The sequence below is a fragment of the Neobacillus sp. genome (assembly GCF_031988165.1).
In the GTDB taxonomy this organism is placed as follows: Bacteria; Bacillota; Bacilli; order Bacillales; family Cytobacillaceae; genus Neobacillus; species Neobacillus rhizosphaerae.
This window is the reverse complement of record NZ_DALZYO010000042.1, coordinates 1-44,262: the sequence shown is the minus strand read 5'-3', so window position 1 is coordinate 44,262 and position 44,262 is coordinate 1. Positions and strand designations below refer to the sequence as shown.

Sequence of the window (44,262 nt, the reverse complement as noted above, 5' to 3'; positions counted from 1 at the left end):
CTCCTTCGTTTGATTGATAAATATATTGATTTTTCGTTTCTTCTTGAAAAAGTTCGCCCTTATTATAGTGATGATAACCGCCGCTTAAAGAATGCAAGTGAACAGGCTCTACTTACGGCAGCCTGCCAAAATATAAAAAAGATAGCGACACACTTAGCCAGGTTAGAAAAAGTGTGTTGCAATTCATTAGGTTGATTTGCCACCCTGTTGATTGGAGCGGAGGGCACTCGACTCCTGCGGGATAGAGAGGTCACGGGAGACCCCGCAGGCTCCAAAGGAGCCGAGGAGAAGGAAAAGCGGAAGCGCCTTGTCCAGCCCCGACAAGCGCTGGAGGGCCTGACGTTGAAGTCGTTCTTTGACTTCAGCGGCAGGACCGAAGCGACCTCGAGGGGCTAGGCGCTGCAGCTAGACGAGCTCCCGAACCCCCTCGCGGAAAGCGAGTGCCCAGAGCGGAAATCAACAGGCCAGTTAGCAGGCCAATTCATCATTAAAAAATTGCCGAGAAATATACCCTTTCTCGACAATCTACCCCCAAAAGATTGGGGTTATTTTTGTTAGATATAATCAATCAAAACATCTTCTAATGGTAATCTAGTCGTATTGAAAGCAGGTTCAGCTGCCTTCCCCAAGGAGATCAACACAATAGGGAAAAGGCGATCTGGAACATCAAATTTCTGGATAAATTGTTCCTTATTAAAACCGCCCATTGGAACTGTGTCATAACCCCTATCCTTTGCAATCAACATCAATTGCATGGAAATTAGCCCTGCATCAAAAGAAGCAATATTTTTCCTGACTTCTTCCGGGGCATATGGATACGTCCTATTGGTACTCTCAATTAAACGCTGCATATTTGCTTCGTCCATAAATCCTGCTTCATGAGCACCGCGATATACTTTCTCTACATTTTTATACATTTCTTTATCGCCAAGGACTGCAATCACAGCAGATGCAGTTTCAACCTGCTCTTGATTGTTTGCAATCGCTCTCAGTTCTTTTTTTACATCTTGGTCTTGGATTACAATAAAGCGCCAAGGCTGGAGATTGCTAGATGATGGAGCTTTTGTTGCTTCTTTAAGAATTTCTTTAATTTCATCTTGTGAAATTTTAAAAGTTGAATCATATTTTCTGACGGAGTGACGTTCATTAATCACTTCAGATAAACTTTTAGATAATACCGTTTGCATGATTGTTGCCTCCTAGGATTTATCAACTTACTAAAAGTAAGTACATGGCCATCTTACTATTAGTAAGTCCATTTGGTCAAGTATTTTGGGTATGTTATTATTAGAATAGAAAAGAATAGTTTAAAAGAGGTATTTGCATATGACCGACAATTGTTTATCTAAAAATAAAAGAGAAATACAACAAATATGCACCAATTTTCACAGTGCCATCGAATTTATCGGTAAGAGATGGATGGGAGCTGTTATTTATTCTCTGCTTGATGGTCCGAAACGATACCATGAAATCGTTTCCTCTATTCCGGGAATTTCAGATCGGCTATTAACAGAACGTTTGCGTGACTTAGAAAGTGAGGGGTTGATTGTCAAAAATATTTTGAATACTTGTCCTAAAATAGTCGTATATGAATTAACTCCTGTTGGTAAAGAACTAAAAGAAGTTATCCATGTCTTGATGGAATGGGTTAAGAACAGGAAAAATTCATAAGCTAGACAACAATTTGAAAAAGGCCTGCACTTTTTATTTGTGCAAGCCTTTTTGTTATTATGGGCTCGGCCTATGAAACAGACCCATAACCTCAATTGTTTCTGTAATATTCACGAATGCAGTTGGATCCACTTCAGAAATAAGGTTTTTGACTTCATTCAATTCATACCTAGAAATTACCGTAATTAAAACATTTCGTTTATCATTTGAATAGCCACCAACACCATCCATAATCGTCAGGCCCCGATACAAGTTGGTCAGTAAATGTTCTCTCATTTCTTGCCCATATTCTGTAATAATCATGAGAGTTAACTTTGCATGATCGGTATAAATGGCATCCACCACTTTACCGGTGACATAGATAGATACCAATGTATTCAGTGCAGTATCCCAATTAAACAAAAATCCACTGATGACGATGACAACGGCATTCATCCCTGAGAGCAATACACCAATTGGAAAATCCTTTTTTCTTGCAACAATCATTCCAATTATATCGAATCCTCCAGTGGATCCTGAACAACGAAACACAATTCCTACACCAAGCCCTGTTAAAGCCCCGCCAAATATGGAGGAAAGAATTGTATCCTTAGCGATTGGAAATACTGGAACTATATATAGCCCCAATGAAATGATTAGCACCGAAAAGATGGAATTCATGACGAACTTTTTCCCTAGCATCTTATACCCCAAAATTAATAAAGGAAAGTTCAACAGGAAGTTGGCCAAGCCTGTATTAACGGGGGTAATCATTCCTAAAATCATAGAAATTCCGCTCATACCGCTGCTTAACACCTCGTGAGGAATTAAGAAAAGGTTAAATGACATCACAATAATAAGAGAACCTGTAATCATTCCCACTAGCTGCATAATGTTCCCTCCAATACCAGCACTATTTTATTTAATAAATCATAACGATTCTCACATTCAATGTAAAATGATAGTTTTTTCACAATAGTATTTAAAAAGCTGGCAATTTTTCTATTGACAAATTCAAATTAATATTTATACTTTAGTAATATATTAAAATTCATATGATAAATCCTCATCAAACCGATGAGGTAGAGGTCGCAGTTTTTATTAGTACATCGGACGAGATGCAAGAGACATCCCTGACTCCGTTGGAAAGGAAAAGCTGCCGAAGTGTGATTTTCATCTCATGATAATCATGCTGGGGCTGTCTCCGAATAGGAACAGAACTGTCACGTATGACCCTACCAGTCTTACGTGTTGAGCTATCTTTCGGAAGGTATGATGCGGGGTATTTACAATGCCATCGATTCTACTTCGATGGCATTTTTTATTCCAAATAACTCCTTCCAAATTAATAAAAAGGAGTCATGACAATGCAAACAGCTAGAGCACTTAAAGATGATGTTAATACTAAAGTCCATACACCTACAGAAGATACAAATCAATTAAGACGTAGCTTGAAATCACGTCACTTAACGATGATTTCTCTGGGCGGAACTATTGGTACTGGTCTATTTCTTGCAAGTGGTGGAGCTATTCATTCTGCAGGTCCCGGGGGCGCTATTCTTTCATATCTAATTATTGGTGTAATGGTTTACTTTTTAATGCAAAGCTTAGCAGAAATGGGTGCGTACATGCCGGTTGCTGGAAGCTTTAGCACGTATGCAACCAAATTTATTGATCCTGCCCTCGGCTTTGCACTTGGTTGGAATTATTGGTATAACTGGGCCATTACGATTGCTGCTGAACTCTCAGCGGTGACAATGATTATGAAATTTTGGTTTCCTCATACACCCTCCATTCTATGGAGTGCAGTCTTTTTAGTTATTATGTTCCTATTAAATTATTTGTCAGTCAAAGGGTTTGGGGAAGCGGAATATTGGTTCTCCTTAATTAAAGTAGTTACTGTAATTATCTTTATCGTAACCGGAACATTGATGATTTTTGGAATTATGGGTGACCACTTTATTGGCTTTAAAAACTTCACAATCGGTGATGCCCCTTTCCATGGCGGCTTTATGTCGATGCTGGGCATCTTTATGGCTGCGGGCTTCTCCTTCCAAGGAACTGAACTTTTAGGGGTTGCCGCCGGGGAAACAGAAGATCCTGCAAAAGCCATTCCTCGTGCAGTGAAACAAGTATTCTGGAGAATTTTATTATTCTATGTATTAGCTATTCTTGTTATTGGACTGCTCATCCCTTATACGAATGGAAATTTAGCCAATGGAGATGTTACAGTCTCACCATTTACTCTTGTTTTTCAAAAAGCAGGGATTGCCTTTGCTGCTTCGGTTATGAATGCCGTTATTTTAACTGCGGTATTATCAGCGGGTAATTCCGGAATGTATGCTTCAACACGGATGCTTTGGGATTTGGCACGCGAAGGAAAAGCACCAAAATTTCTTGGTAAATTAAATAAAAATCGTGTACCAGTAAATGCACTAATTGCAACCACTTTGGTAGGGTCACTAGCCTTTCTTGCTTCATTTTTTGGAGACGGTACGGTATACGTTTGGTTATTAAATGCTTCAGGTATGTCTGGCTTTATCGCTTGGCTCGGAATCGCGATTTGTCACTATCGCTTCCGTAAAGCCTTTGTTGCTCAAGGTAAGGATATGAGCCTGTTACCGTTTAAAGCAAAGTTATTCCCATTCGGGCCAATCTTCGCTTTTGTTGTTTGTGGATTTGTTGTTTTAGGTCAAAACTATTCGGCCTTTATTGGTAACCATATTGACTGGAATGGTGTTCTTGTATCCTATATCGGACTGCCATTATTCCTTATTTTATGGCTTGGATATAAATTCACTAAGAAAACAAAGATAATCCGATTACAAGATTGTGATTTGAATAATTAACACAAGAAAAGCGCAAGGCGCCAGCCTATCGGCGTATGGACTGGAGCGCTTCGACTGAGATAAAGGAAACACGGTGAGCGGAGCGAACCGATGTTGACTTATCGTAGGGAGAAGAGCGAAGTACACTAGCCGATGGTGCCTGGAGCTGGACATTTCTCGAAGTCCAATGTTATAAATTCTTATATTAGAACAAAAGCACGCAACCATTTGCGTGCTTTTGCTTTAAGTAAAAAAAAGCATTATATCTGAATCGGAAATAATACTTCATAACTTAACAGTGACTTCTGTACCGTCCTTTAATTTTGTCTCAACCAATAGCAAACCTTTATTTTCTAATAGTGCCCGAAGCAATGGTTTTAGGTCTTTTCTATCAATTTGGGGTAATACAAATTTTTTCCCTTCTTTTTCAATGGCCGTATTAATAAATTTAATTAACCTTTTCGAAGAAATAACACTGCCAAAAATATTTAAAACTGGATAGGGAATAGGAACGGTAAACTTTTTATCTTTTAGTTTCACATGGACTTTGAGCATAAGTTTATTCAATCACCACAAATACTTTATCTCCATTTGCCGAGGTAATATCGACAATATGTCCATCTACTTCATTTTCAATAGCCTCAATTAACAAGTCGACATTAATGTCCTTAACATACTTTTCCGCTTCAGGAATTCTTTCAGCGATACTCGTTCCCACTTTTAATACAGCCTTAATTAATTTTATCGGTAAATTCACATTTACATTGTCGCCTTGTTCCGAGGTAACACGGATTTTCAACATTTTATTTAAGTAGGAGGTTTCCTTCTTAAGTGGAATCGGTTGATCTTTCCCCTGCAATACATTGATTAATTCTGTCGCTTTTTCCTTATCCAGCTTGCCTTCTTCAACCATTGTTAACACTCTTGAAATTTCTTCTTTCATTTAAGATTCCCCCTCTTTTAATAATTGAATGGCTTCTTCAGCGGTAATTTCACCTTTTTCCAGCATCAAAACGATTTTTTTCTTATCGATTTCTATCTTCTTGCTCGTTGTGTAACCAAGCGAAGAAATAATGTCGTCCAATTTCCCCCGAACAGTTGGGTAAGAAATTCCTAATTCCTTTTCAACCTCCTTAATATTTCCACGGCATTTGAGGAAAATTTCAATAAAGTGAAGCTGTTCCTGGGCAAGTGATGCAAGTTTTGTTAATTGAAATTTATTTTCCACTACCGTATGACATTGAGCACACTCTAGCTTGGTAATGGTTAATTGTTTGCTGCAAACTGGGCAATTCGTAATAAGTGGATAAGACATATTTCTCTCCTTTCCTTCTTTAACCATATCATACATTACATTGATTAAAAATTAAAGTATTTAATTAAATTTATTTATAAAAAATAAAAATAAAATAAATTTTATTCATTTGTAAATTAATTTTATTAAAACAATTAATATAGAACCTGAATAGACAAAAAAACAGACTCAACAATGGAGTCTGTTTTTTAAGTTTATGCTTCCTCGGCTGTCCAAACATATAAATCTTCAATCCGGCAATTTAACTCTTTAGAAATTGTCATCGCATTATTTAAATTCATAATTCTCTTGGACAAGTATTCATCAAGTTGACTCCTAGGAATATTTGTATTCCTTTCCAAACTCTCCAAGTCCATTCCACTTTTTGATAGTAATTCTTTGAGGTTACTCTTTTTTGCTTTATAATTTGTCAAAACGACACCTCACTTTTATAAAGAATATCATAGTTGCATAATAAAGGAAAGGTGCGGGCTTTTTTATATCCTAAATAACTCTGATTACATGAAGTTACAAAAGATTTCATTCATTTGTGTTATACTTAAGTTGGATTATAAAAGGGGTGTTAAAATTGAAAAACTCAAATAACCGCTACAATCATGGGCAGACTGTCAACATTAAACAAACGGGTGAGGTTGTTACGATATTAAAATGGCAATATGTAAAAAATATGAAGAGGTATTCATATATCGTTAAAGAACACCCAGGCACCTTTTATTTCGAGGAAGAATTACAAAATTTATAAAAATTAAGAACCAACAAAAGAAGGAGACCGATTCCACTGAATTGGTCTCCTTTTATCAACCTCTAAAATTCGGCATTCCCAGTCGTTCTTGGGAATGGAATGACGTCTCTGATGTTGGACATTCCTGTTAGGTACATAATTAAACGTTCGAAACCTATGCCATAGCCTGAATGCTTCGTACCACCGTATTTTCTTAATTCCAGGTACCACCAATAATCTTCCTCAGACATACCCAAGTCTTTGATTTTTCCAGCCAATATTTCTTCACGTTCCTCACGCTGGCTGCCGCCTATTAGTTCACCAATTCCTGGGACTAGAAGGTCGGTTGCGGCAACAGTTTTGTTATCCTCATTTAAGCGCATATAGAAAGCTTTGATTTCCTTAGGATAATCGGTAACAAAAACAGGCCTTTCAAAAACCTTTTCACATAAATAACGTTCATGCTCTGTCTGTAGATCAAGACCCCATTCAACAGGATAGGCAAAGGCTTCCCCGGACTTCATTAATAATTCGATTGCTTCCGAATAAGTCACACGGCCGAAGTTAGCTGTCTGGGCTTTATTAAGGCGATCTAGCAATCCTTTTTCAATAAAACTGTTAAAGAAATTCATTTCCTCAGGAGCTTGTTCAAGTACATACCCTATTACATATTTCACCATTTCTTCAGCAAGATCCATGATGTCTGGAAGCTCAGCAAATGCCAGTTCAGGTTCAATCATCCAAAATTCTGCCGCATGTCTTGCCGTGTTCGAGTTTTCCGCTCTAAAGGTCGGTCCGAATGTATAAACATTACGAAATGCAAGCGCAAATGCCTCAGCAGAAAGTTGTCCACTGACAGTTAAGTTTGTTTCTTTGTTAAAGAAATCCTTAGTTAAATCAGTTTTTCCGTCTTCATTTTTAGGAAGATTGTCCATATCTAATGTTGTCACACGGAACATTTCCCCTGCACCTTCTGTGTCACTGCCGGTGATAATAGGTGAGTGAACATAAACAAATCCTTTTTCTTGGAAAAATTTATGAATAGCATACGAAGCAAGCGATCTTACACGAAAAACTGCTGAGAATGTATTGGTTCTTGGTCTTAAATGTGCGATTGTCCTTAAATACTCGAAGGAATGTTTTTTCTTTTGTAGCGGGTAATCCACATTTGATATTCCTTCAATAACAATGTTCGTTGCTTTGATTTCAAATGGCTGCTTGGCCTGAGGGGTATGAATAAAATCTCCCTCAACTTTAATCGTTGAGCTGATTGGCAGCTTGGTAATATCTTTGAAATTCACCAACTGCTCATCAAAGACAATTTGAACACCTTTAAAGAAGCTACCATCATTTAATTCAATGAAACCAAAGGTTTTGGAATCTCGGATGGTACGAATCCATCCTGATAAATGTACCTTTTGTTCAACAAAATTTCCCGTATTTCTATACAACTCTTTAATTAAAGCCTTTTTCATTTCGGTTCCTCCTAAATCATATGTATAAGGTATCTTTCATAATAGCTAAATAAAAAACCTCCCATCCCGATTGGGACGAAAGGGTAGAATTTCCTATTGTAACCGTTTGTCTTCAATCCCTTTCATATTATATAAAAATCGCAACAAATAAGCAATATTCAACAAATCATTCCGTTTTCTCTGGAAATTTTATTTACTTTTTTCAGTAAGTTATCCCTAATATCGCAACCATTTAGAAGATTCATTTATTTATCAGTCCACAACTCATTCTTAATTGTCATATTTTTTTGAAAATTCCTAGAAAAATAGCAGGAAATACCTAGTTTATGGCGAATTAGTAATAAAAAGTGTGATTCTTGATTAATAGGGAGTGTTTGATGTGGACAAAGTTACCTGTCTTGCTTACCTTCTTTACAAGTCTTCTAAGAATCAAGGCATCAGAGAAAAAGCCATTCAATTATTAAATGGTGATGTGTCAATTCGTGAATTAAAAAGAAATGTTTCGATACAAGCCCATCTTGTCTTTGCAGAATCATTTCTGAAAAAGAACAAACTAGACAAAAATAAAGTTCAATTGTTTGCAGAAGAATTTATGGCAATAGAAATTTAAAAAACTTCCGTTTTGGAAGTTTTTTTTCCTAATTATTAATGATCCTTCTACCATCAGGGATAAAAAAGAAATGTCGAATAATAATCGTCATACTAACTATATTTCTTGGATATTATAAAGCGTTGTGGAAATTTGGTTCTACAATTATTTCATTAATAAAGAAAGGTGTTTGAGTTAATATGGTACAAGTAGAAGTAACGATCACTTTTGAAGGAAGAAGCTATTTGACAAATGTCATCACCAACCGGGACACATCCGAGGAGGAAATATTACGCCTTGCTTTTGAACAGGTACAAAAGCAATGGAAAAAATAAAATATGAACCAACAAAAGCTGCAAGATTCCTTATGAATCCTGCAGCTTTTTTATACAGCTATTTTAATGTATACCTATCCGTTGAAACGGCTTCTAATAACGGACTTAGACCATCAGTTGCAAACATATGCAATTCATGCATAGCACGTGTACAGACCGTATAGAATAATTTCTGCTCACGTTTACTTCTGTACTGTGAACAATCATAGACGATTACGGCATCAAATTCTATCCCTTTAGCGAGATAGGATGGAATCACAAGGATACCTTTTTCATATGAAACCGTCCCTTTTTCAATGATATGAACCGATATTTCATTTTTAAGTTTTTCAAAAACAAGTCTACTTTCCTCTGCCGTCCTACAAATAACCGCAATCGTACGATGCCCTTCTTTCTGATACTCACTAATTTTTTCAAGAATGCGATGGTTAACCTTCCACCGGCCGACTCGTTCAATAACAGGCTTCCTTCCTTTCCGGTTAAATGGTTCAATTTTTTCCCCGTCAGCAATCAGCTCGCTTGTGAACTCAACGATTTCCTTTGTAGAACGATAGGTTTTGGTTAAGACAAATGTTTCAACTTCCTCACCTTTTATGTCTAAATCCGTTAAAACCGTCGTTGATCCTGTCGCACCTGAAAAGATAGCTTGATTGAAGTCCCCAAGGAGAGTCATTTTACTATATGGAAAAAGCATTTGAATAAAAGCAAACTGAAAAGGCGAATAATCCTGAGCTTCATCAATAAAGATATGACGAATCGCTGTATTCGATTTCCGCCCTTCGATTAAGTCCTGAAGGTATACAAAGGAAGTGGTATCTTCATAGAGAATTTCCATATTGTTTAATCTATCCAATGTTTGACTGCAAATAGAGTCCCAGTTTGTAGGCAGGCTTTTAGCATCTCCCAATTCTTGTTCAAATAATTGGCGATAGATTCTCGGTATATCGATGAACTTCAAACCTTTTACCCTAGCAAATAATGGCTTGAATTTTTCTTTCACTACCATCTTGGTGAGAAGCCGTTGTTCTTGCTCAAAATCATCAAATGTATTTTCAGTAAAGCGATTCTTTTCTTGCATCTTCTTGAATACTTCTAAATAATCTTCTTTGTCAAGGAATTGAACTTCTTCCTCTACCCAACCTGTTGTCCGTTCCCGCTTCTCAGCCGTTTTTAGTTCTTTTAATAACCACTGCTTGACAATCTGCATACGGTTAGGAATAGAATAACTTGTTTCCAAGGAATAAAAATAATCATGAATCTGCTTTTTTGAAATCAACATATCCCCTCTAAAGGTTAAATCCCTAAACACTAGACCGTGTCTCGATAGGTCCGAGGCATATTGATCGATGTTTTTTTTAAAATCAAGACTTCCCTTATAGCGAATGCCAGCAACTCTAGTTGAATACTCTTCCGCTTCTTCCCCATTAAGTAGGTACTCCAATTGATTGAATGAATCTTCGACATCAAATTCACGGTCCAAACGACGGATTAAGTATTCCATGAAAGTAGCTTGCTGCATATTTTCTTCGCCTAACTCAGGCAGAACTGTTGCCACATAGCTATTAAATAATGGGTTAGGAGAAAAAAGCATAATGTTTTCCGATTTTAACGTATCTCGATGGCGATAGAGCAAATAGGCAACTCGCTGCAATGCTGCTGAAGTTTTACCACTGCCCGCGACCCCCTGAACAATAAGTACTTTGCTGCGCTCATTGCGGATAATTTGGTTTTGCTCACGTTGAATCGTGGCGACGATACTTTTCATTTGGATACTGGCGTTTGTTCCAAGGACTTCCTGTAGCATTTCATCTCCAATCGTAACGCCAGTATCAAACATCCCTTTAATTTCCGATTCCTTAATAATAAATTGTCGCTTTAATTCCATTTCCCCTTCGATATTCCCATCAAGGGTTTGATATGCGGCAGGGCCTGGGGAATAGTCATAATAAAGACTGGAAATGGGTGCACGCCAGTCATAAATTAAGAAATTTTCATCCAGTTCATCCATTAACGAAGCAATCCCTAAATACACTTGTTCTGCTGATTTTTCCCTTTTTTCCCAAAAGTCAATTCGGCCAAAGTAGGGGGAGTTTTTTAACCTAGCAAGCGTTTTAAGATGGTAGTTTAATTGTTTATGAGTCCGCTCGCGTTCAGAAAGAAATTCAGCCTGCTGTTTAATACTCGCTGCCGTCTCAATGATATCATCCGGTTCTTCCATATTGACGGTCACATCATCCCAAAATGTTTTGCGTATCTCGTGAACGTCTGAGCTCACTTTACCGGCATTTCGTGTTATTTTTTTTACTTTTTCTTCAATTACATTTACAACTGATTGGACTCTTTGCTGCTCCAATCGCCAATCCTTGCCTTGTAAATCGCTCATGAAACCACTCCCCAGATAAAATTTTATTCAAAAAGTTGACAATCCCATAATTATGTGTTAATGTTATTATTGAGTTATTATGCAAATTGCATTTTATTACATTTTTATACCGAATCCCATTTTACCATTCACCTTTTCTATTTTCAAGATGGTTTTATAGACAAAAAACGCCAATTTGGCGTTTTTTTTATTTTAATCTCTTTTTTGTAGAATTTTATCCTCTATCCCCTCATATGTTAATAATCAAAATTCCTGATAAATATCGATCATGAGAATTTTGAAAAAAATCACGTATTTATCCAAAGTTATAAAAAAAACAATTGACAATATCGTGACATCCATCATATAATTTATCTTGAATTAAGTTATTTCGATTTCAAGATAAATAATTTCAAAACAAATTGGAGGAAAATAAAATGACAAAAACAAAATGGGCTCTTGATGCATCACACAGCAGTGTAGATTTTTCTGTTCGTCACATGATGATTGCAAACGTGAAAGGTACTTTCAATAGCTTCAACGCTACGATTGAAGCAGATCCAACTGATTTAACCACTGCAAATATTGAATTCTCAGTTGATACTGCAAGTGTTGACACTCGAAATAAAGATCGTGATGGACACTTGGTTTCTGCAGATTTCTTCGATGTAGAAAATCACCCAACAATGACATTCAAAGCTACTAACATTGAAAAAACAGACGAAGGTGAATATAATGTTACAGGTGATTTAACACTTCGTGGAACTACAAAACCAGAAACATTTGCAGTAACCTTTGAAGGTCAAGGTAAAGATCCATGGGGAAATGAAAAAGTTGGCTTTACTGCAAATGGTACAATTAATCGCTCTGATTATGGCCTAGTATGGAATGCAGCTCTTGAAACTGGTGGCGTTCTTGTAGCTGAAAAAGTAAAAATCAACTTACAAATTCAAGCTGCAAAAGCTTAATTATTATTTTTAAAAAAAGGAAGCTGTCCCTATACTTTACTTGGAGCAGCCTCCTTTTTTATGACATTTATCGCATTTCTCCGCTTACCGGACGATCATACCAATTCCAAAGTTCTACATCTCCAAGTGAAGCAAACTTAATTTGCTCCATATCCTTTAACTGTAGAAATTCCTTTGTTGGCCCAGTTAAAACCACTCCGTAGATTTTTACTCCGTTCTTTTTTATATATTGGTAGCTGTTGTTAAGCGAAAGCTTCCCGAAAGTAATTTGCATATTTTGAACGGTGTCTTCGTTTTCGGCGAGAAGTTGTATCAACTTTTTTACTCGCTGCTCTTTTGTATAATTTTTACTTTCAGATTCCTTATCCAAATTAAAATAACGATAAAAACCTAACACTTGTCCTGGTCCAAGGTAGGGATCTTCTTGATCGGATTCCCCGGTATCCAAGGCATACCATATAGGCATTTTACGTTCATCAAGAAATACTTTTGACAGCATCCCATCCATTTCCTCAATGGTATAAGGTTTATCAAATGAGAGGGCAACCTCTGAAACGGTACCTTCAGGTAGTTTCTCTATTGCCTTCCAAAACTCTTCATTCCAATGATTAAGATCATCATTAGCTTTTAAAGAAGGATGAACAAAATACAGTTTTAAATCATATCGTCCCCCATTCCATCGTTTTTCAACATTACTCACCTTACTAAAAGAATGCGACAGCTTTATTTGTCCGACAAATTTTCCTTCATTACCAATACTTTTAGCCAAATCCATTTGATTTTCCATTCGAAAAAATGATTTCCTGTTCATACTTCCACCCTGTGAATGAACATTTGGAAGTAAACTCTCTACCGCTGCCGTTTCAATTGTACTAATCTGTTCTAACTTTTTCCCGCTATAATAAAATTGGGAGGAGAGCGTGCCGATGATCAAAACGAAAATAATGACTGCAATAATAAACAATGTTAGTGAAAATCGCTGTTTCCACTTAGCTTTCCTTAATGAATCACTAAAATCAATATACTGTAATTGGTTTTTCTTTTTATCGATAGCTTTAGGTTCAACTTCATCTAACTGCTGATTGAAGAATTCTGAGCATTTTTCGCATTCTTGAAGGTGCATTTCTAAATGATTTTGTTCTTCTTCGGTTGCATTCCCATTTATGTATTTTTCCCAAAGAGCTTTCATTTCAGGACAGGTCATAGCAATCACTCCCTCGCTTTCTTCATTTCATTTCGACCACGAAACAAGTCCATTTTTACTTTCCCAACCGTGTAACCCGTCATTTCTGCTATTTCCAGATAGCTAAATCCGTGGAAATCCCTAAGTATTAATATATTCTGCATGGGTACAGGCAAAGTTGTTAAGCCTTTTTTCCACTCATAAATTTCATTAATGGCTATGAATTTTTGTTCTGCACTTGGAGTTGCAGGCAATTGCCACTCCTTTATCTCCTGGGCTAGGGAGCGTTTATCCTTTCGATACCAGTCAATAAAAGCGTTATAGGCAATTCTGAATAGCCACGGCCGTACTTCTTCACCACGATAACTATCAAGGTGAATCAATGCCCGGTAAAAGCTTTCCTGCACCAAATCCTCTGCAGCTTCTTTTTGTTTGGTTAGGGAGAGCAAGTAATAAAACAAATCATTCAAATACAGCCGATATATTTCTTCAAAGCTATAGTTCTTTTTCATGTCTCCCCCTTTCATCACACCAACGAAATAGACCACAGAAAGTTTCACGATTTATAAAATTATTTTTTCAAAATAATGCTTTTGAAGAAATGTCCTACGAGATTAAACAAAAAAGCCAATCCACACCTAAGGGACTGGCTCGGGGTCTGATAGAAACAAATCATAAGAAAGGCATTTTATCTAGTTCGGATTTCAACAATTTTGCAAGCTCTAGCATACCAAATTTCCCTGCTTTGGCTTCGGCATCCGAATTATAGTTTGTATTTGTATTAATATCATAAGTATAAATTTCACCTATGGCATTTCGGATAAATTCGATACCGGCAACTTGGATACTATTGGCAGCAAGTAACTGTGCATATTTTTCAATGATTGGGTCTGAAAAACCATTAATGATTTCAAACTTTGGCCTTTCTTCTCTATCGTCTCCCACTGGACAGAATAAATCGCCGATTTGACAGGCATCTGCTGGGCATAATTGAAAACCTTCAGAAGTATCTACTTGCACGGCATAGACGAATTTCCCGCCAACAAATTCACAGCGAGTAATAAAGCTTTCAGGTGCTTGTATGTACTCTTGGATTAAGGTAATACCGTCAATTGGTTCTTCGAATTCAGGCCCCTCTACATAATTTCTTAACCCATCTAAAGATTGAAATAGTTGAACACCCAGTCCTTTTCCGGCACGATTGTGTTTTGTAATAAAAGGTTTTCCAACAAATTCACGCGCAGCCTCTAGAATTTGTCCCTTTCCAACGGCAGCAATGGTATCAGGTGTTTGGATCCCAAATTTATTTAGTTCAAGGTATTGAACAACCTTACTAACCTCTAGCTGTAGGGCACGCGTCCCATTAAATACCTTTCTCCCATGAGCTTCAAGCCAAGCAAGTACCTGTGCAGCAAATTCCGGTGCAAAGCGATGCCCCCGTGTGTGCGAGGATGCACTCATTCGATTATAAAAAACGCCTTCAGGCGGCTCTTTTGATAGATCCAGACTGCCGCTATCGAGATGCCATTCTTCATATGGAACTCCTAGTTCACCTAGGCGCTTCGTTAAATGTACTGTCCATTCACTATTTTCGTGGATGATGTAAACCTTTTTCAACAGAAAAAATCTCCCCTCATGTAGACAATCTAATTAGGCGAATTGCTTTCCTTATTTTTTTACTAACCGTATGACTTTTTTCAAACCACTCTATTTCTCAATCTGAGGTGAAAATTTACGTATATGTAAGAAAATACCCACTGTTCATATTCTAATATTCTATCAACGATTTGTGAAGCCATTCAAAATTGATTATTGAAGTAATAATATGTTGCGACAGGATTCCTTTAGCAATTCACAACAAGTATCTTCACAGCTAACGGCTCGCCAGTCGACGGGTTTTCTTTATCGAATTGGATTCATACACTGTCACTAATTTAGTTCCATCCGGAAAAGTGGCTTAACTTGAATGTCATCAATAATATCTGTAATACCTTCCATTACAAATTAGGAGATTTTATTTTTTTCAAAATAGCTCTATCTTTTTTCAGCATTTTTTATTATCATCTAATTAGCTAACCATCTAATTAGATGATAATGTTATTGGGAGGACTTAGAAATGTTTCAGACCATAAAAAAGGAAAATTCCTACAGAAAATTATTCTTTGCGGGTATTATCAATGGGGTTGGAGATCGCTTTAGTCAAGTAGCTTTGCTTGCATTAATACTAAATTTAACTGGTTCTGGGTTATCAGTTGGAATAACGATGGCCTTAAGGATGCTTCCCTTCCTCTTTTTTGCTCCCTTCAGCAACAAATTTGCAGAAAAATGGGGCAGAAAAAATTTGTTACTATTTACTGATTTTTCAAGAGCAGTGATTGCTGTTTCTTTTTTATATATCCAAACAGCTGACGATTTATGGATTGTCTATATTGGGTCGTTCCTGCTTGCTAGTGGTGAAGCCTTATACGGTCCAATAAGAAAATCTAGTATCCCTGCAATTGTTCGTTCTGAACATATTAAAGAGATAAATTCGTGGGAACAGGTCTTAATTGGTTTTGTGTTAATTGTTGGGGCACTTAGTGGTGGGGTTGTTTCCTTTCTTTTCGGGCCGAAGGCAGCTTTTTCGTTAAACATCCTATCCTTTTTAATTGCTGGTCTCATCATTCGATCCATACCAACTCTCGAGTCCAATGAAACAATGACAAAAGAATGGATAAAAAATAAGGGGTCAGTAAAGATTCTTCCTCTTGTGATGGCATCTTCTTTCCTATTGATGTTGATTACTTTTGATGTACTAGTACCATTAGTAAATGGCATTGATAATATTTTGCTAAGCGTCTATGCTGTTAAGACTTTTCATGCTGGCGACCTTGGGGTTGGGATTCTGTACAGCGTATTAGGTACAGGGTTCATTATTAGTCCGATGATAACAAAATGGATAACAGGAAGATTTCTATCTGTTGCTTTTATGTGCCTTCTCATTGAAGGCGTCATTCTCTCCGGAATCAGTCAAGCAAACTCTTTTGTGCTCGTTGTTGTCTTATTTGGAATCTTAACAATTTTTGGCGGGGTGGGGAACACATTGCTAGATACCGCTGTTATGCAAACCCTCCCTTCAAAATTCCACGGTCTTTATTTTGGATGGTCAGCAACTATTGCTAATACCTTTATGGGAATATCAATGTTCATGACAGGAGTTTTGTTGGAATTTATTTCTCCGAGAATGATGGGACTAATAGGAGGCGTTTTTTACATTAGCCTAGGGGCCATCTATTTTATTTGGACATTTCGAATGAACCTATCTATTGAAAAAAGTAAGCTTGCTGCTGCTAGTGAAAATTAAAGGCTGTTTTCGCAAATACTGTTGCCTTTCTTACTAAATTTCCCTAATGCTATAAAAAAGAGCCAAATAAAAAAAGCTGATTCGTTCCTAGAATCAGCATTTTTTCGATTTCGCAAAGCTTAGGGGCGAATACTAACGCTTGTTCCATTCGGTACTAGTTCGGCAAGCTGCAATACATCACGATTATACATTCTCACGCAACCATGGGAAACCGCTTTTCCAATTGAACTTGGATTATTCGTACCGTGAATCCCGTAGCCCTGCTTTGAAAGGGAAAGCCATAACACTCCAAATGGTCCTCCAGGATTAAACTGGCGATTAACAATTACGAAATCCCCTGTTGGGGTATTAGTAAGCATCTTTCCAACTGCGATGGGATAAATTTTCATTAATCTTCCACTATGAAAAAGAGAAAGTTTTCTTTTTCCAACTGATATTTGAATGATGTAAGGTATTGTACTTGGCTCCTGCAAACCAGGTATTTGGATTTTTTGACCAACATGCAAATGGCCAACCCCAGGATTCGCAGTGTAAAGGCGTTGAAGGCTAACTCGATAATTAGCTGATATAATACCTAGTGTTTCGCCAGACTTAACTGTATGAATCATGCTATCCCACCTTTCTTCTGATAGCATATGCCTTTACAAGCTGGCCGTTGCCAAAATTAACATTTACGGTAATTAAAACGCCTATCCCTATGGATAGGCGTCCATTCTTCTATTACCTGCTTTTAACAAGCATATTAACGGCCTCTTCAACAAGTTTAGAAGAATCAGCATTGCCTGCATCGATCGATTCGCGAATGCAGTGTTCGAGATTAGAGCTGACAATCACAGCAATCGCCCTGTCAATCGCAGATCTTGCTGCAGAAAGTTGGGTAATGACTTCCTTGCAATCCTTACCTTCCTCTATCATTCTCATAATCCCTTTGATTTGTCCTTCAGCTCGTTTTAATCGATTAATCGACTTATCATTATAGATCATCTAACTCACCTCTGTTGTTTCGATTTTAAGCGATAATTAATCAGAAGTCTAATATATATCCAATTAAATAAACAAATTCAATCCAGAATCATCGGCATCACCAAGATAGGTTGCTACTCCTCCAATATCAATTCCTTCAATTAATTCTTCTTGCTTGATCCCCATGATGTCCATCGACATGGAACAAGCAACAAGCTTAACACCTGCTTCCATGGCATTTTTCATTAAAGTTTCTAGGCTATCAACATTTTTTCTTTCCATTGCATGATTGATCATTTTTGCACCCATCCCACCCATGTTCATTTTGGAAAGTGGGAGATGGCTAACACCTTTTGGCATCATCATACCAAACATTTTTTCCATTATATCTTTTTGGACTGGTGGGGCATCATTACGTCTTAGCACGTTTAAGCCCCAAAAGGTGAAGAACATGGTTACCTTTTTACCCATTGCTGCCGCACCGCATGCTATGATGAACGATGCAATTGTTTTATCAAGGTCGCCGCTAAAAACAACCATCGTTGCCCCATCTTTGGAAGCTTGCACACCAGTCTGATTAGTGTTATCTGATTCTTTACTTCCTTTTTGAATATAAGCTTTAAATTTTTTCTCTTCAAATGTACTACTTAATAAGGTATTGCCTGTTTTAATTGACCATGACTGAATATCCTTGGCAAAACCAGGATCTGTTGCATGTACCTCAAGAACATCACCTGAGTTCATTCTTTCCATTGTTTGGTACACATTCATAATGGGCCCCGGACATTGTAAACCACAGGCATCAACTAAAATGGTTTCTGTTGGTTCAACCTGTACAGACTCTACTTTTATCTCTTCAATCATCCCAGAATCATTAATTATTGCTCCACTATTTTTTTTCAAAGATGGTTCATAGACACTTGAATATGTTTTATATCCACCATCAAGGTTTTTCACTTTAAAACCATTTTGTGATAGTATTCGAGCACCTAAATATCCTCGCAAGCCCACTTGACAAGTTAAATAAATAGTTTGATCCTTAGGTAGTTCATCTAAACGATCTCTTATTTCACCTAATGGGATATTAATCGAACCTTCAATGTAACCCATTTCTCGTTCGATTGGTTCTCGAACGTCAATCAACAGACCACCTTTTTGTACGATTTCGTTAATCTCATACCATTGGACGGTTTCTACTAACCCCTCCGCAATATTACTTGCAGCATATCCAGCCATATTGACAGGATCTTTTGCAGAAGAATAAGGTGGTGCGTAGGCTAGCTCTAAATCTGGAAGGTCAAAAATGGTCAGCCCACCTTTGATAGCAGTAGTAATGACATCAATTCTTTTATCTGCTCCATCATAGGATACAGCCTGCCCACCAAAAATCTTTCCAGTTTCTCTCTCAAAAATGAGCTTTAATGAAATCGGAAAGGCACCAGGATAATATCCAGCATGTGAACCAGGGTGAACATGGACAACTTCATAGGGAATCCCAAAACGTTTTAGTGTTTTTTCATTATTACCGGTTGAAGCCACTGTCATATCAAAAACTTTAGCAATTGAACTCCCTAATGTTCCTTTGTATCGTGCAGCAATTCCATTTATATGATCAGCAACCAGTCTTCCTTGGCGGTTGGCCGGCCATGCAAGTGGGATTTGTGTCGGTTGACCGTTGATATAGTCTTTAACTTCAATTGCATCTCCGATTGCGTAGATACTTGGATCCTCTGTTTGTAAATGGTCATTCACTTGGATACCGCCACGTTGTCCAACTGTTAACCCCGCGCTAACCGCTAATTGATTTTCTGGCTTTACACCTATCGCTAAAATAATCATATCCGTTTCAATAAATTGACCGCTCGTTAACTTCACGATTTTCCCGTGTTGTTGGAATGCTTCTACTCCATCTTCAAGAATGAGATTGACTCCCTTTTCACGAAGATGACCGTGTAAAATCGAAGCCATTTCAAAATCGATTGGAGCCATTATTTGATTAGACATTTCGATCAATGTTACCTCAATTCCTAAATCCCAAAGGTTCTCAGCCATTTCAATCCCGATAAATCCTCCACCGACCACTGTTGCTTTTTTCGGTTTTTTTATATCAACAAAAGACTTAATTTTATCTGTATCTGGAATATTTCTTAATGTAAACAGCGATTTAGCTGTTTCTATTCCTGGAATTGGTGGCTTAATTGGGCTCGCACCAGGTGATAAAACAAGAACATCATAGGATTCTTCATACACTTCCTCCGTTTTTAAATTTTTCACCTCCACCGTTTTTCTTTCACGATTGATTTTTATAACTTCACTTAAATTACGAATATCTAAATGAAATTTTCTTGACATCCCCTCAACCGTTTGAACTAATAGCTTATCCCGCTCAGCAATAGTTCCACCAATATAGTAGGGTAGCCCACAATTAGCAAAAGAAATGTATTCCCCTCTTTCAAACATAATAATCTCAGCTTTTTCATCTAATCTTCTTAATCTTGCAGCTGTTGTTGCTCCGCCTGCAACCCCACCAACAATAATGATTTTTTTACCCATTTATCATTACCCTCTTTCAGATTATTTCTTGTATGACATAGTGGTATCATATCACACAATTACACATACGGGTAAGGGTATGCATAAATGTTTGAAAATTGGTCAAATCTGACCAATTCTACTTCACCATTCAAAACGGAAAAGTGGTGCCATATCTTCTCTTATATGGTCAATATAAAAATAATCATTACTTGCTGTGTCGTAAATATAATCTTTTTTCCAGTTGTCAATGTTCAAAATAATATCCTTCATCGCTTTAACGAAATAGAGGATTTCCTCATTTGTCATGATTGGATGTAATGAGAACCGTACCCATCCTGGTTTATCCGACATATCTCCAGCATCAATTTTCTCGGTAATCTGCTTAGAGGCCTCCTTATTAATATGAAATAGATAATGTCCATAGGTTCCGGCACAAGAACAACCGCCCCTCACTTGAATACCAAATCGATCATTGAGCAACCGAACAATTAAATTGTAATGAATATTATCGACATAAAACGATACAATTCCTAAACGGTTCCCTTCAATGTGACCATCTAAAATATGAAGCTCTGTGATTGCTTTTAATTCCGTTAATACTATTTTCAATTGTTCTTTTTCTCTCTTTATAATATTTTCAACACCCATTTGGTTTTTCAAATTCAAGCAGAGGGCTGTTCGAATAGCTTGTAATATCCCTGGTGTCCCACCATCTTCCCGTAGCTCAATGTCGGTATAATATTGATGTTCCCCCCATGGATTCGTCCATGTCACTGTCCCTCCACCTGGGTGGTCAGGCACCCTATTTGCATATAATCTTGAATCAAAGACTAATACTCCACTCGTTCCTGGTCCCCCTAAAAACTTGTGTGGTGAGAAAAAGACAGCATCAAGCTTTTCCAGAGGGTCTTTTGGATGCATATTAATTTTCACATATGGTGCCGCTGCTGCGAAATCAACAAAGCAAACACCTCCATGTTGATGCATAATTTTTGCTAAATGATGATATCTAGTTAGTATGCCGGTTACATTAGAACAGGCTGTAAACGATCCGATTTTTAACGCCCTGCCTTTATATTGTTGCAAAAGCTGTTCCAAGTGATTTTCATCAATACCGCCATTATTATCGGGTCTAATAATTATGACATCAGCCAGTGACTCAAGCCATGATGTTTGATTGGAATGATGTTCCATATGCGTTAAGAAAATAACTGGCCTCTCACTTTCGGAAAGTTTTAGCCGCCCTTTCCATTTTTCATGTACCCTAATTCCTAACATCCTTTGAAATTTATTGATAACAGACGTCATTCCAAAGCCATCTAGGATGACAGCATCATGATTATCGGCGTTTACATGTTCCTTTATTATTTTCTTTGATTGCTTATATATCCCTGTCATCATTAAACTAGTAATATTTGATTCGGTATGTGTATTGGCCATATACGGACCAAACACCTCAGAAATTTTTTGTTCAATGGGTCGATAAAGTCGCCCGCTGGCAGTCCAGTCTGCATAAATAATTTTCTTTTTACCATAGGGGGATTCGAATTCCTGATTCATCCCAATCACTTGTGTTCGGAACGGTTGAAAAAATAGTTCGAGGTTATCAGGGATTCGATAGGTACTACTTCCAATCTTTGCCGTGATCATTTGGTTCACCCCTTACAATACACTCCTGCTGCAATCAATATATGCATCGCACTTTTGTAGTGGTTACCGCTTTACAACAAATAGAAAAACAAAAAGGAGGCATTCTTATATAAAGAATAGCCTCACTTCCTTTACTTTAAAATATGAATGTAAATGTCATTACATAAAGGCCTATTAAACTTCTCCCTAATAAGTGGTAATCTTTGCAGACTCTTTTCTGCTTACTTCATCAATTTTCTGAATAAACATTTGAAAAACTCGTTTTTTTTCCTCTAGATCTTTTATGTATTCTTTCAACTGGTTGTAACTTTCTTCAAAAGGTTTATGATACATCTCTCGAATTTTTTCGATGATTTCATCATTTACCGTGGATTGAATAACTTGTTTGGTAATCCCATATTTATAGGAATAAACCTTTAATTCCTGTGCGACTTCTTCATATTCCTTGCCAATTTCAGCAAGTACTAATGATATATCATCCTTCCACTCATCCAGCGATTTCTGTAAATAGGATTTTACCATGGTTTCTTCCAAAAAAAACCTCACCCCTATCGAGAATTTAGTATTGTTATCATTATTATAACGGTGTTTTTTTACATAGACGTTTCGTTGAGATTACATTGATTTGTCAATTAGTCAGTGATTTTTTTTCATCAAAAAAACGATTACCCGTTAAAGTAATCGTTAATCATTATTTACCTCCACTGCTTTGGCAAAGTCTGTTAGAGTTGTGGAGTACTTAATATACGTTCTCGGTAACAAATAAAGTTCATTCTTTATTCCTGATTCAGAAAATGGCCCAGGTGTTGTTGAAAGTCCAAACAGATAATCATTTTTCGTATCAACTATTACCTGATCATTATAACTGCCATATGGATAAGAGAGTGCCATTACCGGTTTTCCCGTTATTTTTTCTATCTTTTCTTTGGATACTTTAAGTTCATAGTCGAGATTAGCAACTTTTTGTAAATCCGGATGTGTGGCAGTATGTGATTGGACAGAAATAACACCTGATTCAGCGAGCATTTTTAGGTCAGATTTGGTTAATCGATTGGGACGCTCGATAAAGTCAGAAATGACAAAAAAGGTTCCTGATGGCATAAAATGATCCGTTTTCAGCTTTTGAAAAATAGTAAAGGCTGTTAGATTATTTTTGTAGCCATCATCGAAAGTAATAAAAATGGGTTTATTTATCCTTTTTCTTTCTTGCCAGCGCTCGAAGGTTAATAATGTAAAACCATGGTCTCGTAAAAAAGCCATTTGTTTTTCAAAATTTTCAGGAGTGACATATAGTTCCTTTGATCCATGCCCTTTATATTCGTCAATCGAGTGATAAAGTAAGATCGGAACTTTTTGGGCTACTGATACAATTTCAGGAAGTCCTAAAAAGTGAAGACAAAGGAATAGAAGCAATAGCCTTTTCATACCGTTCCTCGCTTTTGTTAATCGCATGTATTTACAACTTATTCTTCCTGAATTTAAGTCATCTATAACTTTTTTTAGTAATAAAATGTGATTTAAATAACCGGATTTGTTGATGTGATGTTTCGCCCTGTCGTAAGTTGCTTGTTTTTCTGCTTCCGCCATTCTACAAATAAAAGGTTCATTAAAATGCTAAGGTACACGGCAAGAGGAAATGAAAAGGAACTATCTAAAAATAAGGATAAGGGAATGACGACAATCCGAAACGTGACGAAAACCCAGGTAATCGCATAACTGCGAACAATCCACTCTTTATGTGCCGTTATTTTCCGCTGGGTTGCCCTAATCACACCTATTGAAGTGGTCCAGAGCCAAAAGATATTAAGAACAAGAAAAGCAATGGTTGAACCGATCCCGCCAGTTGCTGAAAGTGTAAGGTATGGTACCATTAAAATATTGATAAAAATAGCCACAGCATATATCTTTCCTAGCATTTTATGAAGCTTTGGGTTCTTTTGGCTTTTCTTCGTCAATTGAAACGGACCGATGGCAAGCGAGATGGTTCCCAATAGAATATGCGGGTAGAAAAACCATTTCCATGTCGTCACAGAGAAATTAGGATTCTGCATTTTCCCTTTTACGATAGGTGCCCACTCAACACCATTCAGAAGAAACATAACAAAAATATAGATTGTAAATAAAGCAATAATGAAATACATCGACCCTACCATAAACTTTCCTTTTTTCTCGTTTTTCATTTTCTCAAACTCCCTGCTATTTTTTTTCATAACATTTATATGGTGCTTTTCTGAATGGAAAGCTGATCATTCCTACTTCTTGATATCCAGCCCGTTCGTACATCTTTAACGCCCCTTGATTTAAACTGAATACATCAAGACGAATACTAGTGTATCCATTCCTAACAGCATAATCTTCTGCAAATTGGAGCAGTTGTTTTCCATATCCCATCCCCTGGTACTGTGGATGTACTCCTAAGCGATGAATGACTAACGGTCTGCCTTTGCAATCCTCCCATTTAAGATCCTGATACTTTTTGCTTTCGTTTGTATCAAGGACAACTGCCCCTGCGACTTCATTGCCTACCATAAATCCAAAAAGATTCCCATTATTTATATCTGCCTTAATGATAAATCTATTGGGGTAAAACCGATCCCATTGCTTCACTCCTTTTTTTCTTAAATCAGAAGTAATCTCAGCATATAATTGATTTACTGCCCTTAATTCCTCGCGCCCAATGGATAGAATCTCCATGAATTTCATCTCTCGCCTTCATTCAAACCGACTGGCGGTTTGTTTATGATTATTAAAACCCCACAATTAGGGTTAAATTATTATATTAATGTCTTAATAATCATTTTAAATATATCATTCGATTCTATTTTATCTTCTTCCGTAGTGGTTAGTATTTGCGTAACCCGTAAACCATACGAAAATGTCATCATCAAAGTTGCCATTTTTTCAGCGTCAATATTCTCAGGAATCACCCCATTTGCCTGCCCCATTTTGATCCATTGAGTACCAGTTTCCTTGCTGTACCTAAATATATCATTGAGGATTTTCTTGACCTTCTCATTATCCTGACTCAACAAATAAATAAAAATTAAATTGCCGATATCATTGGTATTTTGCCGTGAATGAAAAAATTGGCTGACAACGCCGAAATGTCCTTGATTGAGGCTTTCATCTTTAATGGAACGAGTAATTGTCATATGAAACTTTTCATTCATTTCTTCTATCTTTGATTTTAGAATTAATCCAAATAATTCATCCTTACTGTCAACATAATGATAAATTGCCCCTTTTGATAATCCTGATCTTTCAATAATGTCTTTTAATGTTGTATTTCGACAGCCCTTTTCGAGAATGATAGCCTCCGTTATGGTTAGGATGTGTTGAAAGCTCGGATTATTGTAAATACTTGAATTAGTCATCTCGTTACCTTCCTTACTTTATCTGCTATTTTATTATTGTATATTGATTAGGTTATCTAAGCGTACTTTTGCATATCTGCGATATACGATTGTAAATAAAATGGCTGCGCCAATCACACCATAAAAAATAAGTTGTGAAATAGCTAAAAAAGCGGGAATCGATAGTTCATAAACTAGAATGATTTTTAAAATGGCTTCTCCCAATAAAGCGATTCCCCAGATGGCTGTCATTATCCTTAATACATTACGGAAATATGGCAGCTCCCAATTCTTTGCGAATTGCCCTTTCTTTTCAGACTCTCCCTCCGCACTAAATCTGATCGCGAAATGATAAATCAACGGTTTAGAAAAGAACAGCGATGCGATAAAAAGTAAGCCTAATAATCCTGTGACCATAGATTCCCGTAATAAAATGAGCCTCTCGTTACCACCCAGCACAAATGCAAGTAAACTTAGCACAAACCCCGTTAACATTAACAGGCCAAATGCATCTGCTTTTTTATATTTCACAAGGTGATACAGATTATCCCCCAATGGGATTAACGTCGCGATTAACAATGAAACAAAACTTGAGTAATAGTTTATAAGCAGATTATAAACTACTACAGGAATGACACCATTAATAACAATACTTATAACAATCATTTGAATCAATTTCTTTTTTGACGAAACTTTCATGTTTTATACACCCCTTTTTAATCTCCATATATTACAAACTATATATTACAAACCGGCGGTCGGTTTGTCAATTGTTTTTTTACTTTTTTCATTTTATGGAAATGATTGCTCATTATGCAGGATTATGTTGTTATTTCGTGATATCAGTCTTGTTTTGATAGCTTTTGTCATGAGGCAGGAAAATAAGATACTGGATGGTGAATATTTATCATAAAGATGATTTTTTCCAAGATTCAATGGAGAGGAAGGATTTTTTGATGAAGGCTTACACCTTAAAAGAAGTATCTAGAAAAATAAATATCGCCCCCGGAACGTTACGACAATGGGAAAAAGATTATCATGAAATCTTGGAGATTCCTCGGTCAAAGCAAGGTGCAAGATTTTATACAGAATTGGAGATTGAGCAATTATTAATACTTAAGCAAATGTCCAGGAAAAAGTTAAGTAAGGATTTGATTCGCCAAGTAATACAAAAAGAACTTAAACCGGATACCTGTGAAAATATCACCAAAACACACGAAATTTCTCTTGAAGTTATCTCTGAAACAGTACCAACAGCAATTGAAGCAAATCCACTAATAAATGCTGATCAATTTTTTGAGGCGATGGAAAAATATAAGAAAAATTTTTTAAATGAGATAAAGGATGAGATTCGCAGTGTCGTTCACAAAGATGTGTTAGACGAAGTAAAAAAAGAAATTTCAAAAGGTACCTTTTATACAGTAAAATCTCTATCCGATTCTTTATACAAATCCTCTGCCAATACAAAGGATGAAATTGAGAAGCTATCATTGTCACTCGAAAAATCTTCTGAGATGAATGCTGCCTCATTACAGTATCTTTCCAACAACATTGCTACAGTTTCCCTTGAGACGTCAGAGGAGATTTATACCCTCTCAAAGCAGTTATCTGAAACATCTGAAGAAATATCACATTATCTGGATACCACTAACGATGAAATTTCTAGTTTAACAGAGGCTATTTCAATAGACCGTAAATTCTTCGAAGAAGAACGTAGGGAATACCGTCATGACATTAGCCAAAGAGAATTGGCTTTTCAACAATTGTTAACCAGTTTTAGGGATGTTGCAGTGGCTAAAGAAAGGAAATGGTGGAGATTCTGGTCCTAATATGGAAGTGACATGGTTACTAAAAGTTCTTTATTAAGGTCTTAATTCAAAATGATTTCTTAGCTGATTGACACTCGAGATTGTGTAATTTAACAAGGGGGGTTCGAACATGAATACAAGTGATGTGGCAAAATTATTAGGGGTGTCCACTAGTTCAATTCAGCGCTGGGTTAAGCAGCTCGGGCTGCCAATGGAAAAAAATGAACGGGGGCATTATCATTTTACTAGCGAAGATATTGAGTTATTAAAAAAAATCCATGAACAACTTCAAAACGGAACACTCATTCATGATATTAGCCCGCTGAGGGAGAAAAAAAGTCCACGAAAAGGGGTAGTTAAAGCAGTCGAAAATGATGTTGCACTCGAAAAATTGTTTTCGAAGGTAAGCAAATTAGAAATAAGTTTAAATACTAAAGCAGACTCAGTTGTTTCCTACCAACTCCTGCAGCACCGTCGGGAAATAGAAGATTTACAGAATCATGTAAATCAATTATCTCAACAGCTTGAACTACTTCAAAACCAAGTAAAAGAAATGATGAGCCCTACTCAAATAGACAAACCACTCGTATTGGATCATGGCAAAGTAAAAAGAAAAAAGAAAAATATCGTAAGTTCAATATTTGGATTTTGATTTAAATTTTCCATACAAATAACATGACCGAGCAGTACAACAAAATCGGTCATGTTATTTATTAAATGGTCTTCCTACAGCCCCAATTAAGCTTTTTTATAACTCTCTTGTGCTTCAAACAAATTCCCTACAACCGAAATATCCTTAATCGTTACTTGAAGTTCACCTGTTGGAATCTTCAACGATAATTGTTCACCAAGTTGTTTTAACAACAGTTGTCTACCAACGGGTGATAAAAAGGAGATAAACCCCTTATCAGGATTTGACTGGTCAGGAAAACAGATAACATAATCTTCCGTGTCATGGTCCACATCGTAAAGTACAGTCACTTTTGTCCCAATATAGACTTTAGGAATTACCGATATAAAGGCGTTTTTACGATTATGTTCTAATAAATCTTCAACCTCTAATACATACAAACTAAAAAAATGCTTGATTCTTTCCTGGACTGGTGTTGATGAAAGATAAAGATTTGTTAATTCCTGAATATTCTCCTCAATATCCACTAACTGTTGACTGAAAAAACCCTTGGATTGGCTACTACGGTTCATAATAAATTGCCTCCATGCTAGGATCAAACTTCCTGCAGAATTTCATAAATTGTTTCATTTCAAACTCCTCCTAAATAAAAAAATGAACTTTCCTATCGTATAGAAAATTTCTTAGGTCTACGCTATTTAAATGGGGTTAATCCGTAGTACCCCAATACGAAAATGGAAATTTTTACTCTTCCTTCAAACAATAGGAAACCTTGGTACAATATTACCATACCCATACAGAAAAGTCGCCAAAATGGGTTGTCGAAAGATTTGAATAAGGGGATAACCGAATTTATTGATTGTAATTAAATCAAACCAAACTCTTTGATTACTTATTAATTACTCCAATCAAATAACTGGTTATTCCCTCCAAGAATTGATAATTTTACAACCTACTTTTATGACCAGGTGATAGAAATCACATACAAATGAAAAGCAAAGTGATACCATTCATGTGAAGACATTTTAATCGAAACGAGGTAATGAATTGAACTTTCCACAACTTAAAATAGAACATATTATGCCTAGGGTACCTATAATGCAAGGTGGAATGGGGGTTGGGATATCTCTAAGCAAGCTTGCATCAGCTGTCGCAAATGCTGGTGGGATTGGGATAATTTCTGGAACAGGTATTACTGTAAATGAGATGCGTTCACATATTAGACGAGCGAAGGAACTAGTCAAGGATGCCGGATACATTGGGGTAAATGTATTATTTGCCATGAATGATTTTGCTGAAAAAATGAAAGCAGCACTTGAAGAAAAAGTTGATTTTATTATTTCAGGTGCTGGCATCTCTAGGGATATGTATTCATGGGGGAAAAAAGCAGGAATCCCGGTAATTTCCATTGTCTCTTCTGCTAAATTAGCTAGGATTTCCGAACGCTTAGGTGCTGCAGCCATAGTCGTTGAAGGCTTTGAAGCTGGCGGCCACCTTGGTACCGATCGGCCAATGTTTGATATTCTTCCGGAAGTAGTGGATGCCGTTTCTATTCCGGTAATTGCAGCAGGAGGAATTATGACTGGTGGGGATATCGCTAAAGCACTCGCAATGGGAGCAGCAGGCGTGCAAATAGGAACTCGTTTTGTTGCAAGCGAGGAATGTGATGCACCTCTTCTGTTTAAACAGAAATATGTCGAAGCAAGAAAAGAAGATATGGTTTTGGTTAAGACAACTGTCGGCCTGCAGGGCAGAGCCATCAAAAATAATTTCACCAAATTAATAAGTGGACCAGATAAGATTAAAATTGCAAAATGCCAAGATTGCTTGAAAAATTGTTCTTATCGCTTTTGTACACTTGATTCTCTGCTTACTTCTGTTAATGGAGATGTAGAAAATGGGCTAGTCTTTGCCGGTGCAAGAGTAGATGAAATCAAAGAAATCCTTCCTGTCCAAAAAATTATTGACAATCTCACAGCGGAATATGTTGAAACATTAAGGGAAAAGTTCCATAACCCTACTATTTCTCCATCGTAAACTAAGAGCCAACTGCACGAAAGATTCAGTTGGCTCTTTTTATTTATATTAGCAACAGCCCATCCCTGAACTACTAATAAAACACCTATCGTTTATTTCTAAAGTTTATAATATCCTCTTTTTAGCCCATAATAACTGAACCAAAGGGCTTGAAGAAAGAAGAAAAACCCCCAGACAGGAGCAGGAAGAATAACTGTTAGCCTGGCAAGGTTAGCTGCATCCCCTGCTTCATACGGCTGAAAAAGACTTATATATAGAATTTCATAGGCACTTTGAACCGAGTCAACCAGTAGAATTGATGCAATAAGTAATAAGAGATAATCTCTTAAATTTTGACTACCTTTAATGAGTAATATGAGGAAGGCAATAGCAAATGAACAAAGCCAAAAGATTCCATAAGGATTCCGAACCCAAAAGATAAGGTTTAAGAACATGAACCCTAGCAGGATATCAATTAAAATTATCTGCTTTTTCTTGCCAATTAATAAGTATGATAGAAACGCCATAAATGAGGCAAAGGTATATCCGGCAAGACTTGTAAAGAAACTGCCAGCCCAGGTAGATTGATTACTATATGTTGCCCCTTCAGAATTCATAAATAAGGAAATCCTTTCAACATTTCCGCCAAGCAGCGCAATCAAACCATGACCAGATTCATGAATAAGTGTATTTATTACCTTTGCGTAATTTCCAACAATCGGTACATGAATCAACAAAAAAGCTAGCATGAGGAAAAGGAAAAACTTCGCACTTAATTTGTCTCGAACAAAGCTCAAGATTGATTCTCCTCTTTATTAAAATTTACTTTATTCCCTCATTTTAACATTTTTGCTGTATTCATAGTAATTTAATCCTCATAATTTTTGAAAATTATAGAGCAAGTTATGAGTCAGATTGTTAGCTTCATTCTTAAAATTATTTTTCTGTATTCCTTGGTTCCTGTTTATTGCTTTGTGTAAATGTCAATAGGCAAAAGAATACAAAACTTAGAAGTAAAATAGCTCCTCCTCCAATATAGAAAGCAGTCTCCACTGCAGCAGGAAGAAATCCCGGACGGAAATTATACAATGCCATACCGCCAGTCAAGCCTATTGATCCAATGATAGCTGAATAGACATGGAGCATGGCCAAAATGCGATTTTTCGGTTGAAATACTCGATAATAAACCGCCCATGAAAATAAGCTTAGCCAGCCAACCACTAATATATGGGCATGAATAGGGCGAAATGCATAAGAGCCTGAACCTGCCATATGTCCCCCAAGTACGGCTCCAATTAAACCGAAAACTGCGGAAACTTTTAATAATAGATTACTATACTTAGTCATATAAAAAATTCACCTTCCTTTTTTCAGTTAATAAATAGAATACTTTATGAATATGAACAGAAGATGAACAGCACTTTACATTTTGGGAAGAACCACTTTAAAGACAGATCCTGTACCCTTTTGACTTTCTAATTCGATTTTTCCATGATGCAAATCGATGATTGTTTTTACAATGGATAAACCAAGACCTGTTCCTTCAATTGTGCGCTCTCTTGAGGTATCTGCCCGGTAAAAACGGTCATAAATTCTTGTAATTTCTATTTCATCTAAGCCAGCACCTGTATCTTTAAAAACCACTTCAATATGTGTTTCTGATTCAGATAATTCAATATCAATCGAACCGTTTTCCTGGTTATACTTTATCGCATTTGTCAAAAGATTTTCCCAAACAGAATATAACAATGAGGAATCACCTTTAACTGATACTTCTGGTAGCATGAAACTAATCATGATTCCTTTTTCCATAATACTCCATTGGTATTGGTGAACAACACTCTTTAATTGACCTGTTATATGAACTAAGCTTACATCCATTAAATCCTTCTTACTTTCAATTGAAGAAAGAAGCAAAAGCTGTTTTGTCATTTTTGACAGACGGTTAACTTCATCCTGGACAATGCGAACGTACTTTTGCTTTTCAATTTCACTTTTATCGTTACTTTCAAGTAAGTTTAGATAGCCTTTTATATTCGTTAGTGGAGATTGAATATCGTGGGAAATATTAGAAATCAATTCTTTCCTTAGTGTATCTACTTTGGCTAACTTTTCTGACATTCTTGTAAAATTGACAGCTAAATTCCCTAGTTCATCCTTCCGGTCAATATCCAGCCTAATGGAAAAATTACCCTCCGAAATTTCTTTTGTCGCTTTATTTAGCTTTCTAATCGGTTGGACTAAATATTTAGTACTAATCAGAACGAATAAAATGCTTAATAAAATCGAAATGACTAGTAACCAGCCAAAAAGAATATGCATCTCATTGAACATTAGTTTAATATCTGGTCTAATAAACAAGGCATATTTTTCATTTTGGTATTCAAGGGGTACACCGACAGAATTTTTTGATTCATTGGCAAAAAAACCAGTTACAAATGTTTTGTGAGGGAATTCACGTATCCCGTGATAGGCCTCCCCTTGAATGACTTTTCTAGAAATTGCTTTGGGTAAATTGGTAACTCTAAAAGGTGATCCAAAATATACCCTGTCACCTTCCTGATTGACCAACAGAATTTGGTAACCAATCGCCCCAATATGGTCAAAATAATCATTTAGACTAATCAATGGGTGGTTGCTTGCAAAGTCAGCAATCTCTATGGCAAAATTCATGACTTTCTCGTCATTTTGCTGTTTCAATTTACCTTGGTAATAGGCATTGGATAGAAAAAAGGAAATTATTCCGCTTACAATCATAATCATGATCGTAATAAAGGCAAATTTACTATATAAGGATTTCATGAGCATATTATAAAACCTCCAAGGAATAGCCTACCCCTCTAATTGTCTTAATGGTAAAATCCTCAGCAATATCTGTAAACCGCTCACGCAATCGTTTGATATGTACATCAACGGTTCTTTCATCCCCCTCAAAATCCAGGCCCCAAATTTTTTCTATAAGGTGACTGCGGCTAAAAACTTGATTGGGATGTGCAGCCAAAAAGGTCAACAGCTCAAATTCTTTTAATGGAAGCATAAAGGTTTTATTATTAATTTTCACTTCATAGCTTTTTTTATTTATATATAACGAACCTATATTAATATTGGCTTCACTTGCTTTACCATACCTTCTCAACAAGGCATTGATCCTAAAAATTAATTCCTTTGGTTCAAAGGGCTTAATTAAATAATCGTCTGTACCTGATTCAAAGCCTTTTTCCTTATCCTCAATCTGGCTTTTAGCCGTTAATAAAATAACCGGTATATCATACATTTTTCTAATGTTATATGTTAAAAGATACCCGTCCATCACTGGCATCATCACATCCACTATCGCTAAATCAATTAACTCCTTCTCTACAATTTTTAAAGCAGTCGCACCATTTTCTGCTACGATTATTTTAAAACCCTCTTTGGTTAAAATACCTTTCACAAGGTTGCGGATATATTGATCATCATCGACAATTAAAATCGTTTTCATTTTCACACCTGCTTATTTATTCAATTTTATTTACTTATTTCATTGTACTTAAAGCCATTTCATTTGGAAAGAACGAACGTTTTTTTCGCAATAGAAATTAATTGACTTTATTTTATGAACATTGGACATAATTGTAAGGACTCCTTTTTAAGTGAGGTGAGGGAATGAAACGGGCAATCATTATAATATTAAGTATATTATTCATCATCTTTATGGCCATATTATGTATCTATTACCTCATGAAAGGTGATTCCTCACGGTGGCCGGTTGCACTCGGGGGAATTTTCGCAAGTGCCCTACCGCTTTCCCTATTACTTTTGAAAAAGAATCCCTTTAACATTCCGATTATTTGTACTTATTATATATTTTTATTTTGTTCGTTGTATTTAGGCTCCATTGCAAGCTTTTATCTCCATCTCAAATGGTGGGATTCCACCCTTCATTTTTTCAAGGGGATATTCATTGGTTTGGTTGGAATCGTGTTATATAAACGATTGATTCCTAGAAATGTACGAAAGGATGTTTCACATTGGATGCTTTTTCTTTTCATACTTTCTCTTTCAGTCTTAGCCAGTGTACTTTGGGAAATTTATGAATTTGTCGGAGATTTGACGGTTACCCACACGATGCAAAGAGGCGGTAATAAAGATACGATGTATGACCTGCTTTGTGGTTTGGCTGGTGGTCTTATTGCAGCGTTATATTCTTTTGTTCGAAAACAAAAGCTTTAGTTAGGGGTGAATGGATGAACCGAAAACTCGTTATCATACTTAGTGCGTTATATGTTATCTTTATGGCCATCTTAATGGTCTATTATCGCCAAAATGGCGAATCATTTAAATCAACTGTAGCTATTGGCGGTGTTGTCTGCGGTGCAATCCCGCTTCTATTGGCACTATTTACTAAGCTGCAATTTAATTTACCAATTGTCATTTCTTATTTAATTTTTCTAATCGGTTCACAGTATCTGGGCTCTATCCTAGGTTGGTATCGACTAGGATGGTGGGACACTTTTATGCATTTGGTTAGCGGAGCCATCCTTGCATTCACCGGAATTGCGTTATATGAGAGGATGATACACAGAAATGCAGGTGATGAGATTTCCCCCTGGTTTGTCTTTTGGTTTACCTTATCGTTTGCAGCATTAGGCGGTGTTTTATGGGAAATCTATGAATTTAGCTGCGACCAGTTTTTTGGCATGACCTTGCAAGGTGGCGGAAACAAAGATACAATGACTGATTTAGTTGCCGACACAGTTGGCGGTCTCTTCATTGCTGTTTGGTCTGGTGTTAGAACTAAGAAAAAGATAAAGAAAGAATATCCACAGATGTAATTCAAAAAAAGCAGTCTAAACGCAAATTTAGAACTGCTTTTTCAATCACGCTTACACCGTTACAACCGGAAAAAAAAACTCCTCATACAGCGCCTGAACCGCTTTTTTTTCGTCAACTTCCTTTACCCCAAACATCATGCTGACCTCAGAAGATCCCTGGTTTATCATTTCGATATTGACAATCGCCCTTGACAAGGCTTTAGACGCTCTTGCCATCGTACCGACATTATGGCGCATGCCTTCGCCAACAACCATGATGAGGGCTAGACCATGTTCGAATTTCACTTCATCCGCATGCAATTCTAACTTTATGCGTCTGGTGATTTTCCCCTCCATTTCCTTATCAAACTGATTTTCTCTTAAAATAATTGAAATGTCATCAATCCCAGAAGGCGTGTGTTCATAAGATAATCCAAACTCTTCTAAAATGCTTAATAGTTTGCGACCAAATCCTATCTCTCTGTTCATTAAGTATTTGCTCACATAAATACTGCAAAACCCTTGGGCGCTTGCAATACCAATAACAGGACCATTTGTATTATCCCGTTCATTAACAATTCTCGTCCCCGCTGCTGAAGGATTGTTCGTATTCTTGATTTGAACGGGAATTCCTGCCCGAAAAGCCGGCACAAGCGCTTCGTCGTGTAACACAGTAAATCCTGCATAAGAAAGCTCACGCATTTCTCGGTATGTTATTTCCTTAATTTCCTTTGGTTTCTTGACAATAAAGGGATTAACAGAATAAACGGCATCCACATCAGTAAAGTTTTCATATAAATCTGCTTTAACTCCATTGGCAAGGATGGAACCAGTTATGTCTGAGCCGCTACGTGAAAAAGTGAATACTTCTCCTTCTTTGCTATAACCAAAAAATCCCGGAAAGATTAATAATCCATCCCTTTCTCGCAATGAATACAAACGTTCATATGATTCAGGTAATACCTGGGCGTTTCCCGGCTCATCACTCACTACAAGTCCAGCCACTCTCGGATCAACATAATAGGCCTCTACCCCCTTCTCTTGGAAGAATGCAGCAACCAATTTTGCATGATTGTCCTCCCCACTTGCCTTCACCCTATCGATAAACCTTTCTGGCTTACTTCTGTCTCCATTAAGCCTTTCCTCTAGATCAGCTTGTATTTCGGTAATAATCTCAGAAGAAAGATTAAGTTCCTCGGCTATTGTCGCATACCTTTGGATTACCGCTGCTAGCATTTCCAATGGATTCTGCTTCAGCAAGCAACGCTCTGCACATTCAATTAATAAATCGGTGACCTTTTGATCTCCGGCAAATCTTTTCCCTGGAGCTGATACGACGACTATTTTACGCTCGGAATCAGAAGTTACAATCTGGAAAACCTTCTCGATTTGTTTTCCAGAAGCTAAAGAGGATCCGCCAAACTTTACTACCTTCATGTAAAACATCTCCTAATTCCAAAAATATAATCTTAATTTTATCTGAATTCGGAAAATATTCAAGAGTTTTTTCCTCCACACGCGCACATTTGTCTTTTTACCAAGGACGAATATAAAAAAAGACATCAAAAGAAGTAAATTTCCATTAAGAAATTCACTTCTTTTCCTCTTAAATATATGTTTTACTATTTCCTTTGGAAATTGACTAACGGATTAATTCAATAAAATGAGCAAGAATCCTTGCAGTCAAACCCCAAATTACTTTATCCTCAAACATATAGAAATACTCTTCCATCCCTCTTGTCCGCCAATTGTAGTTTTCTCCACCAACGATTAAATCAAATGGAAAATTTTCCTCTGGCTCTACTTTAAATTCGATATGATATATTTCAGGTTCCTTTTCAATGAAAAAAGTTATTGGAACTGTGAAAATTTCCCCGACCTCTGCAGGATTCGGTTGGATAGTTTCTAAACTACTAATAATTCCGACATAAGGATAGACCATCATTCCAAAAGGAGAAACCATAAAATCAAGCGGATAAACTCCTGTGATTTTTTCCACGCTAATCCCTAATTCCTCACTTGTTTCACGAATTGCCGCAGACTTTTCATCTATGTCTAAAGCATCCATTCTTCCCCCTGGAAAACAAATTTCACCTGGCTGTCTCCTTAAGTTCAGTGATCGAACTTCGAATAACACATGAACCCCGTCTTCTTTTTGAATAAGAGGTAACATAACAGCATATTTTGAAAACTTCTCACTACCTAGTATTTTAGTGGTATGACTTTTTAATTTTGCTTGTATTATTTCCAACTCCATGATTTCACCTCTATTCATTTTCAAGGTTCTTACTATCTACAATAACATTTTTATTAATGGATTGAAAAAAAACAACCCAACTTCGATCAAGTTGGATTGTTCCTGGGAATTCTTATTCTTTTTTTTCAAACCAAGAATACATATAGGCAGGATCTTCAATTTCCTGTGCTGTTTTTACAATTCTCAAAGGATGGAAGGTATCTATCATAACGGCCAATTCCAATGTTTCTTTCTTCCCTATACTTGCTTCAGTTTTGCCAGGATGAGGACCATGTGGGATCCCACCTGGATGAAGCGTAATTGACCCCTCTTGAACCCCTTTACGACTCATGAAATTTCCTTCTACATAATAAAGAAGTTCATCACTGTTAACATTGCTATGATAATACGGTGCAGGAATCGATTCTGGATGGTAATCATACAATCTTGGTACAAAGGAACACACGACAAAATTGTTTCCTTCAAAGGTTTGATGGACAGGAGGAGGCTGATGGACCCTTCCAGTGATTGGTTCAAAATCCTCGATATTAAAGGCCCAAGGATATAAGTACCCATCCCACCCTACCACATCAAATGGGTGATGCCCTAGAATATGAGAGGAGACCGTGCCCCTCGCTTTCGTCAACACCTCATATTCACCTTTTTCGTCAATCGTCAATAATGCTTCCGGCCCACGAATATCACGTTCACAAAATGGGCTGTTCTCTAGCAGCTGACCATATTCGTTACGGTAGCGCCTTGGTGTGGTAATTTGACTAAAAGCTTCTACAAAAAGCATTTTGGTTATCTCGTTAGCATCAGGTATTAATCGAAACATCGTCCCAATCGGTATGATAAGATAATCACCAGGACGATAGGAAATCCTCCCGAACATCGTTTCTAGTTTCCCAGAGCCGAAGTGGATATAGAACATTTCATCACCATCGCCATTCCGATAAAAGCTTTGCATTGGCTCAGTGACATTTGCTGTTCCAATTAACAAATCTTGATTTCCTAAAATATAATCTCTTGCTTTTAAGGCATCACCTTTTTTTGTTGTCTTACTTGTAAAAAAGTGACGATGATTGAGAGCCTTTTGTTCTTCATACTCTGGCAAGTAATTACCAAGCAATTCAGATTTTACTATTTCAGTAGGCATAGAGTGGTGATATAAAATCGATTGGGTTCCTGAAAAACCCCGCGTTCCCATAACCTGCTCTCGATAAAGACTTCCATCCACTTTTTTAAACATCGTATGACGTTTATGTGGGACTGTTCCCATTTTACGGTAATACATCATTTCACCTCTATCCCATCAATAATTGAATTGTGTAATACACCGAGATGCTCAATTTCCAACTCAACATGATCACCTGGTAATAACCAGCGGTGTACATCAAGGCCAAGCTCGAGAATACATCCTGTCCCGACTGTCCCAGAACCAATAATCTCTCCAGGATAGAGGGTAACATCTGAAGATGCCCGTTCAATCATTTCCCCAAAGGAATAAAAAAGATCCTTCATATTTCCTGCCGAAAGTAATTGACCGTTTACACGTGCTTTCATTGTGAGATTGAAGCCCTTTCCTGATTTCAAAGGCTCCAGCTCATCTTTGGTAACAATCCATGGACCAATAGAGGTTGAAAAGTCCTTGCCCTTCGCCGGACCAAGACCCACCTTCATTTCCTTCCGCTGTAGGTCTCGCGCACTCCAATCATTCAAAATACAATAGCCAAAAATATACTCATCTGCTGCTTTGGCTGGTATATTTCTTCCTTCTTTGCCAATAATACAAGCAATTTCGAGTTCATAATCAAGCCAGTCAGCTCCAAGAGGCTTCGCAATTTCATCTCCAGGTCCCTTTATGGCAAGATGATTGGAAAAATAAAATACTGGTATTTCATACCATTCAGGAACCATTTCAAGACCACGGTTCTCCCTTGCCGTTTTCACATGCTGCTCAAAGGCATAAAAGTCACGAAAGCTTTTTGGCCTTGGAAGAGGTGCCAATAATCGGATTTCACTCAAAGGGTAAATTCCTTTTTGCTTGTTTATTAAAGACAATAATGCTGCTTTTTTTAAATTTGCTTCACTGTTTTCAAGGAAAACTACAAGATTATCAGGTAACTCCCCACCAGTCACTTCATACATATCAACTGCATGCTCTTGGTCCAACAGAAAACCGGCCCTAATTGTCCCATCTTTTTTTTCAAAGGTTACAAATTTCATCTGGTCACCATTTTTCCTTTTTTCGAATCAGTTCAAACGTTTTTGCTAATGGGTCAGTGAAAACATTCCCCGCCATTCTTCCTACCGGCTTTAATTTTGCTGTTTCTATTCGTCCTTTATTTAAAAGCTCACCGTTTACATGGATGTGAACCACCTTGCCAATTACTAGACTGCCTGCTCCAGGCTTATCGCCAAAATGAAGCACCTGATAGAGCTCACATTCTAAATGAATATGTGATTCCTTAATCCGGGGTACAGCCACCTTCATACTGGGTTCCTTGGTAAAACCTACTTCTTCTATTTCATCGATGTCAGCAGCAAATTCAATCGCACAGTCATTCATTTGCTCAGCCATTCCTTCACTGACAATATTAATAACAAATTGGTCTGTCTTTTCAATATTGACTAGTGTATCTTTTTTAGCACCATCCGTTCCCCGTCTCATTGGTGAAAAACAAATGAGCATCGGGTCCGCACCTATCGCAGTAAAGAAACTAAATGGCGCAGCATTAGCAATTCCATTCTCATCCATTGTTGACACGAAGGCAATCGGACGGGGCAAAATCGATCCAACTAAAAGTTTGTATGCTTCTCTCCATTCAAGTTTTTCCGGTGAGATTTCCATTCCTTCACCACTCTTTCAGTTTGAAAAAAGGGAGATATCATTCTCCCTTAATCCCACCTAATGATAGATTTACCCTTTAAATATAGCTTCTTTGTTTAGTTATTAAAGATTTCCTCGTTTTTCCTGTTCCCGCTCAATTGACTCAAACAATGCCTTAAAGTTTCCTTCACCAAAACCACGAGCCCCTTTTCGTTGAATGATTTCAACAAATAAAGTGGGACGATCAACGATTGGCTTTGTGAAAATTTGCAGTAAATAACCCTCATCATCACGGTCAACCAAGATATTTAGTTCGCGAAGCTTTTCAATTTCTTCATCAATTTTTCCAATCCGCTCACCTAAAGAGTCATAATAGGTTCCAGGTGTCTTGAGGAATTCCACCCCGTTCTTTTTCAATGTGGTTACCGTAGACACAATATCTTCTGTCAAAATCGCTAAATGCTGAACACCCGGTCCATTATAGAATTCTAGATATTCCTGGATTTGCGATTTGCGTTTCCCCTCTGCTGGTTCATTAATTGGGAACTTGATGCGTCCGCCGTTGTGCATGACTTTTGACATCAAAGCCGAATATTCTGTCGTAATATCTTTGTCAGAGAAATGCTTCATTTCCTTAAAGCCCATGACCTTTGCGTAATATTCCACCCACTCTTCCATACGCTCGACATTTCCGACCACATGGTCAACCCCAATTAAACCGGCATCCTCAATTGGTAAATAGACAGTGTAGGGCTCATACCCAGGTAAAAACTCCCCTTGATAATTTTTTCGCTCGATTAATGAATGAATCGTGTCCCCATATGTACCGAGAACAGCCTTTTTTACGATTCCCTTTTCATCCCTCATTTCAAAAGGGGCTACATGGACGATTGCTCCCCTACCAACAGCCTCTCCAAATGCTTTGTCCACATCATCGACCAACAACGCTACGTCCTTTACACCATCACCATGTTTCTTCACAAACTGGGCAACTCTGCTTCCTTCGGTATAGGAACCTGTAATGACAAGACGAATATTCCGCTGCTTGAGTACATAAGAGACCGTTTCGCGATTCCCTGTTTCAAGACCAGAATAAGCAACTGGTTTAAACCCAAAGGCTGTGCAAAAATAATGACAAGCTTGCTTGGCATTGCCTGAATAAATCTCAATATAATCTACATCTCTAACAGGGAAAAAATCATCTGCAAGCTGATCAGCTCTTACTCGTTTTTCAATCATTTAAAAGCCTCCATTCACAATGAAATATAACAATATTCTGAATTGATTTTAAACGAAGGCCTCTTGTCCTATCAAGAGTAGGAGGTAAAGCAATAACGCTTTTAGGTACTAAAGAAATACTCTCCCATCATAGTATTTTATATGGTAAACATAAAAAGAAACATGCCTTGTAAAAGGATGTTTCCAATGTGAGTATATAAAATATGTTGTTACAAAAATATTCCAATCATTATGGCGCATTAAAAACTTTTTCAAGTAAGCATCGCCCGATCATTAGCCATTTGAATACCACGGATTCGTTTAAATTCTTCTAATAAACGTTCAATCGTAAGCTGCTGCTTATTTTCCTCATCGACTTCTAAAATGATTTGACCTTTATCCATCATAATTAATCGATTACCTAGGTCAATGGCTTGCTGCATATTATGGGTAACCATTAATGTTGTAAGGTTGTATCTATTTACAATTTCCTTCGTTAAGTTCGTTATCAACTCAGCCCTTGAGGGATCTAGTGCAGCTGTATGTTCATCAAGCAGTAGAATGGAAGGTTCCGTGAATGTGGCCATTAATAAGGAAAGGGCTTGACGTTCCCCGCCGGATAACAAGCCGACCTTTGCACGAAGCCGGTTTTCGAGGCCGAGGTGCAAGGATTCAAGTACCTCTCGAAAATAATCGCGTCTTTTTTTCGTAACACCCCTACGTAGGGTTCTCGTTTTATTCCTTGAATAGGCCATCGCAAGATTTTCTTCAATCGTCATACTTGGGGCTGTTCCGGCCATTGGGTCCTGGAAGACGCGGCCTATCATTTTTGATCGGCTAAATTCAAGAGAATTGGTTACATTTACTCCTCCAATATGAACTTCTCCTAAATCTGGAATCAAAACTCCCGCAATGATATTCATTAATGTCGATTTACCAGCCCCGTTACTACCAATAATCGTGACGAAATCTCCACGCTTAAGGGATAGATTCACATGATCTATGGCGATTTTTTCATCAGGTGTTCCTTCATTAAAAATCTTATGAATCTGATTTAAGTGCAGCATGATTGTCCCCCTTTGCGGTGGCGGAAGCTTGGATGGCGGGTAGCTTTTCTACTTTTCTCCGTGCTTTTCGCTTGTTCTCTTTTGATCGATCGATTATTTTCGGTGTTGTCAGTGCAATAATGACAATAATAGCCGTAATCAACTTCATATCGCCTGGTTCTAAGAAGTCAATCCTTAAGGCCATTGAAACGACAATTCGATAAATAATTGAGCCGCCAATTATAGCAAGGGTTGTTCTTGCGATAGTTTTTGTTCCAAAAAGGGCCTCCCCAATGATGACCGAAGCTAAGCCAATAATGATCATCCCGATTCCCATACCAACGTCAGCGAATCCGCCCTGCTGGGCAATGAGTGCACCAGAGAAAGCTACCAAGGCATTGGAAAGCCCAAGTCCGAGAATGACAAGTAGGTTGGTATTTGCCGAAAGGCTGCGAATCATTCGCTTATTGTCTCCTGTCGCTCTGATGGCTAAACCAATTTCGGTTTGTAGAAACAGATCGGTTAAGAACTTGATGAGGAAGGTAACAACAATCATAAAAATGAGTATTCCCCATGTTTCCGGAAGATTATCACCAAGACCAACCGTTGAAAGCATGCTATTGAAAAATGAATCAATTCCTGTTTTTTCAAAAAAGTCACTAATGTTTGTAAATGCTGTTTCCGTATTTAATAGAGGAATATTTGAACGGCCCATGATCCTTAAATTTATAGAATAGAGTGCTATCATCATTAAGATTCCGGAGAGCAAGTTATTAATTTTTCCAAACGTATGAAGCAGCCCTGTTAAGCATCCTGCGGCAAAACCGGCAAATAAGGCCAAGATTGTTGCCAAAAATGGGTTTACTCCCGCCGATATCATTATCGCCGAAATGGCTGCCCCTGTTACAAAACTCCCATCTACCGTTAAATCTGGGAAATCCAGAATACGAAAGGAAAGATAGACTCCTAGCGCCATAATTGCATAGATGATTCCTGCTTCAAATGATCCAAATATGGCTGTAAACATTGAGATCATCCTTTCTTTAAGCCTTTAGTTCAAGTCCGAAATGCAATCAGCTCATATTGCATTCTTATGTAAGAATCAAGGAGTTAACCCATGGAAGGGTCTCCTCCTCGAAAAATTAGCATGAATTATTTTCCTTCATAAAACTCGCCAAGCTTACTCCATTCCTCTTTCACCGTTAAGCCTTGTGCTTTGGCAGCAGCTTTATTTATGACTAGTTTTAAACTGCTTGGGAGTTCAACTGGAATTTCCGATGCTTTCTTCTTCCCAGTTAAAATGTCCGCAGCCATTAATCCAGATTGATAACCGAGGTCAAAATAGCTAAACCCACTTGCTGCTACAGCACCTTTTTTCATGGAATCAAGCTCGCCTACAAATAAGGGAATTTTTTTGCTGTTTGCAACGGCAATAACGGAATCAAGCGCAGTGACAACCGTATTATCAGTTGGAATGTAGATAGCATCAACACGTCCGACTAATGATTCAGCAGCCTGCTTCACTTCTGATGTATTGGCAATAGAAACTTCTACAAGTTTGGCCCCTTTCTCTTCCGCTAGTTTTTTTACTTCTTTTACTTGGACTTCAGAATTCTGTTCCCCAGAATTATAGATAACACCTATATTTTTTGCTTTTATTTCATCCGTAATAAAGTTAATGGTTTTTTTGGTTGCTTCTGGATGGTTGTCAGTTGTTCCGGTAATATTTTCCCCAGGTTTATCAAAAGCCTTTACCAATCCAGCACCGACTGGATCTGTCACCGATGTAAAGATAATTGGAATTTTCTTTGTAGCTTTTAAGCTAGCTACCGCACTTGGTGTGGCATTGGCAAAAATCAAGTCTACTTTGTCGCCAACAAAATTCTTGGCAATTACTTGTGGGTTATTCGGGTCTGCTTGTGCATTTTTATCATCATACTTTACCTTGATGCCTTTGTCTGCTAAAGCCTTTTTAAAGCCCTCTGTAGCGGCATCTAAGGATGGATGCGGGGCAAACTGGGAGATTCCGACTTTGAATTCTTTATCCGTTCCTCCCTTTTCTGAACCACCTGATGTTTCTTTACTTCCACATCCAGCAAGCAGCAACATTCCTGCCAAAGCTACTGAAAGTGCTTGGAGCCTTCTCTTCATAATAATTTCCCCCTTAACATTTTTAATAACTTTAAATTTTCCAAAAATTAAATATATTAGAAGTTATTCTAGTATTTTTATGCATTAAAAGCAATAGAAATTGCAAAAATATTTTTTCGCTTTAAAGCGACATAATATTTGATAATCACCCCATCTCGGTTGTCCCCCCCTTCTTTTTTAGAAAAGCGCAAGGCGCCCGCCTATCGGCGCCTGGAGCTGGACATTTCTCGAAGTCCAATGTTATAAATTCTTATATTATA

The 44,262-nt window shown here is 37.3% G+C and carries 48 protein-coding genes and 1 riboswitch; of the genes, 13 read left to right on the top strand and 35 right to left on the bottom strand.

Features of this window, described 5'->3' with window-relative positions; translation table 11 throughout:
* The coding region (locus RTR43_RS21160) for a hypothetical protein (RefSeq protein ID WP_312474905.1) at nucleotides 1–195 on the top strand (195 nt) is incomplete at its 5' end.
* Between the two features lie 359 nt (nucleotides 196–554).
* On the opposite strand, the gene RTR43_RS21155 is transcribed toward RTR43_RS21160, so the two are convergent.
* Nucleotides 555–1,187 carry a nitroreductase family protein gene (locus RTR43_RS21155; RefSeq protein ID WP_312474902.1) on the bottom strand — a complete coding sequence of 211 codons (633 nt, stop codon included), beginning with the start codon at nucleotides 1,185–1,187 and terminating at the stop codon, nucleotides 555–557.
* A gap of 139 nt (nucleotides 1,188–1,326) precedes the next feature.
* Here RTR43_RS21155 and RTR43_RS21150 point away from each other — a divergent pair, with 139 nt between their 5' ends.
* A complete protein-coding gene (locus RTR43_RS21150) occupies nucleotides 1,327–1,671 on the top strand; it encodes a winged helix-turn-helix transcriptional regulator (RefSeq protein WP_312474900.1) in 345 nt (114 codons plus the stop codon).
* A 57-nt stretch (nucleotides 1,672–1,728) separates the two neighbouring features.
* On the opposite strand, the gene RTR43_RS21145 is transcribed toward RTR43_RS21150, so the two are convergent.
* The gene (locus RTR43_RS21145; RefSeq protein WP_312474896.1) at nucleotides 1,729–2,541 is read right to left on the bottom strand and encodes a YitT family protein; all 813 of its coding nucleotides are present in this window, start codon (nucleotides 2,539–2,541) and stop codon (nucleotides 1,729–1,731) included.
* A 184-nt stretch (nucleotides 2,542–2,725) separates the two neighbouring features.
* A riboswitch (Lysine riboswitch) is annotated at nucleotides 2,726–2,917 on the top strand.
* 100 nt (nucleotides 2,918–3,017) lie between these two features.
* Between RTR43_RS21145 and RTR43_RS21140 the strand changes: the two genes are divergently transcribed.
* Entirely contained in the window at nucleotides 3,018–4,499 is a 1,482-nt protein-coding gene (locus tag RTR43_RS21140; protein ID WP_312474893.1) for an amino acid permease, read from the top strand.
* A gap of 264 nt (nucleotides 4,500–4,763) precedes the next feature.
* Here RTR43_RS21140 and RTR43_RS21135 read toward each other — a convergent pair whose 3' ends face one another.
* The 4 genes from RTR43_RS21135 to RTR43_RS21120 all read right to left on the bottom strand — a co-directional run bounded on the left by RTR43_RS21135 (nucleotide 4,764) and on the right by RTR43_RS21120 (nucleotide 6,206).
* A complete protein-coding gene (locus RTR43_RS21135; RefSeq protein ID WP_312474889.1) occupies nucleotides 4,764–5,045 on the bottom strand; it encodes a hypothetical protein in 282 nt (93 codons plus the stop codon).
* Nucleotides 5,038–5,421, bottom strand: a complete 384-nt coding sequence (locus tag RTR43_RS21130) for an SHOCT-like domain-containing protein (RefSeq protein WP_312474887.1) — start codon at nucleotides 5,419–5,421, stop codon at nucleotides 5,038–5,040. The genes RTR43_RS21135 and RTR43_RS21130 overlap by 8 nt, the downstream gene beginning before the upstream one ends.
* The gene (locus RTR43_RS21125) at nucleotides 5,422–5,793 is read right to left on the bottom strand and encodes a DUF2089 domain-containing protein (RefSeq protein WP_312474884.1); all 372 of its coding nucleotides are present in this window, start codon (nucleotides 5,791–5,793) and stop codon (nucleotides 5,422–5,424) included. It abuts the gene before it with no gap.
* 194 nt (nucleotides 5,794–5,987) lie between these two features.
* Entirely contained in the window at nucleotides 5,988–6,206 is a 219-nt protein-coding gene (locus RTR43_RS21120; RefSeq protein WP_312474881.1) for a helix-turn-helix domain-containing protein, read from the bottom strand.
* Nucleotides 6,207–6,361: 155 nt separating this feature from the next.
* Between RTR43_RS21120 and RTR43_RS21115 the strand changes: the two genes are divergently transcribed.
* The gene (locus tag RTR43_RS21115) at nucleotides 6,362–6,535 is read left to right on the top strand and encodes a hypothetical protein (protein WP_312474879.1); all 174 of its coding nucleotides are present in this window, start codon (nucleotides 6,362–6,364) and stop codon (nucleotides 6,533–6,535) included.
* Between the two features lie 62 nt (nucleotides 6,536–6,597).
* On the opposite strand, the gene asnS is transcribed toward RTR43_RS21115, so the two are convergent.
* Entirely contained in the window at nucleotides 6,598–7,989 is a 1,392-nt protein-coding gene (asnS, locus tag RTR43_RS21110) for an asparagine--tRNA ligase (RefSeq protein ID WP_312474877.1), read from the bottom strand.
* Between the two features lie 379 nt (nucleotides 7,990–8,368).
* Here asnS and RTR43_RS21105 point away from each other — a divergent pair, with 379 nt between their 5' ends.
* The gene (locus RTR43_RS21105; RefSeq protein WP_312474875.1) at nucleotides 8,369–8,599 is read left to right on the top strand and encodes a hypothetical protein; all 231 of its coding nucleotides are present in this window, start codon (nucleotides 8,369–8,371) and stop codon (nucleotides 8,597–8,599) included.
* 179 nt (nucleotides 8,600–8,778) lie between these two features.
* Nucleotides 8,779–8,913, top strand: coding sequence for a BA3454 family stress response protein (locus RTR43_RS21100; protein WP_248734575.1), 135 nt, complete (start codon nucleotides 8,779–8,781; stop codon nucleotides 8,911–8,913).
* A gap of 58 nt (nucleotides 8,914–8,971) precedes the next feature.
* Here the strand turns inward: RTR43_RS21100 and helD are convergent, their stop codons facing one another.
* A complete protein-coding gene (gene helD / locus RTR43_RS21095; protein WP_312474869.1) occupies nucleotides 8,972–11,296 on the bottom strand; it encodes an RNA polymerase recycling motor HelD in 2,325 nt (774 codons plus the stop codon).
* 416 nt (nucleotides 11,297–11,712) lie between these two features.
* Here helD and RTR43_RS21090 point away from each other — a divergent pair, with 416 nt between their 5' ends.
* Nucleotides 11,713–12,243 carry a YceI family protein gene (locus RTR43_RS21090; protein WP_312474866.1) on the top strand — a complete coding sequence of 177 codons (531 nt, stop codon included), beginning with the start codon at nucleotides 11,713–11,715 and terminating at the stop codon, nucleotides 12,241–12,243.
* Between the two features lie 67 nt (nucleotides 12,244–12,310).
* Here RTR43_RS21090 and RTR43_RS21085 read toward each other — a convergent pair whose 3' ends face one another.
* From RTR43_RS21085 to RTR43_RS21075, 3 genes are all read right to left on the bottom strand, one after another.
* Nucleotides 12,311–13,447 carry an anti-sigma factor gene (locus RTR43_RS21085; RefSeq protein WP_312474864.1) on the bottom strand — a complete coding sequence of 379 codons (1,137 nt, stop codon included), beginning with the start codon at nucleotides 13,445–13,447 and terminating at the stop codon, nucleotides 12,311–12,313.
* A 5-nt stretch (nucleotides 13,448–13,452) separates the two neighbouring features.
* Entirely contained in the window at nucleotides 13,453–13,938 is a 486-nt protein-coding gene (locus RTR43_RS21080; RefSeq protein WP_312474862.1) for an RNA polymerase sigma factor, read from the bottom strand.
* 160 nt (nucleotides 13,939–14,098) lie between these two features.
* Nucleotides 14,099–15,043 (bottom strand): ATP-grasp domain-containing protein, encoded by a 945-nt coding sequence (locus tag RTR43_RS21075; RefSeq protein ID WP_312474860.1) that lies wholly within the window; start codon nucleotides 15,041–15,043, stop codon nucleotides 14,099–14,101.
* A gap of 499 nt (nucleotides 15,044–15,542) precedes the next feature.
* Between RTR43_RS21075 and RTR43_RS21070 the strand changes: the two genes are divergently transcribed.
* Entirely contained in the window at nucleotides 15,543–16,769 is a 1,227-nt protein-coding gene (locus tag RTR43_RS21070) for an MFS transporter (RefSeq protein ID WP_312474856.1), read from the top strand.
* Nucleotides 16,770–16,888: 119 nt separating this feature from the next.
* Here RTR43_RS21070 and RTR43_RS21065 read toward each other — a convergent pair whose 3' ends face one another.
* The 10 genes from RTR43_RS21065 to RTR43_RS21020 all read right to left on the bottom strand — a co-directional run bounded on the left by RTR43_RS21065 (nucleotide 16,889) and on the right by RTR43_RS21020 (nucleotide 25,969).
* Nucleotides 16,889–17,377, bottom strand: coding sequence for a L,D-transpeptidase family protein (locus RTR43_RS21065; RefSeq protein ID WP_312474854.1), 489 nt, complete (start codon nucleotides 17,375–17,377; stop codon nucleotides 16,889–16,891).
* A 112-nt stretch (nucleotides 17,378–17,489) separates the two neighbouring features.
* Nucleotides 17,490–17,753, bottom strand: coding sequence for a metal-sensitive transcriptional regulator (locus tag RTR43_RS21060; protein ID WP_312474851.1), 264 nt, complete (start codon nucleotides 17,751–17,753; stop codon nucleotides 17,490–17,492).
* Nucleotides 17,754–17,816: 63 nt separating this feature from the next.
* Entirely contained in the window at nucleotides 17,817–20,285 is a 2,469-nt protein-coding gene (locus RTR43_RS21055; protein ID WP_312474849.1) for a CoA-disulfide reductase, read from the bottom strand.
* Nucleotides 20,286–20,408: 123 nt separating this feature from the next.
* Nucleotides 20,409–21,917, bottom strand: coding sequence for an aminotransferase class V-fold PLP-dependent enzyme (locus RTR43_RS21050; RefSeq protein WP_312474848.1), 1,509 nt, complete (start codon nucleotides 21,915–21,917; stop codon nucleotides 20,409–20,411).
* Between the two features lie 186 nt (nucleotides 21,918–22,103).
* Nucleotides 22,104–22,439, bottom strand: a complete 336-nt coding sequence (locus RTR43_RS21045) for a hypothetical protein (protein ID WP_396954607.1) — start codon at nucleotides 22,437–22,439, stop codon at nucleotides 22,104–22,106.
* Nucleotides 22,440–22,601: 162 nt separating this feature from the next.
* Nucleotides 22,602–23,342, bottom strand: coding sequence for a polysaccharide deacetylase family protein (locus RTR43_RS21040; RefSeq protein WP_312474844.1), 741 nt, complete (start codon nucleotides 23,340–23,342; stop codon nucleotides 22,602–22,604).
* A 92-nt stretch (nucleotides 23,343–23,434) separates the two neighbouring features.
* Complete coding sequence (locus RTR43_RS21035) at nucleotides 23,435–24,097, bottom strand: DUF2306 domain-containing protein (RefSeq protein WP_312474842.1); 663 nt, start codon at nucleotides 24,095–24,097, stop codon at nucleotides 23,435–23,437.
* 16 nt (nucleotides 24,098–24,113) lie between these two features.
* On the bottom strand, nucleotides 24,114–24,620 hold the full coding sequence (locus RTR43_RS21030; protein WP_312474840.1) for a GNAT family N-acetyltransferase: 507 nt from the start codon (nucleotides 24,618–24,620) through the stop codon (nucleotides 24,114–24,116).
* A 71-nt stretch (nucleotides 24,621–24,691) separates the two neighbouring features.
* On the bottom strand, nucleotides 24,692–25,291 hold the full coding sequence (locus RTR43_RS21025) for a TetR/AcrR family transcriptional regulator (RefSeq protein ID WP_312474838.1): 600 nt from the start codon (nucleotides 25,289–25,291) through the stop codon (nucleotides 24,692–24,694).
* Between the two features lie 33 nt (nucleotides 25,292–25,324).
* Complete coding sequence (locus RTR43_RS21020; protein WP_312474834.1) at nucleotides 25,325–25,969, bottom strand: VC0807 family protein; 645 nt, start codon at nucleotides 25,967–25,969, stop codon at nucleotides 25,325–25,327.
* Nucleotides 25,970–26,226: 257 nt separating this feature from the next.
* Between RTR43_RS21020 and RTR43_RS21015 the strand changes: the two genes are divergently transcribed.
* Both RTR43_RS21015 and RTR43_RS21010 read left to right on the top strand, forming a co-directional pair.
* Nucleotides 26,227–27,099, top strand: a complete 873-nt coding sequence (locus tag RTR43_RS21015) for a MerR family transcriptional regulator (protein ID WP_312474831.1) — start codon at nucleotides 26,227–26,229, stop codon at nucleotides 27,097–27,099.
* Between the two features lie 109 nt (nucleotides 27,100–27,208).
* On the top strand, nucleotides 27,209–27,730 hold the full coding sequence (locus RTR43_RS21010) for a MerR family transcriptional regulator (protein ID WP_312474827.1): 522 nt from the start codon (nucleotides 27,209–27,211) through the stop codon (nucleotides 27,728–27,730).
* Nucleotides 27,731–27,816: 86 nt separating this feature from the next.
* Here RTR43_RS21010 and RTR43_RS21005 read toward each other — a convergent pair whose 3' ends face one another.
* Nucleotides 27,817–28,281, bottom strand: coding sequence for a GreA/GreB family elongation factor (locus RTR43_RS21005; protein WP_312474824.1), 465 nt, complete (start codon nucleotides 28,279–28,281; stop codon nucleotides 27,817–27,819).
* A gap of 508 nt (nucleotides 28,282–28,789) precedes the next feature.
* Here RTR43_RS21005 and RTR43_RS21000 point away from each other — a divergent pair.
* Nucleotides 28,790–29,746 (top strand): NAD(P)H-dependent flavin oxidoreductase, encoded by a 957-nt coding sequence (locus RTR43_RS21000; protein ID WP_312474912.1) that lies wholly within the window; start codon nucleotides 28,790–28,792, stop codon nucleotides 29,744–29,746.
* 98 nt (nucleotides 29,747–29,844) lie between these two features.
* Here the strand turns inward: RTR43_RS21000 and RTR43_RS20995 are convergent, their stop codons facing one another.
* The 4 genes from RTR43_RS20995 to RTR43_RS20980 all read right to left on the bottom strand — a co-directional run bounded on the left by RTR43_RS20995 (nucleotide 29,845) and on the right by RTR43_RS20980 (nucleotide 33,206).
* The gene (locus RTR43_RS20995) at nucleotides 29,845–30,522 is read right to left on the bottom strand and encodes a M50 family metallopeptidase (protein ID WP_312474821.1); all 678 of its coding nucleotides are present in this window, start codon (nucleotides 30,520–30,522) and stop codon (nucleotides 29,845–29,847) included.
* Nucleotides 30,523–30,661: 139 nt separating this feature from the next.
* Nucleotides 30,662–31,072, bottom strand: a complete 411-nt coding sequence (locus tag RTR43_RS20990; protein ID WP_248734593.1) for a hypothetical protein — start codon at nucleotides 31,070–31,072, stop codon at nucleotides 30,662–30,664.
* A gap of 75 nt (nucleotides 31,073–31,147) precedes the next feature.
* On the bottom strand, nucleotides 31,148–32,533 hold the full coding sequence (locus tag RTR43_RS20985) for a sensor histidine kinase (protein WP_312474817.1): 1,386 nt from the start codon (nucleotides 32,531–32,533) through the stop codon (nucleotides 31,148–31,150).
* A 1-nt stretch (nucleotide 32,534) separates the two neighbouring features.
* A complete protein-coding gene (locus tag RTR43_RS20980; protein ID WP_312474814.1) occupies nucleotides 32,535–33,206 on the bottom strand; it encodes a response regulator transcription factor in 672 nt (223 codons plus the stop codon).
* Nucleotides 33,207–33,370: 164 nt separating this feature from the next.
* Here RTR43_RS20980 and RTR43_RS20975 point away from each other — a divergent pair, with 164 nt between their 5' ends.
* Entirely contained in the window at nucleotides 33,371–33,937 is a 567-nt protein-coding gene (locus RTR43_RS20975; protein WP_312474809.1) for a DUF2238 domain-containing protein, read from the top strand.
* 14 nt (nucleotides 33,938–33,951) lie between these two features.
* On the top strand, nucleotides 33,952–34,539 hold the full coding sequence (locus tag RTR43_RS20970) for a DUF2238 domain-containing protein (RefSeq protein WP_312474804.1): 588 nt from the start codon (nucleotides 33,952–33,954) through the stop codon (nucleotides 34,537–34,539).
* A gap of 51 nt (nucleotides 34,540–34,590) precedes the next feature.
* Here the strand turns inward: RTR43_RS20970 and RTR43_RS20965 are convergent, their stop codons facing one another.
* The 9 genes from RTR43_RS20965 to RTR43_RS20925 all read right to left on the bottom strand — a co-directional run bounded on the left by RTR43_RS20965 (nucleotide 34,591) and on the right by RTR43_RS20925 (nucleotide 44,002).
* Nucleotides 34,591–35,955, bottom strand: a complete 1,365-nt coding sequence (locus RTR43_RS20965; RefSeq protein ID WP_312474802.1) for an aspartate kinase — start codon at nucleotides 35,953–35,955, stop codon at nucleotides 34,591–34,593.
* A gap of 205 nt (nucleotides 35,956–36,160) precedes the next feature.
* The gene (locus RTR43_RS20960) at nucleotides 36,161–36,775 is read right to left on the bottom strand and encodes an NUDIX hydrolase (RefSeq protein ID WP_312474800.1); all 615 of its coding nucleotides are present in this window, start codon (nucleotides 36,773–36,775) and stop codon (nucleotides 36,161–36,163) included.
* A gap of 112 nt (nucleotides 36,776–36,887) precedes the next feature.
* On the bottom strand, nucleotides 36,888–38,051 hold the full coding sequence (locus tag RTR43_RS20955; protein WP_312474908.1) for a homogentisate 1,2-dioxygenase: 1,164 nt from the start codon (nucleotides 38,049–38,051) through the stop codon (nucleotides 36,888–36,890).
* On the bottom strand, nucleotides 38,051–38,983 hold the full coding sequence (locus tag RTR43_RS20950) for a fumarylacetoacetate hydrolase family protein (RefSeq protein ID WP_312474798.1): 933 nt from the start codon (nucleotides 38,981–38,983) through the stop codon (nucleotides 38,051–38,053). The genes RTR43_RS20955 and RTR43_RS20950 overlap by 1 nt, the downstream gene beginning before the upstream one ends.
* A 4-nt stretch (nucleotides 38,984–38,987) precedes the next feature.
* Nucleotides 38,988–39,608 carry a flavin reductase family protein gene (locus tag RTR43_RS20945; protein ID WP_312474795.1) on the bottom strand — a complete coding sequence of 207 codons (621 nt, stop codon included), beginning with the start codon at nucleotides 39,606–39,608 and terminating at the stop codon, nucleotides 38,988–38,990.
* A gap of 102 nt (nucleotides 39,609–39,710) precedes the next feature.
* The gene (gene hppD / locus RTR43_RS20940; RefSeq protein WP_312474793.1) at nucleotides 39,711–40,826 is read right to left on the bottom strand and encodes a 4-hydroxyphenylpyruvate dioxygenase; all 1,116 of its coding nucleotides are present in this window, start codon (nucleotides 40,824–40,826) and stop codon (nucleotides 39,711–39,713) included.
* Between the two features lie 251 nt (nucleotides 40,827–41,077).
* Nucleotides 41,078–41,872 carry an ABC transporter ATP-binding protein gene (locus RTR43_RS20935; RefSeq protein WP_312474790.1) on the bottom strand — a complete coding sequence of 265 codons (795 nt, stop codon included), beginning with the start codon at nucleotides 41,870–41,872 and terminating at the stop codon, nucleotides 41,078–41,080.
* On the bottom strand, nucleotides 41,847–42,878 hold the full coding sequence (locus RTR43_RS20930; protein WP_312474787.1) for an ABC transporter permease: 1,032 nt from the start codon (nucleotides 42,876–42,878) through the stop codon (nucleotides 41,847–41,849). Before RTR43_RS20930 ends, RTR43_RS20935 begins: the two co-directional genes overlap by 26 nt.
* Nucleotides 42,879–43,003: 125 nt before the next feature.
* Nucleotides 43,004–44,002, bottom strand: a complete 999-nt coding sequence (locus tag RTR43_RS20925; RefSeq protein WP_312474783.1) for an ABC transporter substrate-binding protein — start codon at nucleotides 44,000–44,002, stop codon at nucleotides 43,004–43,006.
* Between the last annotated feature and the right edge of the window lie 260 nt (nucleotides 44,003–44,262).

Bases quoted from the DNA above. Each gene is read 5' to 3' on its own strand.
- RTR43_RS20980 (WP_312474814.1), bottom strand. From the start codon at position 33,206: ATGAAAACGATTTTAATTGTCGATGATGATCAATATATCCGCAACCTT.
- RTR43_RS21125 (WP_312474884.1), bottom strand. From the start codon at position 5,793: ATGTCTTATCCACTTATTACGAATTGCCCAGTTTGCAGCAAACAATTA.
- asnS (WP_312474877.1), bottom strand. From the start codon at position 7,989: ATGAAAAAGGCTTTAATTAAAGAGTTGTATAGAAATACGGGAAATTTT.
- RTR43_RS21070 (WP_312474856.1), top strand. From the start codon at position 15,543: ATGTTTCAGACCATAAAAAAGGAAAATTCCTACAGAAAATTATTCTTT.
- RTR43_RS21155 (WP_312474902.1), bottom strand. From the start codon at position 1,187: ATGCAAACGGTATTATCTAAAAGTTTATCTGAAGTGATTAATGAACGT.
- RTR43_RS20935 (WP_312474790.1), bottom strand. From the start codon at position 41,872: ATGCTGCACTTAAATCAGATTCATAAGATTTTTAATGAAGGAACACCT.
- RTR43_RS20950 (WP_312474798.1), bottom strand. From the start codon at position 38,983: ATGAAATTTGTAACCTTTGAAAAAAAAGATGGGACAATTAGGGCCGGT.
- hppD (WP_312474793.1), bottom strand. From the start codon at position 40,826: ATGATTGAAAAACGAGTAAGAGCTGATCAGCTTGCAGATGATTTTTTC.
- RTR43_RS21130 (WP_312474887.1), bottom strand. From the start codon at position 5,421: ATGAAAGAAGAAATTTCAAGAGTGTTAACAATGGTTGAAGAAGGCAAG.
- RTR43_RS21090 (WP_312474866.1), top strand. From the start codon at position 11,713: ATGACAAAAACAAAATGGGCTCTTGATGCATCACACAGCAGTGTAGAT.
- RTR43_RS20945 (WP_312474795.1), bottom strand. From the start codon at position 39,608: ATGGAAATCTCACCGGAAAAACTTGAATGGAGAGAAGCATACAAACTT.
- RTR43_RS21065 (WP_312474854.1), bottom strand. From the start codon at position 17,377: ATGATTCATACAGTTAAGTCTGGCGAAACACTAGGTATTATATCAGCT.
- RTR43_RS21060 (WP_312474851.1), bottom strand. From the start codon at position 17,753: ATGATCTATAATGATAAGTCGATTAATCGATTAAAACGAGCTGAAGGA.
- RTR43_RS21055 (WP_312474849.1), bottom strand. From the start codon at position 20,285: ATGGGTAAAAAAATCATTATTGTTGGTGGGGTTGCAGGCGGAGCAACA.
- RTR43_RS20990 (WP_248734593.1), bottom strand. From the start codon at position 31,072: ATGACTAAGTATAGTAATCTATTATTAAAAGTTTCCGCAGTTTTCGGT.
- RTR43_RS21005 (WP_312474824.1), bottom strand. From the start codon at position 28,281: ATGAACCGTAGTAGCCAATCCAAGGGTTTTTTCAGTCAACAGTTAGTG.
- RTR43_RS21035 (WP_312474842.1), bottom strand. From the start codon at position 24,097: ATGAAAAACGAGAAAAAAGGAAAGTTTATGGTAGGGTCGATGTATTTC.
- RTR43_RS21080 (WP_312474862.1), bottom strand. From the start codon at position 13,938: ATGAAAAAGAACTATAGCTTTGAAGAAATATATCGGCTGTATTTGAAT.
- RTR43_RS20925 (WP_312474783.1), bottom strand. From the start codon at position 44,002: ATGAAGAGAAGGCTCCAAGCACTTTCAGTAGCTTTGGCAGGAATGTTG.
- RTR43_RS21045 (WP_396954607.1), bottom strand. From the start codon at position 22,439: ATGGTAAAATCCTATTTACAGAAATCGCTGGATGAGTGGAAGGATGAT.
- RTR43_RS21050 (WP_312474848.1), bottom strand. From the start codon at position 21,917: ATGATCACGGCAAAGATTGGAAGTAGTACCTATCGAATCCCTGATAAC.
- RTR43_RS21040 (WP_312474844.1), bottom strand. From the start codon at position 23,342: ATGAAAAGGCTATTGCTTCTATTCCTTTGTCTTCACTTTTTAGGACTT.
- RTR43_RS21150 (WP_312474900.1), top strand. From the start codon at position 1,327: ATGACCGACAATTGTTTATCTAAAAATAAAAGAGAAATACAACAAATA.
- RTR43_RS21030 (WP_312474840.1), bottom strand. From the start codon at position 24,620: ATGAAATTCATGGAGATTCTATCCATTGGGCGCGAGGAATTAAGGGCA.
- helD (WP_312474869.1), bottom strand. From the start codon at position 11,296: ATGAGCGATTTACAAGGCAAGGATTGGCGATTGGAGCAGCAAAGAGTC.
- RTR43_RS21020 (WP_312474834.1), bottom strand. From the start codon at position 25,969: ATGAAAGTTTCGTCAAAAAAGAAATTGATTCAAATGATTGTTATAAGT.
- RTR43_RS21000 (WP_312474912.1), top strand. From the start codon at position 28,790: ATGCCTAGGGTACCTATAATGCAAGGTGGAATGGGGGTTGGGATATCT.
- RTR43_RS21025 (WP_312474838.1), bottom strand. From the start codon at position 25,291: ATGACTAATTCAAGTATTTACAATAATCCGAGCTTTCAACACATCCTA.
- RTR43_RS21085 (WP_312474864.1), bottom strand. From the start codon at position 13,447: ATGACCTGTCCTGAAATGAAAGCTCTTTGGGAAAAATACATAAATGGG.
- RTR43_RS21015 (WP_312474831.1), top strand. From the start codon at position 26,227: ATGAAGGCTTACACCTTAAAAGAAGTATCTAGAAAAATAAATATCGCC.
- RTR43_RS21140 (WP_312474893.1), top strand. From the start codon at position 3,018: ATGCAAACAGCTAGAGCACTTAAAGATGATGTTAATACTAAAGTCCAT.
- RTR43_RS20970 (WP_312474804.1), top strand. From the start codon at position 33,952: ATGAACCGAAAACTCGTTATCATACTTAGTGCGTTATATGTTATCTTT.
- RTR43_RS21145 (WP_312474896.1), bottom strand. From the start codon at position 2,541: ATGCAGCTAGTGGGAATGATTACAGGTTCTCTTATTATTGTGATGTCA.
- RTR43_RS20955 (WP_312474908.1), bottom strand. From the start codon at position 38,051: ATGTATTACCGTAAAATGGGAACAGTCCCACATAAACGTCATACGATG.
- RTR43_RS20985 (WP_312474817.1), bottom strand. From the start codon at position 32,533: ATGCTCATGAAATCCTTATATAGTAAATTTGCCTTTATTACGATCATG.
- RTR43_RS21010 (WP_312474827.1), top strand. From the start codon at position 27,209: ATGAATACAAGTGATGTGGCAAAATTATTAGGGGTGTCCACTAGTTCA.
- RTR43_RS20960 (WP_312474800.1), bottom strand. From the start codon at position 36,775: ATGGAGTTGGAAATAATACAAGCAAAATTAAAAAGTCATACCACTAAA.
- RTR43_RS20930 (WP_312474787.1), bottom strand. From the start codon at position 42,878: ATGTTTACAGCCATATTTGGATCATTTGAAGCAGGAATCATCTATGCA.
- RTR43_RS21100 (WP_248734575.1), top strand. From the start codon at position 8,779: ATGGTACAAGTAGAAGTAACGATCACTTTTGAAGGAAGAAGCTATTTG.
- RTR43_RS20965 (WP_312474802.1), bottom strand. From the start codon at position 35,955: ATGAAGGTAGTAAAGTTTGGCGGATCCTCTTTAGCTTCTGGAAAACAA.
- RTR43_RS20975 (WP_312474809.1), top strand. From the start codon at position 33,371: ATGAAACGGGCAATCATTATAATATTAAGTATATTATTCATCATCTTT.